Genomic DNA, 56,246 nt, shown 5'->3' with positions numbered 1-56,246 from the left:
CGAGGAGACCCTCAAGTCGATCAGACTCCAGGAGGAGGAACTGCTGTCCTGGCAGCTGGTGGCCCGCGAGGATCTCGGCGAGTACCTCCTGGGTTCCCTGGGACGACGGGTGCTGCACGCCCTCGACGTGCTGGCGGAGGGCACGGGAACGGTGGAGCTGGAGAACGGGGACCGGGTGGGCTGACCAGCACCCGGGCCGGGGTTCAGCCCTGAACGTCCGGCGGCTTCACATCGTCGGCGGCCCGCCTCGCGTCGTCGCGCTCGGCGACCCGGGCCTCCGTCCGATGACCGCGCGCGATGTAGTCCCGCACGACGAGTTCAACGGCGTCCTGCGGGTTCCCGACGCCCGCGAGCACCATGACTTCGACGACGAGTTCGGCATCGAGGGATACGGAGACCTTGGCTGCCATGGGCGGACATTAACACCGGGCGGGTGTTCGTACATGAGTACGGCGGCACGGTCACGCTCCCGACAAGCAAGCCTCGGGCCGTTAACCGGTCGCCGCCCCGACCCCCGCGACCTACCCTCGGCACCATGACCAAGCCCCTCGTCGCCGTCCTCAGCGGCGCCGGAATCTCGACCGACTCCGGCATCCCCGACTATCGCGGCCCCAACGGCCTGTGGCGGCGCGATCCCGAGGCCGAGAAGCTCGTGACGTACGAGTACTACATGGGCGATCCCGAGATCCGGCGCCGTTCCTGGCAGATGCGGCGCCAGAACCGGACCCTTCGGGCCGAGCCCAATGCCGCGCACCTGGCCGTGGCCGAGCTGGAGCGGGCCGGGGTGCCCGTGCGGGTGATCACGCAGAACGTCGACGGGCTGCACCAGCTCGCCGGGTTGCCGGCCCGCAAGGTGCTCGAACTGCACGGCATCGCACGGGAGTTCGTGTGCACCGAGTGTCAAGCGCGCGGGCCGATGGAGGACGCCCTCGCCCGGGTCGACGCCGGGGAGGACGACCCCGCCTGTCTCACCTGCGGCGGGATCCTCAAGTCGGCGACCGTCATGTTCGGTCAGCGACTCGACCCGGTCGTCCTCGGTGACGCCCTCGCCATCACCAAGGCCTGCCAGGTGTTCATCGCCGTCGGGACGAGCCTCCAGGTCCAGCCCGCCGCCGGGCTCGCCGGTGTGGCCGCCGACCACGGCGCCCGGCTCGTCATCGTCAACGCCGAGCCGACCCCGTACGACGACCGAGCCGACGAAATCGTACGGGAGCCGATCGGCACGGCCCTGCCCCAACTGCTGCGTGAGCTGCGGGAGTCGGCAGTCTAGGCACACGGGGCCGGAGTGCCCCGCACGGGCGCACCACCAGCACGCCCGCCTCCTCCAGAGCCGCACAAGTCACGCTGTCCGCCCCCTCGTTGGTCATAAGGACGTCCAACTCCTCGGGGCCGCAGATCTTCACCAGTGGAGAGATCAGAAGAGTGCCGAACCCCGTTCGAAGTCCAGCAGCCGCTGCTTGCGGTCCAGCCCGCCCCCGTACCCGGTGAGACCGCCGTCCGCGCCGACCACCCGGTGGCAGGGGACGATGATGCCGACGGGGTTCTTGCCGTTGGCGAGGCCCACGGCGCGGGAGGCCTTCGGATTGCCGAGGGCGTCGGCGAGTTCGCCGTACGAGCGGGTCTCGCCGTACGGGATACGGCACAGCTGCTCCCACACGCTGCGCTGGAACTCCGTTCCCGACAGCTGGAGTCGCAGAGTGAACTCCTTCAACTCGCCCTCGAAATAGGCCTTCAGCTGGTCGATCGTCTCCCCGAAGGGGGTGTCGTCGCGGGCGCCGAAGTTCTCCTCGGGCGGGCGGTGGCGCTGGTCGGCCATGTAGAGACCGCTGAGGACTCCGTCGTCGGCGACGAGGGTGAGGGGGCCGTACGGGCTGTCGATGACTGTGTGCTGCTTCATGTTCATGGGGATTCCCTGGGGTTCCTCAACGTCGTTATACCGGTAGAAAGTTGATGGGGTGGCTGTCCGTCGCCCACAGGTACTGGACCGCGTACGCCCGCCACGGCCGCCAGGCCGCCGCGCGTGCCGTCAGTGCGGCGGGTGTCGACGGCAGGCCCAACTCCTGGGCCGCGCGCCTGATTCCGAGGTCCGTGGGGAGGAACGCGTCGGGGTCGCCGAGGGCACGCATCGCGATGACGTCGACCGTCCAGGGGCCGAAGCCGGGGAGGGCGAGGAGCCTGGCTCGGGCTTCCGGCCAGTCGCTCTCGACGCCCAGGTGGAGGGTCCCGTCGGCGAGTTGGGCGACGAGTGTCGTGAAGGTCGCCCGGCGGGTGCGGGGCATGGCCAGGGACTCGGGGTCGAGGGCGGCCAGGGCCCACGGGGTCGGGAAGAGGTGGGTGAGGCCGCCCTCCGGATCGTCGACCGGGTCGCCGTACGCCATGACGAGACGGGCCGCGTGGGTACGGGCGGCGGCCGTGGAGACCTGCTGGCCGAGCACCGCCCGTACGGCGAACTCCGCCTCGTCGACCGTACGCGGGACACGTCGCCCCGGGGCCTTCGCGACGAGTGGGGCCAGCACCGGATCCGTACGCAACTGCTCGTCGACCGCGACCGGATCGGCGTCCAGGTCGAGCATCCGGCGGCAGCGGCTGATGGCGACGGGCAGGTCGCGCAGGTCGCTGAGGGTGAGGCGGCACGCGATGTGGTCGGACTTCGGGGTGAGGGCGGCGATGCCGTGTCCGTACGGGAGGCGCAGGGTCCGGCGGTAGGCGCCGTCACGCCACTCCTCCACGCCGGGTACGGCGGTCGCGGCGAGGTGGCCGAAGAGGTTGTCGGGGTTGAGCGGGGCACGGAAGGGGAGGCGGAGGTTGAGCGCGCCCGGTGCGCTGACGGCCGTACCCCCACCGCCCGACTGTGTGCGTGTCTTCGGGAGGCGGGCGCGGAGTTCGCTCGGGGAGAGGGCGAAGACCTCGCGGACGGTGTCGTTGAAGGTGCGGATCGAGGCGAAGCCCGCCGCGAAGGCGATCTCCGCCATGGGCAGCGCGGTCGTCTCGACGAGGAGCCGCGCGGTCTGGGCGCGCTGGGCGCGGGCGAGGGCGAGCGGGCCGGCGCCCAGTTCGGCGAGCAGCTGCCGTTCGATCTGGCGGGTGCTGTAGCCGAGGCGGGCGGCGAGGCCCGGAACGCCCTCGCGGTCCACGATGCCGTCGCCGATCAGCCGCATCGCGCGGGCCACGAGATCGGCCCGCTGGTTCCACTCCGGTGAGCCGGGGCTGGTGTCCGGGCGGCACCGCTTGCAGGCCCGGAAGCCCGCCTGCTGGCAGGCCGCCGCGCTCGGGTAGAAGGTCATGTTCTCGGGCTTGGGCGGCACGACCGGGCAGCTGGGCCGACAGTAGATCCGGGTGGTCAGGACCGCCGTGAAGAACCAGCCGTCGAACCGCGCGTCCTTGGACCGGACAGCACGTACACAGTGCTCGGTGTCGGTGTGCATCGCGTTCCGCATACGTCCAGCATCGGCGATGGGCCGGGGCGGGGCTGGCGGAAATCCGACATCAAGGTGGCGTGTGCTGGGACCCTCCGGATCACCTTCCCCGTTTCACCGCGTCCCGCCACGCAGCCTCCCGCAGCAGCCGCAACCCGTTGAGGCCGACCAGGACGGTCGAGCCCTCGTGACCCGCGACGCCGAGCGGAAGCGGCAGCGTGCCGATCAGGTCCCAGGCGACGAGGCCCGCGATGAACACTCCCGCGATGACCAGATTCTGCACGACCAGCCGTCCGGCGTGCCGGGAGAGCGCGATCACGGCGGGCACGGTGGTGAGGTCGTCACGCACGATCACCGCGTCCGCGGTCTCCAGCGCGAGGTCGGAGCCCGCCCGCCCCATGGCCACGCCGGTGTGGGCGGCGGCCAGTGCCGGTGCGTCGTTGACACCGTCCCCGACAACCATGACCCTGCGCCCGGCCGCCTCCAACTCCCGTACTGCGCCCAGCTTCTGCTGGGGAAGCAGTCCGGCCCGTACGTCCTCGATCCCGACCTCGGCGGCCAGTCGAGCGGCGGCACGCGGGTTGTCGCCGGTCAGCAACACGGGTGCGGTGCCGGTGAGTTCGGTGAGCGAGGTGACGGTGGCGGCGGCACCGGGACGGAGCCGGTCGGCGAGACCGAGGACTCCGACCGGCACGTTGTCGGCGACGACGAGGACGGCCGTACGACCGGACGCCTCGACCTCCTCAACCTCCTTGACCAGCAGCCGAGTTGCCGAACCGTCCGGCACCCCGGCACAGTCCAGCAGCCGGCCTGGCGCCCCCACCGCGACCACACACCCGTCCACGGCAGCCGTCACGCCCACTCCCGGCGTCGAGTCGAAGTCCTCCGCCACGGACAGCACGAGCCCCCGCTCCCGCGCCGCCTCCACCACGGCCCGGGCCAGTGGGTGCTCACTCGGGTGCTCGGCAGCCGCCGCGAGCGCCAGCAGGTCGTCCTCGTCGAGGTCGGATCCGGGCAGCGGCCGTACGTCCGTCAGCCTCGGCGTGCCCTCGGTGAGGGTGCCGGTCTTGTCGAGGGCGACGGCGTCGACCTGTCCGAGACGTTCCATCACCACCGCCGACTTGACCAGGACGCCGTGCCGCCCGGCGTTGGCGATCGCCGAGAGCAGCGGCGGCATGGTGGCGAGCACGACCGCGCAGGGCGAGGCCACGATCATGAAGGTCATGGCGCGCAGCAGGGCGTCGGTGAGGTCCGTACCGAAGGCGAGCGGTACGGCGAACACGGCGAGGGTCGCGGCGACCATGCCCAGCGAGTAGCGCTGCTCGACCTTCTCGATGAACAGCTGGGTGGGAGCCTTGGTCTCGGACGCCTCCTCGACCAGGCGTACGATCCGGGCGATCACCGAGTCGGAGGCGTCGCGCTCGACCCGTACGCGCAGGGCGCCGGTGCCGTTGAGGGTACCCGCGAAGACCTCGTCGCCCGGCTCCTTCGGAGCGGGCAGCGGTTCGCCGGTGATCGTCGCCTGGTCGACCTCGCTCGCGCCGTCCAGTACGCGGCCATCGACCCCGACGCGTTCTCCGGGGCGTACGAGGATGGTGTCGCCGACGGTCAACTCGTCGACGGGGAGGGTCAGTTCGTGGCCGTCGGGGTTCAGCCGAGTCGCTGTGGCGGGGGCCAGGTCGAGGAGGCCGCGTACCGAGTCGGCGGTGCGGGCGGTGGCGAGGGCCTCCAGGGCGCCGGAGGTCGCGAAGATGACGATCAGCAGGGCGCCGTCCATCACCTGGCCGATCGCCGCGGCGCCGAGGGCGGCGACGATCATCAGCAGGTCGACGTCGAGGGTCCGTTCCCGTAGCGCCTTCAGGCCTTCCCAGCCGGGCTCCCAGCCGCCGGTGGCGTACGCGAGCGCGTAGAGCGCTCCCCAGGTCCAGGCGGGCGCGCCGGCCAACTGCAGGGGCAGTGCGAGCAGGAACAGTGCCGTGGCCGCTGTGGCCCAGCGGGCCTCGGGGAGCGCGAGGACCCGGGTGCGGCGGCGGGGTGCGCCAGGTACGCCGGACGACGGGACGACCTGAGACGAGGTGAGAGTGGCAGACACGGGAAGCACCATACAGGAACACATGAACACTCATTCATTCGTTCATGTGCGATGAGTAAGATACGGCCATGGGTCATGGAGCCGTCGTCACCGCGCAGGACGCCGCCGAGCGCGTACGCCTCGACGCGGACAATGTCGCGAAGGTGGCCACCACGCTCCAGGCCCTGTCGACACCCTCCCGCCTGCTGATCCTGGCGCGACTGCGCGAAGGTCCGCTCCCGGCGACGGAGTTGGCGGCCGAGGTGGGCATGGAGCAGTCGGCGTGCTCGCACCAGTTGCGGCTGCTGCGCAACCTGGGCCTGGTCGTGGGAGAGCGGCGCGGCCGTTCGGTCGTGTACGCGCTGCACGACCACCATGTCGCCGAGCTGCTCGACCAGGCGGTCTACCACGTGGAGCATCTGCGGCTGGGCCTCAGCGACACCGACGGCGACGCCGAGACCGGAAGCGCCGGGTAACTCCCCCGGCGGGCCGCTATCCCGACGGGCCGCTCAGGCGCGGCCCTTCGCCGCGTCGTAGCTCTCCCGCGCGCGCTCCACCTGACTCAGCCGCTCGTTGGTCCAGAGCGCCAGGGCGCGGACCTGTTCGGCGGCCTCATGGCCCAACTCCGTGAGGGAGTAGTCGACATGGGGCGGGATCACCGGCTTGACGTCACGGTTGACCAGGCCGTCGCGCTCCAGGTTCTGCAGGGTCTGCGCGAGCATCTTCTCGGTCACCGGGCCGACGGACTCGGTGGAGTTGATGGCGCGGCGCAGTTCGGCGAAGCGGTGCGGGCGCTCCAGGAGGCGGATGAGCACGAGGACGCCCCAGCGGCTGGTGACGTGCTCCATGGTCAGGCGCTGCGGGCACAGGACCTTGGGGCCGACCGCCGTCGTGCCGCCCGCTGTGGTGCTAACAGCCATGTCAGTACCGTACTTCAAAGTACGTACTCACGCAGAGTGACCACAGCTCCTAGGGTTGGCGACAGAGCCGATCACGAGGAGTTGTCCGCACCATGAGCATTGTCGTCACCGGAGCCACCGGGAATCTCGGCCGTCTGGTCGTCGAGGGCCTGCTGGAGAAGGTCCCCGCCGACCGGATCACCGCCGTGGTCCGCAGCGCGGAGAAGGGCGCCCGTTTCGAGGCCCTCGAGGTGCGGACCGTGATCGCCGACTACAACGTTCCCGAGAGCTTCGAGGGCGTCTTCACCGCCGGTGACAAGGTGCTGCTGATATCCAGCAGCGAGATGACCGCGGACCGCGTGGCCCAGCACCGGGCCGTGATCGACGCCGCCGGGTCCGCCGGGGTCGCGCTGCTCGCGTACACCAGTGCGGCCGGCGGCCACGAGACACCGCTCGCCGAGGCGCATCGCCGTACGGAGAAGGTGCTGGTGGAGTCCGGTCTGCCATACGTCCTGCTGCGCAACAACTGGTACAGCGAGATCTTCGTCGACGGGCTGGCGACGGTGGTGGAACAGGGTGTCCTGGTACGCGCCGCCGGTGACGGCCGCATCGCCTCCGCGACCCGCGCCGACTACGCGGCCGGCGCCGTCGCGGTGCTCACCGGCGAGGGCCACGAGAACCGGACGTACGAGCTGGGCGGGGACACCGCCTGGAACTTCCCCGAGTTCACGGCCGAGTTGGGCCGCCAGACCGGCAGGGAGATCGTCTACACGCCGGTCACCGCCGAGGCGTACACCGACCTGCTGGTCGGCGCGGGGATGCCCGAGTTGTACGCGTCGATCCTGGCGGGCGCGGACGCGTCCTTCGCCGGCGGTGAACTCGCGGGTACGAGCGGGGAGTTGGCGCGGTTGATCGGGCGCCGGACGACACCGATCGCCGACACGGTCGCGGCGGCGCTGAAGCGGTGACGCCCCACGCACGATCCCGGCCACTTCAGCACCTCAGCCATCGAAGGAACCCCATGCGCACCATCCTCGTCAGCGGCGGCAACAGCGGAATCGGGCTCCGCGCGGCGCGTGAGTTCCTCGCCCGTGGTCACCGTGTCGTCCTCCTCGGCCGCGACCGGCGCAAGGGCGAGGAGGCGCTCGCGTCCTTCGGTGACGCGGCCGACCGGGCGTCGTTCCACTCCGTCGAGCTGTCGACGCACGACGGTGTCCGGGACGCCGCCCGACGGGTCCTCGCCGAGCACGACCGTCTCGACGCACTCCTGCACTCGACCGGCGTCCTCACCTTCAAGGAACTGCGCACGGCGGACGGACTCCACCCGTTCTTCTCGGTCAACTACCTGAGCCGCTACCACCTCACGCAACTCCTGCTGCCGGCGCTGCGCCGCGCCGAACACGCCCGTGTCGTCATGATGACGGCGAGCATCCCGCCGTCCACACCGGCGGAGTTCGAAAGGTTCCCCGCGTTCGAGCAGTTCAGTTTCCGGCACGACAGGGAGGCGATCCAACTCGCCAACCACCACTACGCCGCCCACCTCACCCGGGCCGAACCGGGGCTGCGCGCCGGGGTGGTGAACGCGGGCGCCGTGAAGACCGACATCCTGCGGCTGTCACCGTGGTACATGCGGGCGATGTCCAAGGTCGTGGGCCCCTTCTTCTTCGATTCCGTCGAGAAGAGCGCCCACAACGTCGTCGAGGCCTGTCTGCGCGAGGACTGGCCCTCGGCGATGTACTGGCCGAAGCCCGGGGACTTCGAACAGCGTCTGCCGATCGACCTCGACAAGTCGACCACGCGACGCCTCATGGACGTCTCCCGGGACCTCACGGACTCCTGACATCAGGAAAGGGGACATGAACCCCCTTTCATCTCACCGGAGTTGCGCCGCGAAAGCCTCGTACGCCCCCTCGTCGAACAGCACGAACCGCACCTCCTCCACGGCGGTCTCCGCCTCCCGTACCGCCGTCACCGCGATGCGCGCCGCGTCCTCCATCGGCCAGCGGTAGACGCCCGTGGAGATGGCGGGAAACGCGACCGTCCGGACGCCCAGTTCGTCGGCGACGCGCAGGGACTCCCGGTAGCAGGAGGCCAGTTGGTCCGAGCGGTCCTCCGACGCACCGCCGAACACAGGTCCTACCGTGTGGATCACCCAGCGTGCGTCCAGTTCACCGGCAGTCGTGGCGACGGCCTTGCCGGTGGCCAGGCCCTTGCCGTACTGCGAGGCGCGCAGGGCCCGGCAGGCGGCGAGGATCTCGGGGCCGCCTCTGCGGTGGATCGCTCCGTCGACTCCTCCCCCGCCCAGGAGTGACGAGTTCGCCGCGTTGACGATCGCGTCGGCACTCTGTCGGGTGATGTCGCCCTTGACGAGCGTGATGGCGGTCATGACTGTCTCAGCCTTCTCCAGACGGCCTTCGCCGCGTTGTGTCCCGACATGCCGTGCACGCCCGGGCCCGGCGGGGTGGCCGACGAGCAGATGAAGACGGCCGGGTGCGGGGTGGCGTACGGGAAGAGCGAGAGCCTGGGGCGCAGCATCAGCTGGAGGCCGCTGGCCGCGCCGGAGCCGATGTCGCCGCCGACGTAGTTGGCGTTGCGGGCCGCGAGTTGGGGCGGCCCTGCGGTGGCGCGGGCGAGGACGCGGTCGCGGAAGCCGGGGGCGAAGCGCTCCAGCTGGCGTTCGATGGCGTCGGTGAGGTCGCCCGTCCAGCCGTTCGGGACGTGGCCGTAGGCCCAGAAGACCTGTTTGCCCTGGGGTGCCCGGGAGGGGTCGGCGACGCTCGGCTGCACGGTGATCAGGAACGGGGTGTCGGGGGCCCGGTTCTCGCGGGAGGCGGCGCGCAGGGCGGTGTCGATCTCGGCGCTGGTCGCCCCGATCTGGACGGTGGTCGCCGTGCGGGCCTCCTTCGCCGTCCAGGGCACCGGGCCGTCCAGGGCGTAGTCGATTTTGAAGACGCCCGCGCCGTAGCGGTAGCCCGCGTAGTAGCCGCCGAAGCCCGCGATCCGGGCCAGTGCGGTGGGTGAGGTGTCGAAGACGTACGCACGTGCGGGTGGAAGGTCGTCCAGCCGCTTGACCTCGTAGTCGGTGTGGACGGTGCCGCCGAGGTCGGTCAGATACGCGGTGAGCGCGTCGGAGATCGCCTGGGATCCGCCTCGGGCGACCGGCCAGCCGCGGGCGTGTGCCGCGAGGGCGAAGACCAGGCCCACGGCGCCGGTGGCGACCCCGTTGAGGGGCGCCATGACATGGCCGACGAGGCCTGCGAACAGGGCTTTCGCCCGCTCGTCGCGGAAGCGGCGCATCAGCCAGGTCGAGGGCGGCAGCCCGGCCAGGCCGAAGCGGGCGAGGGTGACCGGGTCGCGGGGCAGCGAGGTCAGGGGCAGGGACATGAAGTCGTGGGCCAGGGTGTCCCACCTGCTGAGGAACGGCTCGACCAGCCTGCGGTACGCGCCCGCGTCACGCGGCCCGAAGGAGGCCGCCGTCTCGGCCACGGAACGGGACAGCACCGCCGCCGTGCCGTCCGGGAAGGGGTGGGCCATGGGCAGGTCTGCGTGCAGCCACTCCAGCCCGTACCTGGCCAGCGGCATCGCCCTGAACGCCGGGGAGTTGACGCCGAGCGGGTGCGCCGCCGAGCACGGGTCGTGCCGGAAGCCGGGCAGGGTCAGCTCCTCGGTGCGGGCGCCGCCGCCGACGGTGTCGCGTGCCTCGAAGACGGCCACGGAGAAGCCGCGCCGGGCCAGCTCCACGGCAGCCGTCAGCCCGTTGGGCCCCGCCCCCACCACGACCGCATCGAGCATCGACGGCACCTTCGGACTCCTTCGTCAGCCGACGGCCTGTTGAGATCAGGATATGCCGGGACACCGACACTGCCCGGCGCGGGTAACCTCGGCCGGATGACGCGCCGTTTCCGCATCCAATCGCCCGGCGAGGACGCCGACGACACCGCCTGGTACTGGTTCGAGGTCGAGGACGACGGCTGGGTGCTGCGGCAGGCGGTGTTCGAGGCGGGGCTGGCGATCCCGCGCTCCTGCGAGCCCCTGCAGAACGCCGACGGCACCACCTCGGGCGGTGCCTCGATGGCCGCCGCCCAGGCCCAACTGGCGCTGGTGCGCGAGCGGTTCGGGCGCCTGGGCGTCCAGCTCTACCAGACCGTGTACGGGGCGTTCACCGAGGGCGCCGTGGAGGTGCCGCCGGAGGCGGTGGACGTGACGGATTCGGAGTTCGAGCGGGCGTGGTCCACGGCCCTGCGGCACCGGCACCTGAGCCGCTACACCACGGGCCCGCTGCCGGAGGGCTCCCTGCTCACGGGCATGGTGTGCGCGCTGCCGTGGGGGCCGGGCCGGACGGGTCTGTTCGTCGACGTCAACCTGCCGGTCGACGCCTTCGTGGACATCGCCTGGCTGCCCTTCGACCCCGGCGACTGGCCGGTGGTCGGCACCGTCGCCGAGTTCGAGGTCATCACCCTGCGGTTCAGCTCGGCCCGCCCGCAGATCAGGCTCCGCCCGACAGAAGTTCCACCACCCGGCCAGCCGTGGCCGCGTCCCGCGCCGCGGTGAACGGCAGGACGTTGCCGCCGGTTATGCGGAACGGTTCGCCCGCGCGGGTCAGATGGGCGCCGCCCGCCTCCTCGACGAGGAGGATGCCCGCGGCGTGGTCCCAGGCGGCCTCCCAGGAGAACGCCGTGGCGTCCAACTCGCCCCGGGCGATGGCCAGATACTCCAGGCCCGCCGAGCCGCACGCGCGCGGCTGCACGCCGTCCGTCCACAGGCCCAACAGGGCGCGCTTCTCTTCGTCCGTCGTGTAGTCCGGGTGGGAGGTGGCCACCTGGAGGTCACGGCCGGGCTCGGGCGCGCCCGCGAGCAGGGGTGTGCCGTCGAGGAGGGCGCCCTGTCCGCGGATCGCCGTGGCGAGCTGGTCGCGGGCCGGGGCGAATGTCCAGGACGCGCGGACGACGCCGCGGTGGGCGAGCGCGACGAGGGTGCAGAAGCCGGGGTCGCCGTGGACGAACTGGCGGGTGCCGTCCACGGGGTCGACGATCCAGACCGGTGCGTCGCCCTGTATCGCCTCGTACGAGGCGGGGTTGGCGTGCACCGCCTCCTCGCCGACCACGACGGAGCCGGGCAGCAGCTTGGGCAGCACCTCGGTGAGATACAGCTCGGCCTTGCGGTCGGCGTCCGTCACCAGGTCGTGCGGGCCGCTCTTCTGGTCGACCTCGTGGGCGGCGAGTTGACGGAAGCGCGGCATTATCTCGGTGGCCGCCGCCTGGCGGACCGCTTCCTCGACGTCGGACGCGTGCCGTGCGAGAAACTCTTCGATGGTTTCGGTGTCTCCGATCATGCCTCCATGAGAGCATGCGCCACTGACAATCCCCGCCCGGCCGGTGGACATGGGGTGGAATCGCCCTGAACACCGGGATTCGGACATCAGCGTCCCACGGCGTACCCCTGCATTCCCCGGGGATTGGCCGCCGCCGACAGGACTCCCGTCTCCGGGTCCCGGGCGACCGCGCACAGCCGGCCCTCGGACCAGCCGCCGCCGACCGTCACGTCGTGCCCCCGCCGACGCAGCTCCTCGACCACCCCGCCCGGCATCCGAGCCTCCACGGTGACGCTCCCGGGGCGCGTCCCGCGCGGGTAGAAGGAACTCGGGAAGCTGTCGTTGTGCCAGTTCGGGGCGTCGATCGCACCCTGGAGGTCCAGGCTCCCGCGCACCCTCGGGCGCAGGGCGACGGCGAGGAAGAAGTGCAGCTGCCACTGGTCCTGCTGGTCCCCACCGGGCGTACCGAACGCCAGCACAGGCACCCCGTCGCGCAGCGCGACCGAGGGCGTGAGGGTGGTCCGGGGCCGGCGGCCGGGAGCGAGAGAGCCCGGCAGGCCCTCCTCCAGCCAGGTCATCTGGAGCCGGGTGCCGAGCGGGAAGCCCAGCTCGGGCACGACGGGGTTGGACTGGAGCCAGCCGCCGCTGGGCGTGGCCGCGACCATGTTGCCCCAGCGGTCGACGACGTCGAGATGGCAGGTGTCGCCCCGGGTACGGCCGTCGGCGGCGACATCAGGTTCACCCGGCACGGGCGAGGCCGGAGGCACGGCCACGGTGGGCTCCCCGACACCCGGCACCCCGCCGACCGCGCCCCCGGCCCCGACCGTCGGCTCCCCGGCCCCCAGAGCGCTGAACCCTGGCTCGTCCGTGGCCACCACGCGCGCGCGTGCGCACAGCTGCGGGCTGCGTCCGTCCGGGCTGCCGGGCCGCAGCTCGTACGAGGCCTTGCCGCCGACAAGGGCCCGCCGGGCGGCGTTGTAGTGGTCGGACAGCAGCTCGTCGAGCGGCACGTCGGCCCCGCCGGACGCGTCCCCGTACCAGGCCTCCCGGTCCGCCATGGCGAGCTTGCAGCCCTCGATCAGCAGGTGGACGTAGTCGGCGGACCCGTACTCGGGCAGCTCCGGCGGGAGGAGCGCGAGCTGCTGGAGGAAGGCGGGGCCCTGGCTCCAGGGACCGGCCTTGCAGAGGGTCCAGCCCTGCCAGTCGTACGTCGCCGGGGCCTCGTAGGTCGCGGACCAGGAGGCGAGGTCGCCGGCGGTCAGGGTGCCGGTGTGACGCTCGCCGCTGGTGTCCATGGTGGGCCGCGCGGACTGCCGTACGAGCGCCTCGGCGATGAAGCCGGTGCGCCACACCTCCCGTGCCGCCTCGATCTGGGCGATACGGTCCCCCGCCCCGGCGACCTCGGCGAGCAGGCGCTTCCAGGTGGCGGCCAGGGCGGGATTGCGGAACAGCTCGCCGGGCCGGGGCGGCTGTCCGCCGGGCAGGTACACCTCCGCGGACGAGGTCCACTCCGTCTCGAACAGTTCCCGTACGGTCTCGACGGTCGCGCCGATGTTCTCCACGGGCGCGTGCCCGTCCTCGGCGTACCCGATGGCGTACTCGAGGACGTCGGCGAGCGGCTTGGTGCCGTGGTCGCGGAGCAGGAGCATCCAGGCGTCGAAGGCACCGGGCACGGCGGCGGCGAGGGGCCCGGTGCCGGGGACGAGGTCGAGGCCGAGCCCCCTGTAGTGCGCGATCGTGGCCCCGGCGGGCGCCACGCCCTGCCCGCACAGCACCCGCACCTCACCGCCGGCCGGGGCGAGGATGATCGGCACCTCGCCGCCGGGCCCGTTGAGGTGCGGTTCGACGACATGCAGGACGAAGCCCGCGGCGACGGCGGCGTCGTACGCGTTGCCGCCGTCCTCCAGGACAGCCATCGCCGACTGCGAGGCCAGCCAGTGTGTGGAGGACACCATCCCGAAGGTGCCCTGGAGCGTGGGTCGGGTGGTGAACACGGGCGACTCCTTCACTACGGCACACGATCCGATGATCGTACGTACCCCCCACCGGGCACAGAGCGCCAGTCACCTTTGAGGCATTCGGAAAGATTGATCGCATTGATAGTGATTGATAGTGAATTGCGCACTGTCGACGCCGATTTGCGCATTCTGACGGACAGTCCGGGCGGCCGATCATGAAGGACAGTCATCGCACAGCCACGGAGCGAGTTCTTACTTCCGCCCCACAGGCAGTCATGTGACACTGGCGTCCCGTCCGGAGTGCGGACCCCCCTCCGCACCGTCCCCCACGAGAAGTGCGCCTTGAGCCTTCCTCTGCCGCTCGCGCTCGTCACCCGCCTGGCGCCGGTCGCCGTGCTCGCCACCGCCGGCTGGGCGTTGTCCTCGGGTCCGCTCGCCGCGTCGCCGACCGCCGACGAACCCGAGGCGGCCGCCAAGGGCGCGTCCTCGACGCCCACCGCGCCCTCGACCTCGGCGGCCTCGAAGACCTTCACCGCCGCGCCCGCACCCTGCTCGGCCGTGCCCCCGGGCACCATCAAGTCCCTTGTCCCGGGCGCCAAGGCGGCCGGCAAGGAGATCCCGTCGACGGACACGGAGGCGCGCCGCACCTGCTCCTGGAACGCGCTCAAGGGGTACGACTACCGCTGGCTCGACGTGTCGTTCGAGCTGTCCGACACGGACGCGGCGGCGGAGAAGACGTACAAGGACCGGATGACGGAGAAGAGCGGCGGCGGGGTCGTGCCGGGTCTCGGTGACGCCGCCTACTCCGTCGTGAACCTCACCACCGAGGACAAGCAGCAGACCCGCGAGGGCGTGGTGCTGGTCCGCGCGTCGAACGCGCTGGTGGTGATCACGTACAACGGCAGCGACTTCGAGTCGAAGAAGGCGCCCAGCACGGATGTGATCAACAAGGGCGCCATCAAGGCCGCCCGGGACGCGGTGGCAGCGCTGGAGGGCGGCCGGTAGAACCGGCCGCCCTCGCACGTCACTTCACAGGGTCAGACCTCCGTCTTGCCCTTCCCGGTCGCCACCATCAGCACCAGGTAGAGCACCATCGACGTGCCCAGACCCACGGCCCAGCCGTAGTTCGCCAGTGAGGACAGCGCCGGGATGGGCCGCCCGTCGATCAGCGGGGCGAAGTTGGCGCCGCCGATCGCCAGCACACCGCCGACCAGGAACGCGACGACCGCGCGCCAGTTCCAGCCGTTCTCGTACCAGTAGCGTCCGCCGGCCTTGTACAGGTCGGCGAGGTCGAGCTTGCCGCGGCGCAGGATCCAGTAGTCGGCGATGAGGATGCCGGCGACCGTGCCGAGCAGCCCGCCGACCAGACCGAGCCAGGTGAAGATGTAGCCCTGCGGGTCGGAGTACAGCTTCCACGGGAAGATCAGCACGCCGAGTACGCAGGTGGCGAGCGCGCCGGCCCGGAAACTTATCTTGCGGGGCGCGATGTTGGAGAAGTCGAAGGCCGGGGAGACCAGGTTGGCCGCGACGTTCACGGACAGGGTCGCCACCAGCACGGTGACCAGGGCGAACAGCAGCCCGAAGACGTTGTCGGTCTTGGCGGCGAGCTGTACCGGGTCCCAGATGGCCTCGCCGTACACGGCCTGCGAGCCCGAGGTGACCATGACGGACAGGAACGCGAAGAGCGTCATCGTGGTCGGCAGACCGAGCGCCTGCCCCCAGGTCTGGGCCTTCTGGCTCTTCCCGTACCGGGTGAAGTCCGGGATGTTCAGCGACAGCGTGGACCAGAAGCCGATCATGCCCATGAGGGCGGGCGCGAAGATCTTCCAGAAGTCCGCGCCGTAGCCCAGCTTGGAGGGCTGGTCGAGCAGCGGGCCGAAGCCGCCGGCCTTGTCGGCCATCCACCACAGCATCACGCCGGCGCCGACGAGGACGAAGGGCGCGGCCCAGTTCTCGAAGCGGCGGATCGTCTCCATGCCCCGGTAGATGATCGCTACCTGGATCGCCCAGAAGATGGCGAAGGACAGCCACATCGTCCAGGCGTAGCCGCCGATCTTGCCGGCGTCGCTCCAGCCGTTGCCGATGAGCTTGCCGGCGAGGAAGTAGATCGCCTCGCCGCCGATCCAGGTCTGGATGCCGAACCAGCCGCAGGCCACCAACGCCCGTACGACAGCGGGGAGGTTGGCGCCGCGGATGCCGAAAGAGGCGCGGGCGAAGACGGGGAAGGGGATGCCGTACTTGGGCCCGGCGTGTCCGGTGAGCAGCATCGGGATCAGTACGATCACGTTCGCCAGGGCGATCGTGAGCACGGCCTGCTTCCAGTCCATGCCCACGGCGATCAGACCCGAAGCGAGGGTCCAGGAGGCCGTGTTGTGGGCCATGCCCACCCAGAGCGCCGAGAAGTTGTACGTGGTCCAGGTGCGCTTCTCGATCGGAACCGGCAGCAGGTCCTCGTTGGCGTACGGCCCGCTGGGTGCGGGCGCGTCGGGGGAGATCTCCACCCGGCCGTCGGGGAGGGTGAGTTGGGCGGACGGCGGTATTGCCGTGGGAGCGGTGTCGGTCATGGGCAGGCCAATCAATGAGGTGGGTCGGGAAAGGCCGTGCGGGTGGCGCGTTGGGGGACGCGCACAGAACACCCGGGGGTGTCCTGACCCCCTCCCCGGCAACCTGAACGCCGGGGAGAGGGAGATGGTGGGGACGACGCTGCATTTCCCGGGGGATAACCCCCGGACCCCCAGCAGAAAAGCAGGTCGGCTGGAGGAACCGGCGCAGACGACGCGAGGCGAAGCCGGATAACACGCGTACGTCAGGCGTTGACGGCCGGGATCACCGTTGATCCGTAGGCGTCGATGACGGTTTCCTGGGCGTCGTGCATGTCGTAGACGGCGAACTGGTCGACGCCCAGTTCACGCAGCTTGTTGAGCTTCTCGATGTGCATCTCAGGGGTGCCGATGATGCAGAACCGGTCGACGATCTCGTCGGGCACGAACTGGGTGTCGGGGTTGTCGGCGCGGCCGTGATGGGAGTAGTCGTACCCCTCACGGGCCTTGATGTAATCGGTGAGTTCCTCGGGTACGGCGGCGGAGTGTTCGCCGTACTTCGACACCAGGTCGGCGACGTGGTTGCCGACCATCCCGCCGAACCAGCGGCACTGTTCGCGGGCGTGGGCGAGCGCCTCGGGCGAGTCGTCCTCGGTGATGTACGCGGGGGCGGCGACGCAGATCTTCACCTCGGACGGGTCACGTCCGGCGGCGACGGCGGCGTCCTTGACCGTCTTCACCATGTACTCGGTGAGGTAGAGGTCGGCGAGCTGGAGGATGAACCCGTCGGCCTCCTCGCCGGTCATCTTGAGCGCCTTGGGGCCGTACGCGGCCATCCAGACGGGGAGTTCGGCGCCCGGCTTGACCCACGGGAACTTGATCACCGTACCGCCGAGGTCGGCCTCGTCGCCGCGGCCGAGCGAGCGGATGACCTTCATCGCGCCGCTGATCCGGGCCAGCGTGTTGGGCGAGCGGCCGGCGACGCGCATCGCGGAGTCGCCGCGGCCGATGCCGCAGACCGTGCGGTTGCCGAACATGTCGTTGAGGGTGGCGAAGGTGGAGGCGGTGACCTCCCAGGTGCGGGTGCCCGGGTTGGTGACCATCGGGCCGACCGTCAACTTCTCGGTGCTGGAAAGGATCTGACTGTAGATCACGAACGGTTCCTGCCACAGCACGGCGGAGTCGAAGGTCCAGCCGTACGTGAAGCCGTTGCCCTCGGCGCGCTGCATCAGCTCGATGACACGCGAGGCCGGCGGGTCGGTCTGCAGGACGAGGCCGAAGTCCATTAGCGCTGCTCCTAGTTCAGATCAGGTACTGACAGGTGGAGCGGGGGGTGTAGACGCCGTGACCCGCGCGTCCGGTGAACTCCCGCTCGGTGATGACGAGTTCGCCCCGCGAGAGGACGGTCTCGACGCGGCCGGTGATCCGCTTGCCCTCGTACGCCGAGTAGTCGACGTTCATGTGGTGCGTCTCGGCGGAGACGATCTGCTCGGCCGTCGGGTCGTAGATGACGACGTCGGCGTCGGCGCCCGGGGCGATGGTGCCCTTCTTCGGGTAGAGGCCGAACATCCGGGCCGGGGTGGCGCAGGCGATCTCGATCCAGCGGCGGCGGCTGATGTGCCCGTCGACGACGGCCTGGTGGAGGAGGTCCATGCGGTTCTCGACGCCCGGGAGCCCGTTGGGGATCTTCGAGAAGTCGCCGCGGCCCAGCTCCTTCTGCCCTTCGAAGCAGAAGGGGCAGTGGTCCGTGGAGACGACCTGGAGGTCGTTGGTCCGCAGCCCCCGCCAGAGCGCGGCCTGGTGGTCCTTGGGCCGAAGGGGCGTCGAGCACACGTACTTTGCGCCCTCGAAGTCCGGCTCGGCCAGGTTGTCCGTCGACAGGAACAGGTACTGCGGGCAGGTCTCGCCGAAGACGTTGAGCCCCTCGTCGCGCGCCCGTGTCAGCTCGGCGACTGCCTCCTGCGCCGAGACGTGGACGACGTACAGGGGTGCCCCGGCGACCTGCGCGAGCTTGATCGCGCGGTGCGTGGCCTCCGCTTCGAGGAGGGCCTTGCGGACCTCGCCGTGGTAGCGGGGGTCGGTCTCGCCCCGGGCCAGCGCCTGCTCGACGAGGACGTCGATCGCGATGCCGTTCTCGGCGTGCATCATGATCAGGCCGCCGTTCTCGGCGGAGCGCTGCATGGCGCGCAGGATCTGGCCGTCGTCGCTGTAGAAGACGCCCGGGTAGGCCATGAACTGCTTGAAGGAGGTCACGCCCTCCTCGACCAGCAGGTCCATCTCCTTCAGCGTGTCCTGGTTCACGTCGGAGACGATCATGTGGAAGGCGTAGTCGATGGCGCAGTTGCCGTCGGCCTTGGCGTTCCAGGTGTCGAGTCCGTCGCGCAGCGACTGGCCGACGCTCTGCACGGCGAAGTCGATGATCGTGGTCGTACCGCCCCAGGCGGCGGCCCGGGTGCCGGTCTCGAAGGTGTCCGAGGCGGCCGTACCGCCGAACGGCAGTTCCATGTGGGTGTGCGCGTCGACGCCGCCGGGGATGACGTATTTGCCGGTGGCGTCTATGGTCCGCTCGGCGCTCCACGCCTCGGCGGTGGCGCTTCCGCTGGTGGCGAGGGCGGCGATTCGGCCGTCCTCGATCAGGACATCGGCGTGGATCTCGTCGGACGCGGTGATGACGAGTCCGCCGCGGATGACGGTACGGCTGCTCATGGGATGACAACTCCGCTGGTTGTGTGAAGAGTGCGGGTCGTGTGTGGCTGGTCGCGCAGTTCCCCGCGCCCCTGGGTGGGCGCGGGAACCCGGCGTCTACTGGTTACGGTGCGGTCAGGGGGCCATACGCCTCCGGGCGGCGGTCGCGGTAGAACTGCCAGCGGTCGCGGACCTCGCGGAGTTTGTCCATGTCCAGGTCGCGGACGACGAGTTCGGTCTCCTTGTCGCTCGCCACCTCGCCGACGAACTGTGCCTCCGGGTCCACGAAGTACGAGGTCCCGTAGAAGTCGTTGTCGCCCAGCTCCTCGACGCCGACCCGGTTGATCGCGCCGACGAAGTACTCGTTGGCGACGGCCGCAGCAGGCTGCTCCAGCTGCCACAGGTAGGCGGACAGACCGCGCGAGGTGGCCGACGGGTTGAAGACGATCTCGGCGCCTTCGAGGCCCAGCGCACGCCAGCCCTCCGGGAAGTGCCGGTCGTAGCAGATGTAGACGCCGATCTTGCCCACGGCGGTGTCGAAGATCGGCCAGCCCGCGTTGCCCGGACGGAAGTAGAACTTCTCCCAGAATCCGGCGACCTGCGGGATGTGGTGCTTGCGGTACTTGCCGAGGTACGAGCCGTCCGCGTCGATCACGGCGGCCGTGTTGTAGAGGACGCCCGGCTGCTCCTCCTCGTACATCGGCAGGACGAGGACGATGCCCAGTTCCTTGGCCAGCGCCTGGAAGCGCTTGACGATCGGGCCGTTCGGGATCTGCTCGGCGTACTCGTAGAACGCCTTGTCCTGGACCTGGCAGAAGTACGGTCCGTAGAACAGCTCCTGGAAACACATGACTTGAGCACCCTGCGCCGCGGCGTCGCGGACCGCCTGCTCGTGGACCTGGATCATCGACTCCTTGTCGCCCGTCCAGGCAGTCTGGAAGATGGCGGCGCGAATCACCCTGCTCATCGGGACCTCCGGTCACTCGGTGTACGCCGAGCCTAGGAAGCCTGGAGATCGGGTTTGAGTTGCACGGTGTCACGCCTGCGGGCGTTCGGCGTTCCACGGTGTCACCCTGACTTGGGCCCATGTTTCACCACTGTTTTCCCAGGTCCTCTGATGTTTCGAAGCGGTAAGACGGAGCAATGGAGCGTGCGGTCATCGGCCTTGCTGAGCGTCGTGCGCGAGGAGCGCGATATGCACGGAAGCGGCCTGCTCGAAGTCGTCGAGATCGAGCCCGAGCCGCGCCTCTATCGCCTCCAGACGGCGGTAGAGCGCAGGTCGCGAGACATGGTGCAGTTGCGCGGTACGTGACTTGTTGCGCCCGGTGGCGAGATAGGTCCGCAGCACGGGCAGCAGCTCCGACTCGCCCTCGACCCCGCACAGCAGCCCGTCCAGCTCCCGCTCCGCGAACGCCTGGACATGCGGATCGTCGCGCAGCAGCCGGACAAGCCCGCGAAGGCGTACGTCCCTCAGGTACACCAGGACCGGCAGATCCTGCCCCGCCGGGGTGTCCGCGACAGCGGCGGCGACGTGCAGCGCCTCCCGCAGTCCGGTGGGTACGTCGTCCCAGGAGCCGAGCGCCTCGGCAGCGGCCACGACGGTCCGGGCCCCGGCGGTCTCCGTACGCAGCCGGAGCGCGAAGTGGGCGGCGAGCGCCTTGGCGTCCTGGTCCCGGGCGAGGCTCAGCAGGACGGCGGTGGCGTCGTCGGCCAGCTCGGCGACCAGCCCCGGCAGCCCCAACAGGCGTAGTACGCGGTCGAGTTCGGCGGGGTCGCCGTCCCGTACGACGAGCGGCACGAAGGTCCGCCGGTTGACGGGCAGTCCGGCGGCCCGCGCGCGCGGGAGCAGTTGCCTGGCCGGTACGACGCCGCTCACCAGGTCCGTGAGCAGGCTCTGCGCGGACTGCTCCTCCCAAGTGCGCACGGAGCCCCCGAGCATGCGGTGCAGGACGAGCGCCTCGGCGGCCCGGTCGGCGAGCAGCCGCCCGGTGGCGACGTCGCCGCGATATCCGCAGAGCACGATCCGCCCCCACCTCTCCCCGCGCCCGCCCAGCTCGGCCCGGATCCATCCATCGCCCTCGCTGCCGCCCGCCTGCCGGGAGATGCGCTCCCAGTCCCGCAGCACGTCGTCGACGGACGACCGGTCCCCCGAGGTGGCGAGGACGCGATGGGCGAGGTTGGTGACGACGACGGGACAGCCACTGTGTGAGGCGACCTCGTCGAGCAGCAACTGCATAGGGGCGCCGGAGGTGATGAGCCCGGTGAGAGCGGTCCGCACGGCTTCCGACAGGCTCACGGCGGCGAACTTCCGCCGTACCAGCCGGGATTGGACCTCCTCCGTCAACTCCGCGAAGGGGAACGGCCGATGGAGCACCACCATCGGCAGCCCGCACCGCTCGGCCGCGCGCCGCATGACGTCCGGCGGCGCGGGAAAGGCCCGGCCGAGCCCGAGAACGACGGCGGCGGCCTCCGCCCGGTGCAGCGACCGGATGTACTCGGCCTGGGCCTCCTCGTCCCCCGCGAGCAGGACGCCTGTCGTGAGCACCATCTCGCCGCCGCTGAGCATCACGCCGACATCGGCGGCCTCGGCGACATGCACCCAGCGCACGGCCCGGTCCAGATGCCCGGCCCCGGCCACCACCTCGGGCTCGCCCGCGAGCACCCGTTCCAGGCCGAGGACCTGACGGACGGACAGAGCGGGTTCCAAGGTGGTGGTCGTAAGCATGGGGCCGACTTTCTTGCTGTGGTCCTGCTGTGGTGTTACTGGACGCAGCTCCTCAGAGCTCGTTCGAGGATCGCGGCGCCCTCCTCGGCCTCCGCGACGGTGAGCGACAGCGGCGGTGCGATGCGCAGCGCGCTCGTGTTGTGGCCGCCTCCCTTACCGAGGAGCAGCCCCTTCTCCCTGGCCGCTTCGAGCACGGCGGCGGCGGTCTCCGGGTCGGCGGTGTCGGTACCGGGCTTCACCAGCTCGACGCCGATCATCAACCCGCGCCCACGGACCTCCCGTACGCCCGGAAGCTGCGCGGCGACGCCCCGCAGCCGTTCGATGAGCAGTCCGCCGACGCGCCGGGCGTTGCCCTGGAGGTCGTGTTCCAGGAGGTACGTGAGGTTGGCGAGGCCGGCCGCCATGGTGATCTGGGTGCCGCCGAAGGTCGAGATGGAGTTGGAGTCGAGGCAGTTCATGATCTCGGCGCGGGCCACGACGCCACCGATGGACATGCCGTTGCCGATGCCCTTGGCGAAGGTGATGATGTCCGGCGGACCGTTCTCCGCGTGCGCCTGCCAGCCCCAGAAGTGTTCGCCGGTGCGGCCCCAGCCGGTCTGCACCTCGTCGGCGATCCAGAGGATGCCGCGCGCCGCCAGCACCTCACGGAAGGCCGCGTACAGCCCGTCGGGTGGAGACGTGAAGCCCCCGACGCCCTGGATCGGCTCGGCGATCAGGGCGGCGGGCGGGCGGACATGACCGAGCAGGTCCTCCAGGTCGGCGACGCACGCGGCGATGAACTCGGCGTCGCTCAGGTCGGCGTACGGGCCGCGCGTGCGGACGCCGCCGTGGACGTACAGGGTCTGCAGCGGGGACAGGGAGGTCGGGGACCAGCCCTTGTTGCCCGTGATGCCGACCGTGCTGAACGAACGCCCGTGGTAGCTGTTGCGCATCGCCAGGATCTGGTTGCTGCGCCGGTAGGAGGTGGCGAGGAGGAGGGCCGTGTCGTTGGCCTCCGTGCCGGAGGTGGTGAAGAAGACACGGGCGTCCGGGATGCCGGACAACTGGGCGATCCGCTCGGCCAGTTCGACCATCGGGCGGTTGAGGTAGAGCGTGGACGAGTGGATGATCCGCCCGGCCTGTTCGCTCACCGCCTTGGTGATCTCGGGCAGCGCGTGCGCGGTCATCGTGGTGAGGATGCCGCCGAAGAAGTCGAGGTACTGCTTCCCGTTCGCGTCCCACACGTACCGGCCCTCGCCGTGTGTGATCTCGATCGGGTCCTCGTAGTAGAGGGCGAGCCAGTCCGGCAGGACGGCCTTGTGACGCCCGTACAGATCGCTCACGGCTGCACCAGCCCTTCGTACGCGTCCGGCCGCCGGTCCCGGTAGAAGGCCCACTGCTGCCGGACTTCCTCGATGAGATCGAAATCCAGGTCCCGCACGACGAGTTCCTCGTCCTTGTCGCTGGCGACCTCGCCGACGAACTGGCCGCGCGGGTTCACGAAGTACGAGGTCCCGTAGAAGTCGTTGTCCCCGTACTCCTCCTGCCCCACCCGGTTGATGGCGGCGATGAAGTACTCGTTGGCGACGGCCGCGGCCGGCTGCTCCAGCTGCCAGAGGTAGGCGGAGAGGCCGCGCGAGGTGGCGGACGGGTTGTAGACGAGCTGCGCGCCGTTGAGGCCCAGCTGCCGCCAGCCCTCGGGGAAGTGCCTGTCGTAACAGATGTAGACGCCGATCTTCCCGACGGCCGTCTCGAAGATCGGCCAGCCGAGGTTGCCGGGCTTGAAGTAGTACTTCTCCCAGAACCCCTTGACCTGCGGAATGTGGTGCTTGCGGTACTTGCCGAGGTAGGTCCCGTCGGCGTCGATCACGGCCGCGGTGTTGAAGTAGAACCCGGACTGCTCGACCTCGAACACGGGGACGACGATGACCATGCCCGTCTCGCGCGCCAGCTCCTGCATACGAACCACCGTCGGCCCGTCGGGCACGGGCTCGGCCCAGCTGTAGTGCTCGGGCTCCTGGACCTGGCAGAAGTAGGGGGCGTTGAAGACTTCCTGGAACCCGATGACCTTGGCACCCTGCCGGGCGGCCTCACGGGCGTGCTCCACATGTTTGGCGACCATGGACTCGGTGTCGCCGGTCCAGGTGGCCTGAACCAGAGCGGCACGTACGACGTTGGCCATGACCTGCTCCTTCCGGCTGGATGTCAGAGAGCCTCTACGCCCGTAGACAGAGGTCGTAGGGGCTTGAAAGTAAGCCTCCGGAACAGCCTTGCCAAGACCATCGCCGTTAACCCGCGGAGTCGATCACGTTTCACACCCCGGTGGGCGAGTCCCACACACCCGGGTCACGCACTGTGGCCCGCCACCCGGAGTGCGTGCACCAGATCCCAGTAGCAGTCCTCGGACGCGCCCCGGGCCGCCTCCAGGAGCAGCGGCACGAGGTGCTGGGGGTCGGGGCCGACACTGCGGGCGGCCTCCTCGGGGGTGCGGACGCGGACGTACGCGTCGAGCAGCGCGCGTGCCTCGCGCTGTCTGCCCTCCTCGACGAGCCCGAGCACGGCCTCGCCGACCTCGTGGGCCGGCCGCACGATGCCCTGCCGCAGGATCTGCTGGCCGTCGTTCCCCCGCCCGGCCGCGACGAGCGCATCGGCAGCGGCGACCAGCTGGCCGGCCGGCAGGGACGCGGCCTCCCAGAGCAGGGTCGCCCAGTCGGCGCCTAGCCCGGCGCGGTGCAGCTCGGCGGCGAGCAGCGGGAAACGGGCGGCGGGCCAGTAGGCGGCCTCGACGAGCAGCGCGTGCGCCTCCCCGCTACGCCCCTCGCTCCGCAGTCGTACGAGGCTACGGACGGCGTCGATCGTGTCGTGCCGGGCGTCGTCGTCCAGCGCCTCCCGCTTGGGCGCGGCGGGCTTCGCGGCAGCGGCGGACCCGGCGAAGCGCGCCCCGCGCGGGGTACGGCGGGTCGGGGCGGCCGGCGCGGGCATGACCGGCATCGAGGTGGGGTCGACGGTGGGCGTGGCGCCGGTGTCCGCGTCGTCCATCATCCCGGCGAACCGGGCGCTGCCACGGGTGCGGCGCTTGGAGCGCTGCTTAGAGGCGCGGCCGGGTTCCGGCACGGGGTCGGGTTCGGGGGTGACGGCTGGGGCCGGGGGGTCGTACCAGTCGGCGGGGAGCTGTGGTGTCGTGCGCCCGACCGGGGGTTCCGGGGTGTCGGGGGCGTCGGCCTGGCGGGGGTCCTCGTGGTCGTCCGCGCCGCCGGAGCGGCGGATGTGACCGCGCCAGGGGCGCAGGTCGTCGTCGGAACCCGGCCCGCCAGGGTCGTGGTCGTCTCCGTGACGGGCGGGACCGGAGCCGTCCGGGGCCTGCGTCTGGGAGTCGCGCCCGTCCTCGTACCCGGCGGCCTGCCGGTCGTCCGCCCTCTGTCGGCGGGGGCCGCGCTCGTCGTCGTACCAGCCAGCCGTGTCGTCGGCCGCGCCCTGCCGGCGGGCGCCGCGCCCGTCCTCGTACCCGACAGCCGTCCCGTCGACCGAGCGCTGTCCGCGGACGCCGTCCTCGCCGTCGTACCAGCCAGCCGTGTCGTCAGCCGCGCCCTGCCGGCGGGCGCCACGCCCGTCCTCGTACCCAACGGCCGTCCCGTCGACCGAGCGCTGTCCGCGGACGCCGTCCTCGCCGTCGTGCCAGGCGGCCGGGTCGCCGGTCGGGCGGTGCTCGTCGGTGTCGAGGTCGGTGCGCTGCCTGGGCAGGTTCAGTGCGTCGGCCGGGTGCTGGACGTTCTGGACGCGGGCGGCGAACAGGCCCGCCTCGTCGTCGGGGTCGCGGCGGGGAATGGTCGCGCCGCTCACCGCCCGGCGGGCCAACTGGTCCAGGCGGGACCGGAGTTCGGCGCAGCGCGCGGTGGCGCGTTCGTGGTCGTCGTGGGCCCAGGCGAGGTCGAGGCGGAAGCCCTCGGCCTCCTCGTGGGTACCGGCGGAGTTGAGCAACCGGCCCAGTTCGGCGAGCCGTTCGGCGGCGTACTTCTGTTCGCGGAGCATCACGTCGAGCCGGTCGCCGAGGGTGTCGCGGGCGCCGGGCCGGGTGTCGAACGCGGTGAGCGAGGCCTGGTGCAGGGCACGCGCCCGCTCGGCCTCGGGGGTGACGGCACCGGTTCCGTATTCGGTGGCGAGATCCTGGAGCAGCGCCTCCACGACGTCCCAGGGCGGCACTTCGTACCCCTCGAGACAGGCGCGCATACCGTCGGGGTCGCGCTGCCAGAACACGCCGCACCAGCCCGCGCCCTGGTCGAGGCGGGCCAGCAGGCCGCTCAGATACCGCGCGAACTCCCGCACCTGCCCCGGGAGTTGTTCCACCGCCATGATGTCCACCCCATGCCCGAACGGAGTACTCCGCCCCGTAGAAAACACCAGTCGTGTTACGGAAGGGCTACGGGGGGTTTTCGGACCGGACGCAGAGTACCGCGCACCCAGCGGAACGTGATGTGAACCACGGTCACAATGGCCGGAACCGCGCGACGGGACTCACGCCGCGACCGGGGCGAGTGGCGCGCACTGCCCGACGAGTTCGTCCATGGAGAGTCCGAGGACCCGCGCGAGGGCCGCGACCGTGAAGAACGCCGGCGTCGGCGCCCGTCCGGTCTCGATCTTGCGGAGGGTCTCGGCGGAGATTCCGGCGCGGGCCGCGATCTCCGCCATGCTGCGGCCACCACGCGCCTCACGCAGCAGCCGACCGAGCCGCTCGCCGCGTTCACGCTCTTCGGGGGTGAGAGGAGTGCGTACCATGCCGCCATTCTAATACCGGTATAGTAATTGGCATGGTGGAACTCAAGACAGACACAGCGATCGATGCCATGTACGAGACGGGCCAGGTGGTCGGCAGAGGCCTGACGGCCGTCCGAGCGGCCGCTGACGTGGGCGTTTCCCTTCGGGAGCTGGACGAGGTGGCGCACGAGGTGCTGCGCGCGGCGGGAGCGACCTCCCCCTTCCTCGGCTACCGCCCCTCCTTCGCACCGACGCCGTTCCCGGCGGTGCTCTGCCTCTCGGTGAACGACGCGATCGTGCACGGCATCCCGGACGACTACCGGCTGCGCGGCGACCTCGTCTCCGCCGACTTCGGCGCCGAACTGGGCGGCTGGGCGGGCGACTCGGCGATGAGCTTCGTCGTGGGCGAGCCGCGCCCGGCCGACGTACGGCTCGTCGAGACCGCCGAGCGGGCCCTCGCGGCGGGCATCGCGGCGGCGGTCGTCGGCAACCGCATCGGCGACATCGCGCACGCGATCGGCGAGGTGTGCCGTACGGCGGGGTACGGCATCCCGGACGGCTTCGGCGGCCACGGCATCGGCCGCCGGATGCACGAGGACCCGCCGGTCCCGAACGAGGGCCGCCCCGGCCGGGGCATGCCGCTGCGCCACGGCCTGGTCCTGGCGATCGAGCCCATGCTGATCGGCAGCGGCAAGGACGGCTACCACGAGGCCCCGGACGGCTGGACCCTGCGCACGAACGACGGCTCCCGCGCGGCCCACGCCGAACACACGGTGGCGATCACCGAGTCGGGGCCCCGGATCCTCACGGCACGCCAGGAAGCGCACACGAGCCGGGCGTGACGTACGGCTCCATGCGCATCAGGAACGGCACTTCGGCGGACGCGGAGAGCATCGCGGCCCTGCACACGGCCAGTTGGCGCAGCGCGTACACCGCGCTCATGCCCGCCGCGTACCTGGCCGGCCCGCTGGCGGCGGAGCACCTCGCCAAGTGGCAGGCCCGCACGGCCGACCTGTCACCGGACCGATGCCTCCTGCTGGCCGAACAGAACAACGAACTCCGCGGCTTCATCCACCTGGACACGGCCACGGACGGCCGCGTCCACGTGGACAACCTGCACGCCCGCCCGGACCACGTCGGCACCGGCATCGGCCGCACCCTTCTGCACGAAGGCTTCGCCTGGGCCGCCGGCCACCACCCCGGCCAGGACATCTACCTGGAGGTCCTGGCCGGCAACACCCGCGCGATCGCCTTCTACGAACGAGCGGGCGGCCTGCGCACGGCCGAACGCCCACTGCGGATGGCCGCGGGCTTCACGGTGCAGGAGATCGAGTACACGTGGCCGTCGGCGGAGGTCCGCGTGTACAGGGACGGGCCGCCGGCCTCGTAGCCGCGCACGCGAGTAGATCCTCCCCGCGACAACCGCCCGCGGCTACGAGGGCCAGCCACCGGCCCCACACACCGCCGCCCGCCCTCGGCGGACCAAGGACGCCGCGCCGCGAGCACGTCCGCCCTGTGACTGCGCTCCGCCGCTCCAGGTGCGGCCGACCGCCCGGAGCCCCCCCCGGCCGACCAAGGACGCCGACCGCACACGAGCACACCTGCGCCGCAGCCGTGGTCCGCGACCACGAGGAGGACCAACCGGCACCGAACACGCCGCAACCGCCCGCCCCGGCCGCAGGCCGCAGGCCGCAGGCCGCAGGCCGCAGGCCGCAGGCCGCAGGCCGCAGGCGAGTCTGCCCGGCCTCGTTGCCGTAGGCCGCGACCGCGAGGACGGGCGGTCGGCATGCATCAGCCAGACACCGCCCGGAGCCCCCCGGCCGGCTCAGGACGCCGGCCGCACCACCATCGCCGAGCCGCCGCCCCGGCGTACCGTCTCCGCTGCCGCCAGCCACTTGCCGTTCGGGAGGCGTTGTACGCCGGTTGCCGCGCCGATCTCGGGGTTGAGGCGGAAGCCGTGGCCGATGGCCTCCAGTTTGGTCCTCAACTCGCTGTTCCACAGGGCCGGTTCCAGCTCCGTGGTTGCCTGGTTGCGCTGGCTGGCGCGCGGTGCCGCGATGGCGTCGACCAGCGGAACGCCTCGGTCGAGGAAGCTCGTCAGGGTCTGCAGGACGGTCGTGATGATGGTCGCGCCGCCGGGTGAGCCGAGGGCCACGACCGGCTTGCCGTGGGCGTCCAGGACGATCGTCGGGGACATCGACGAGCGCGGTCGCTTGCCCGGGCCGGGCAGGTTCGGGTCGGGGACGGCCGGGCTGGCCGGGGCGAAGGAGAAGTCGGTCAGCTCGTTGTTGAGGATGAATCCGCGGCCCGGGACCGTGATGCCGCTGCCGCCGGTCTGCTCGATCGTCAGCGTGTAGGACACGACGTTGCCCCACTTGTCGGCCACCGTCAGGTGCGTCGTGTTCTCGCCCTCGTACGTCGTCGGCGCCGCGACCCCGGCGGTGTTGCAGGCGGCGGGGTTGCGCGGGTCGCCCGGTGCGACCGGGCTCGTCAGCACCGCGTCGTCCTTGATCAGGCACTCGCGCGAGTCGGCGTACGACTGCGACAGCAGCTCCTTCGTCGGTACGTCCTCGAAGGCCGGGTCGCCCACCCAGCGCCCCCGGTCCGCGAAGGCGATCCGGCTCGCCTCGATGTAGCGGTGCAGGAACTGGACCTCGCTCGCCTTCGAAAGGTCCGTCTTCTCAAGGATGTTGAGGGCTTCGCCCACCGTCGTCCCGCCGGACGAGGAGGGGGCCATCGAGTAGACGCCCAGGCCCCGGTACGAGGTCTTCGACGGCGCCTGGCGCTTCGCCCGGTAGGCGGCGAGGTCCGTCAGCGACAGCTTGCCGGGGCGCGCGTTGTAGCCCGAACCCGGGTCCACCGGCGGCTCGTTGACCGTGTCGACGATCTCCTTCGCCAACTTGCCCCGGTACAGGGCGCCGACGCCCTTGCGGCCCAACTCCTCGTACGTACGCGCCAGATCGGGGTTCTTGAACGTCGACCCGACCACCGGCAGCGCCCCGCCCGGCAGGAACAGCTCCGCCGTGTCCGGGAAGTATCTGAACCGCGCCTCGTTGGACGCGGTCTGCGACCTGAACGTGTCGTCCACCGTGAAGCCGTCGCGCGCCAGCCTCTCCGCCGGCTTCAGCAGCGTACCGAGCCGCTTGCTGCCCCAACTGTCCAGCGCCGCCTGCCAGGTCGCCGGTGTGCCCGGCGTACCGACGCCAAGGCCGCTGGTGACGGCGTCGGCGAAGGCGATCGGCTGGCCGTTCTCCAGGAACAGGCCCGAGTCGGCCGTCAGGGGTGCCGTCTCGCGGCCGTCGATCGTCTGCACCGTACGGGACTTGGCGTCGTAGAAGACGAAGTAGCCGCCTCCGCCGATGCCGTTGGAGTAGGGCTCCGTGACCCCGAGCGCGGCGGCCGTGGCGACGGCGGCGTCCACCGCGTTGCCGCCCTTGCGCAGGATCTCGATCCCGGCGGCCGAGGCGTCCGCGTCCACGCTCGCCACGGCACCGCCGTACCCGACGGCGACCGGGACCTTCTCCGGAGCGGTATCCGCCGGCGTGGCGCCGGAGGGTGGCGCCGCCGCCCCCACCGACACCACAGCAGCCGAAACCGCCAGGACCGCCAGATTCCGCGCGACAGGGCGACGCATCGATACCTCCAGTCAACAGCCGTCCGCGCAGCGTAACTTCATCCCCGTGGTCCCGTAAGGGCCCCTCGAACACCGGTCCGGTCGACCGCTAACATGCGCGCCCATGACTGACGATGTGCGCAATATCGTCCTCGGTGTGGTCGCGGCCGGTATCAGCGCAGCCCTCGGCTGGCTGGCCCGCACCTATCTGTGGAGGCGCAAACTCCGCCGCAAGCAGGCCTTCTTCGGGCTGCCGGACAACTCCGAGTCGCTGCTCGTGGTGAACCGCGAGGCCGGTGGCCCCGAGCTGACGGTGATGCGCCACGACGTGTTCGCGCTCCTGGAGCTCTCCGCCCTCATCAAGGACTGCAACGCCCACGCCCAGGTCGTCGCCCACGACGCCGCACAACAGGGGTTCGGCGAGCGGACGGAGTTCTGCGTGGGCGGTCCGGCCTCCAATCGCCGCATGCTGGCCCATCTGCACTCGCTGCTGCCCGGCGTCCGCGTCAACGTCGACGCCGAACCCGGCCCGGACCGCGGCGCCTTCCAGATCGGCACCGAGCGCTACCGGCTGGAGGGGGGCAAGAGCGAGTACGTGATCCTCGCGCGGCTCACCGCCGGCCAGAGCGGCGAGGCCCGGCCGGTCTTCCTCTTCTGCGGCCAGCGCGCGATCACCAACCAGGCGGCGACCCGCTATCTCGCCCGCAACCACGAACGGCTGGCCCGCAAACACGGCAACAACTCGTTCGCCCTGCTCCTGAAGGTCGTCAACTCGCAGGCGTACGGGCCCGATGTCGTCGAGGTCGTCACGGACATCACCCGGGTGGCACAGACACCGCTGCCCGCCGTCGCCCCGCGCAGCACCCACCGCGCTTCCTAGCCCGCGGTGGTGGAGCGCGGTCTCCGGAACCAAGGAGAGCGGCGCCCACGTCGCGTACCTCTGCGACGTGGGCCCGCTCGGCCTCGGCGAGCTGGTCGGCCCGGGCGACCCGCTCCGCGTCGAGCACAACCCGACCGGCGCGCAGCTGACCTCCTCCTCGCCGGAGCACGACGCCTCACTGGTGTCGGTACCCCTGCGCGAGCAGTGATCTCCGGCTGCCGCCGGGCGAACGCATGCCCTTCTACTACTGCCCGCCTGGCAGCAGCGTCCCTGATTCGGCCGGTGCCACGTCCACGGCCTCGGTCCCCATCCCCGTCGCGGACCGGCCGGGTCGCCAACACCACGGGGATGAACCGCAAATCGTAGTCGAGGTTCGCCGCGGCCGATTTCCCGCCCCGGCCGGCGTCGGCCGTCAGTGCTTGAGGATCTTGGAGAGGAAGTCCTTGGCGCGGTCGCTGCGCGGGTTCGTGAAGAACTCGTCGGGGCTGCGGTCCTCGACGATGCGGCCGTCGGCCATGAACACGACCCGGTTGGCGGCCGAACGGGCGAAGCCCATCTCATGGGTGACGACGACCATCGTCATGCCCTCGCGGGCCAGTTGCTGCATGACCTCCAGGACTTCGTTGATCATCTCCGGGTCGAGTGCCGACGTCGGCTCGTCGAAGAGCATGACCTTGGGGTCCATGGCGAGGGCGCGCGCGATGGCCACACGCTGCTGCTGGCCGCCGGAGAGCTGGGCCGGGTACTTCGGCGCCTGCGAGGCGAGGCCCACCCGGTCGAGGAGCTCACGGGAGCGTCTGTCGGCCTCGTCCTTCTTCCGCCCCCGCACCTTGACCTGCCCCAGCGACACGTTCTGCAGCACGGTCTTGTGGGCGAAGAGATTGAACGACTGGAACACCATCCCGACTTCGGCCCGCAGTCGCGCGAGCGGCTTGCCCTCGTCGGGCAGCAACTGTCCGTCCAGCCTGATCGTCCCGGACTCGATCGGCTCCAGCCTGTTGATCGCCCTGCACAGAGTGGACTTGCCCGACCCGGACGGCCCGATGACGACGACCACCTCCCCCCTGCCGACGGTGAGGTTGATGTCCTGGAGAACATGCAGCTCACCGAAGTGCTTGTTGACTTCCTGCAGCTCGATCAGCGGATCGACGGCCATGCCCAGCCCTACTTACTCTCAGCTGTGTCGTGGTTGCCGCAAACTATCCACACAAGAGTGGAGTGAGGACACGACACGCACTTTTCGGTCATAAGCCGTATTTACGTCAGCCATACCCCCGGCACTCCCCCCTCGGCTAGGACTCCGCGACCTCCGCGTACAGCTGCGACAGCTCGGGGGCACCGCTGGACGCCCACGCGTGACCGGAGGCGACGACGTCGAACTCACGGCCCGACGACAGCCGTACGACGGGCTGGCCGTTCGGCCAGAAGTCCCAGGTGGCGCCCGGGACGGTCCGCACGATGACGGTGCCGAGGTAGAGGCCCGCGTCGTTGCCGAGCCAGGACAGTGCCTCCTCGTCGTCCCGCCAGCCCGGCAGCAGCTGGTCCAGCGCCTCCAACGAGGCGGCGGAGTCGTCGAGTTCGACGCCCTCCCGGCCCGCCTGGGAGCGGAGCAGCTCGCACTCGGAGAGAAGCCCGGCGACCGCCTCGGGGTCGTGCTCCCCCTCGGAGAACACCGCCACCCCTCGGGCGAGTCCATGCTTCTTGCGCCAGTTGCCCAGGAAAGGGATGTTCATACGTCCAGCGTGTCATTCACACCGCCGACCGCACCACTGGGCGCGCGGGGCCGCCGGTTCCGGCCAACTTCCTCGCACACCCGTGCCCGGCACACCTGCCGCATTGACGGGTACCTGGTACCTCTTTAGCTTCACACTGCATTGAGCGGCGGGCCGAGTCGACCGAGGGGACGCACATGCGCCGAGGTAGCCGAGTCGGGCGGGGACCGGGACTCCGAGGTCTCTGGGGCCCGGGCATCATCCTCGCCCTGTTCGCGACGCTCACCCCCCTGTCGTCGACGGCCGAGGCCACCGAACCCCTGCCCCTCACCCAGTACTTCGACAACACCGCGGTCAGCGACGACGCCCTCCCCGACGCGGCCGACTTCGACGGCTCGGGCGCCTCCCTGTCGGCCCAGGACCTGACGGCCGCCGGCTGGACCAGGGGCCGCGCCCTCACCGTCCAGGGCGCGAAGCTGACCTGGCCCTGCCGGGACCCTGGCGAGCCGGACAACGTCCGCGCGGCCGGCCAGCCCGTACGGGTGCGCGGGGAGGGCGACGCCCTCGCGTTCCTCCTCACCGCCACCGGCGGCTCCGAGGTGAGCGGCGCGGGCACGGTCTCGTACGCGGACGGCACGGAGTCCTCGTACCGGCTGACCGCCCCGGACTGGCGCACCGGCCCCCTCGGCGCCAAGGCGGTCGCCCTGCCGCATGTGAACACGCCGACCGGCCAACTCGCCGAGAAGGCACGGCTGTACGTCGTCACCGTGCCGATCGCACGCGGGCACGAGGTCGAGTCCGTCCGGCTGCCGTACGCGGCCGACCTGCATGTGTTCGCCCTCTCGGTACGGCCCGACACGGCCGCCTGGACGGGCAGTTGGGCGGCGCCGACCTCGACGTACGCGACCGTCGGCCCCTGGACCGACCGGACCCTGCGGCTGGTGGTGCACACCTCGGCCGGCGGGCCGCGCGTACGGGTCCGCTTCGACAACACCTTCGCGTCGGCGCCGGTACGGATCGGCAGCGCGACGGTGGCCGTGCAGTCGGCGGGCGCGACGGCGAGCGGTACGCCGGTGCCGCTGACGTTCGGGGGTGCGGCGGGGGTCGAACTCCCGGCCGGGGCACAGGCGTTCAGCGATCCGCTGGACTTCGCGGTGCCCGCCGACACCAACCTGCTGGTGAGCTTCCATCTGCCGGACACGGTGACGGCGGCCCCGCTGCACCGGCTCGCGCAGCAGCGTTCGTACGTCAGCGAGCCGGGCGACCATACGGCGGACGGCTCCCCGACGCCGTACACCTCGACGCTGACGACGTGGCCGCTGCTGACGGGCGTCGACGTGGGTGAGGGTCCCGGGTCGGTGGTGGTGCTCGGCGACTCGATCACCGACGGCGAGCGCTCGACCCTGGACGCCAACCGGCGCTGGCCCGATGTCCTCGCCGACCGGCTGCGGGCCCAGAGCGCGGTTCCGCAGTACGGCGTCCTCAACCAGGGCATCGCCGCGAACCGCATCCTCACCGACCGCTATCCGGGCGACGGCGTCTCGACCGACTCGGGCGGGGTGAGCGCCCTGCACCGCCTGGACCGGGACGTCCTCGCCCAGACGTCGGCCCGTACGGCGATCGTCTTCCAGGGCGTGAACGACCTGCGGACGGGGGCGTCGGCGGGCGATGTCATCGCCGGGCTGGAGGAACTGGCGGCACGGGTACGGGCGCGGGGGCTGCGGGTACTGGTCGCGACGATCGGGCCGTGCGGGGGTGAGGCGCGGTGCACGTCTGTCGTCGACGGTCAGCGGGTCGCCGTCAACACGTGGATCCGCGAGGAGGCGGTGTCCGACGGTGGTTTCGACGGGGCCGTGGACTTCGACGCGGCGCTGCGGGATCCGGCACAGCCGACACGGTTGCTGGCCGCGTACGACAGTGGAGATCATCTGCATCCCGGCGACGCGGGGTTGGCTGCGCTGGCGGGGGCGGTGCCGTTGGGGGCGCTGGTTCCGTAGGCACCGTGGGTCTGGTGGCCGTCCCTGGGGGGCCAGGCACCGTTACACCTCCAGGTCCACCACCACAGGGGCGTGATCAGACGCCCCCTTCCCCTTGCGCTCCTCGCGGTCGACGTACGCGTCCTTCACCGCCCCGGCAAAGGCCTGGTTGCCGTACACCAGGTCGATGCGCATGCCCCGGTTCTTGGGGAAGCAGAGCTGGCGGTAGTCCCAGTACGTGAACGGGTGGTCGTACTTCAGGGGGCGGGGGACGACGTCCGTCAGGCCCGCCTCGCGCAGGGACGTGAGGGCCGCTCGCTCCGCCGGGGTGACGTGGGTGAGGCCTTCGAAGGCGGCCAGGTCGTAGACGTCGTCGTCCGTCGGGGCCACGTTGTAGTCGCCCAGGACCGCGAAGGGCCGGCTGCCTGCCGCGTCGCCGGCGACCGCTGCCTTCAGGGCCTCGAACCACTGGAGCTTGTAGGCGTAGTGGGGGTGGTCCACCTCGCGGCCGTTCGGTACGTACACCGACCAGACGCGGACCGGGCCGCAGGTCGCGGAGACGGCTCGGGGTTCCTCGACGCCCTCGTAGCCGGGGTCGCCGGGCAGGCCCCGCACCACGTCCTCAAGGCCCACGCGGGAGATCACCGCGACGCCGTTCCATCTGCCGGTCGCGTTGACCGCCGCCTCGTAGCCCAGCTCCCGCAGCTGGTCGGTGGGGAACTGCTCGGCGGCGACCTTGGCCTCCTGGAGGCACAGCACATCCGTGCCGGTGCTCTCCAGCCAGGCCAGCAGCCTCGGCAGGCGGGCGGTGATCGAGTTCACGTTCCAGGTCGCGATACGCATGCCCCACAACCTACCCGCCGGGTCTGACAACGCCGCTCAGACCTCCGCCGAGGCCCCCGGCGTGAGGCGGTGGTGCTCGGAGCCGCCCAGGCCGCCGACCAGACGGTCGTAGATCGGGCGGGCGAGATCCGTCAGCAGGGCGTCGTGGATGTCGTACGCGCGCTGCGGCTTGACCTCGCGGACGTAGTCGACGACCTCGGAGAGCTTGCTCCACGGGGCCATGACCGGGAGCAGCAGGGTGTCGACCGGGTGGTCGGGGACGGTGAGGGCGTCGCCGGGGTGGAAGACGGCTCCGTCGACGAGGTAGCCGACGTTCGTGATGCGCGGGATGTCCGGGTGGATCACGGCGTGCAGTTCGCCGTGGACCTGGACGTCGAAGCCCGCGGCGGTGAACGTGTCGCCGTGGCCGACGGTGTGGACGCGGCCCGGGAAGGCCGCGGAGAGCTGCTCCGCGACCGAGGCGAGGGTCCAGAGTTCGGCGGCCGGGTTGGCGTCCAGGGCGGCCCGCAGGCGTCCCTCGTCGAAGTGGTCGGCGTGCTCGTGGGTGACCAGGATCGCGTCGGCGCCGGCCGCGGCGTCCTCCTCGCTGAATCCCCCGGGGTCGAGGACGAGCGTCTGCCCGTTCTTCTCCAGCCGGATGCAGGCGTGCGACTTCTTCGTGAGCTTCATGTGTCCCATCCTGCCGCGTGGGCCGGGGTGGTGGGCCGCCGAGACTGGTGGTTTCACCACCAGTCTCCCCCGTCACTCCTCGGGAGTCGTCTCCTCACGGATGACCTGCTGGGCCACCTTGAACGCGCTGTTCGCGGCCGGTACCCCGCAGTAGACGGCGGCCTGGAGCAGTACTTCCTTGATCTCGACCGGGGTGAGGCCGTTGCGGAGGGCGGCGCGGGTGTGGAAGGCGAGTTCGTCGAGGTGGCCGCCCGCGACGAGGGCGGTGAGGGTGACACAGCTGCGGGAGCGCCGGTCGAGGCCCGGCCGGTTCCAGATCTCGCCCCACGCGTATCTGGTGATGAACTCCTGGAAGTCCCCGGAGAACTCGTCCGCCTGAGCCAGCGCCCGGTCGACGTGCGCGTCGCCGAGCACCTCGCGCCGGACCTTGATCCCGGCGTCGTACTGGTCCGGGCGGCTGTGCCCGCCGGACTGTGCGGCGGCCGGCGCGATCTCCGCGATGGGGGTGATCGGCTGGGCGGCGGTCAGCACCGGCTTGAGCGGCGCCGCCGAGATGGCCGTCTGGCCGGTCGGGTTGTCGTACGCGGGCTGCCAGGCCGTCGAGAAGTGGCGGACGAGGAGGTCGGTGACGGCCGCGGGCTGCTCCACCGGGACCAGGTGCGAGGCTCCGGGCACCACCGCGAGACGCGCGTCCGGTATGCCCGCGACGAGGGTGCGGGCCTCGGCGGGGCCGGTCACCTGGTCGTCGGAGCCGACGAGGACGAGGGTCGGCACCCCGACGCGGGCCAGTTCGCCCCGTACGTCGAAGGAGGCGAGGGATTCGCAGGCCGCGATGTAGCAGCCGGGGTCGGTGGTGCGGACCATCTGTACGGCCCACTCGGTGATCGCTGGCTGCGCGGCGGCGAAGCCGCTGGTGAACCAGCGCTCGGGGGACGTACGGGCGATGGGGTCGAGCCCGTTCGTCCGGACGATCACGCCCCGCTGGCGGAACTCGTCGGCCGTCCCGAAGCGGGGCGAGGCCGCGATCAGCGCGAGCGAGGCCAGCCGCGCCGGGTGGCGCAGCGCCAGTTCGGCGCCGATCGCGCCGCCGAGCGCGCAGCCCGCGTAGCCGAAGCGCTGCACGCCGACCGCGTCGAGCGTGGCGAGCAGGCGGGTGGCCAGGTCGGTGACCGATCCGGCGGGGTGCGCGGGGGCGCCGCCGTGCCCGGGCAGGTCGAAGCGGAAGACCCGCCACTGCTTCACCAGTTCCGGCACCTGCCGGTCCCACATGTGCCATGTGGTACCGAGCGAGGGCCCCAGGATCAGGACAGGAGCGTCTTCTGGCCCGTCAAATCGGTACTGAAGGGTGTTGGTCGATGCGTCGCTCACTCTGCTTACGCTCCCACATCTCTCAGTGCCCCTATGACGGGGGTTGTGAGGATGTCGACCGGATCAGGTGAAAGACCTCCCGGGCATGGAAGGATTCTTCGCCGGGCTGAAGTTGTCACGGGCCGGCAGCGCCGCAGCCCGAAGTCGGCGTGATCCGAACGACAGGCCTAGCGCTCCTGGTCGGCGGCGAGGTGCGGCGACGTTCCCCGGGGTGCCACGGCCGGCGCCTTGTCCAGGAGCGCGGGAACGGCCTCCCGGTCGTGTCCGGGGCGTTGTGCCCAGCGGACGGCGAACGGTGCCGCCAGACCCGTCAGGGCGAACATCGCTCCGACGACGTACCAGCCGGGGCGGCCCCAACCGATGCAGAGCGAGATGAGGAGGGTCGGTCCGACTGCTTCGGCCAGGCCCGCGCCCAGGCCGAACACGCCGAGGTACTGGCCGGTGGCGTGTTCGGGAGCCAGGGCGAAGGACACCTCGAAACCCGCCGCGGAGTGCCACAGCTCGCCGACCGTGTGGACCACCACCCCGGTCAGGAGCAGGGCCACGGCCGCCCAGGTCGGTACCCCCGCGGACAGTGAGATCAGTGAGCAGGAGACGAGAAAGGCCACGCCCGACCGGCGGTAGGCACGGCCGCCGGCCAGGGCGGAGTCGACGTTGCGGCTGGCTCTCACCTGAAGGGCGATGACGAGGACGGTGTTGGCGAGCATGGTGCCGGAGATGAGCCAGGGCGGGGCGGTGGTGGACGCGACGAGCCAGAGCGGGATGGCGACGGTGAGGACCTTGAACTGGATCGCCATGATGCCGTCGAGGGTCGTGATCAGCAGGTACGGGCGGTCCCGCAGGGCGATCCAGCGCGGACCGCCGGCGGTGGGCACGGGTTCGACCGGTGGCAGGCGGACCAGGACGGCAGCGGCTGCCGCGAAGGAGATCGCGTTGCCGATCACCAGCAACTGGTAGGCGGACTGGGTCCCGACCTGCACGGTCCAGCCTGCCAGCAGGGCGCCCAGGGAGATACCGATGTTGGAGACGGCACGGAGGTAGCCGCGGAACTCCTGCGGCCGGTCGCCCCCGTAGCGCCGGATGAGCGGGGAGCGTGCGGCCAGTCCGGCCGCCTTCGCCCCGGTGGCCATGGACACCACGAGGACGAACGGCCAGAAACTGTCCGCCAGCATGAAGCCGGCGGTCGCCAGTGCCTGGACGAACAGCGTGGTGACGTACACGCCGCGCGCTCCGCGTTTGTCCGCGAGATGGCCGACTGCGATGCCCACGGCCAGCGAGACGAACCCGGCGATGGCCAGTCCGAGTCCCACCTGACCCACCGGTAGGTGGGCCGCCTGCGTGAAGTAGAGGACGCCGGCGGTCAGATAGAGGCCGCTGCCGACGGTGTAGACGAAGTTGGACGCGGCGATGACACGTTGCGGTCCAGTGGCCGGTAGTAACTGGGGCATGGAGTCGCTCCGCGTTCCGAACAGAAGGTAAGGGTCAATGAAGCATAGTGTGCGTTACTCGCGACGGTAAGGGGGCACCTCGGGAGGGCACCTCAGCCGAGGAACACCTGGCTGATCAGATAGAGGTTCAGGCCGATGACGAGCGCGGCGACGACGGACGCCACGGCCGTGGTCAGGGGCCGGTTGGCCAGCGGTCCCATCACCTCGTGGCTGTGGGTGAGCAGGATCAGCGGGACGAAGGCGAAGGGGATGCCGAACGACAGCACGACCTGCGACCACACCAGGGCGTGCGTCGGGTCCACCCCCGCGATCAGGACGGCCATGGCCGGCAGGAGCGTGATGCCGCGGCGCAGGAGGAGCGGCAGCGATCTGTCGAGGAACCCTGCCATGATGACCTGCCCCGCGTAGGTGCCGACCGACGACGAGGCGAAGCCGGAGGCGAGCAGCGCGAGGGCGAAGGCGAGCGCCGCGCCCTGGCCGAGCATCGCGCCCAGCCTGCTGTGCACTTCGCCGATGGTGTCCGTGCTCTCCCCCGTGGGGTGGAAGAGCCGGGCGGCGATGGTGAGCATGGCGGCGTTCGCGAGCCCCGCCACCCCCAGGCCGAACAGCACGTCCCGCCGCAGGGACCCGATGAGCGGTACGCGCCGGAAGCCCGGCTCGATCCGGTCGAGGTCCTGTGCGTGCGCGCTCGTGAGGCTGGAATGCAGGTAGATCACATGGGGCATGACGGTCGCCCCCAGGATGCCGGTGGCGAGCAGCACGCTGTCCGGTCCCGCGAACGTGGGAACGGTGCCGCCGGCTATCCCGGACACGTCGATGCCCGCCAGCACGGCGTCGACGGCAAGCCCCAGGATGATCACCAGGAGCAGGCCCGCCACCGCGACCTCGAACCGGCGGTACCCCCGCGACTCCAGCCCCAGCACCGCGAAGGCCGCGGCGCCGGTGACGAGTCCGCCGACGGGCAGGGGCAGCCCGAACAGCAGGTTGAGCGCGATCGCGCCACCGACCACCTCGGCGAGGTCGGTGGCGATGGCCACCAGTTCCGCCTGCGCCCACAGCCCGAGCACGACCGGCCGGGGGAACCGCCGGCGGCAGTTCTGCGGGAGGTCGCGGCCGGTGGCCAGGCCGAGTTTGGCGGACAGCATCTGTACGAGCAGCGCCATGAGGTTGCCCGCGACGATGACCCACATCAGGAGATAGCCGAACCGGGAGCCGGCGGCGAAGTTGGTGGCGAAGTTGCCCGGATCCACGTAGGCGATCGCGGCCACGAACGCGGGTCCGTACATCATGGCCCGGCGCCGAACCGGTCTTGCCGGGGACTCGATGGCCGCCGTCACAGTGGGTTCACCTCAATCGGTGTCAGAGGGAAGAGGAGTACGCGGGACGGTCACACCAACAGGTCGTAGGCGTACCTGGTGAGGGCGAGTCCCAGGGCGAGGGCGAAGAGGATCCGGATGCACCGCAGCATCAGGGCGCGGGGGCCGGGGCTCACTCCTCGACGTCCGCGAGCAGCCGGCGGATACGGTCGACGCCCTCGACGAGGTCGTCGTCGTGGAGCGCGTAGGACAGCCGGAGGTAGCCCGGGGTGCCGAAGGCCTCACCGGGTACGACGGCCACCTCGGCTTCGTCCAGGAGCAGTTCGGCCAGTTCGGCACTTGTGCCGACGCGCCGTCCGCGGACGCGTCTGCCGAGCAGGTCCTTCACCGAGGCGAAGACGTAGAACGCCCCGTCGGGCCGTGGGCAGTCGACGCCGTCGATCTCGTTGAGCATGCGTACGATCGTCCGCCGCCGCCGGTCGAAGGCCGCCCGCATGACGGACACGGCGCCGAGGCCCCCGGAGACGGCCGCCGATGCGGCGGCCTGGGCGATGTTGCAGACGTTGGAGGTGGCGTGGGACTGCAGTGTCGTCATCGCGCCGCTGACGTCGGGAGGGGCGATCGCCCAGCCGACCCGCCAGCCGGGCATGGCATACGACTTCGCCACACCGTTGACCACGACGCACCGGTCCCGCACCGCGGGCGTGACGACGGGCAGGGAATGGAACTCCGCGTCGCCGTAGACCATGTGTTCATAGATCTCGTCCGAGATCACCCACAGCTCGTGCTCGGCCACCCAGTCGCCGATGGCCCGGATCGCCGCCCGGTCGTAGACGGCTCCCGTCGGATTGGCCGGGGACGAGAAGACGAGCATGGCGGTGTTCTTCGTCCGGGCGCGCTGGAGCTGCTCGACCGTGACGCGGTAGCCGGTGGACTCGTCGGCGAACACCGGCACGGGAATCGCGCCGGCCAGCCTGATCGCCTCCGGATAGGTCGGCCAGTACGGCGCGGGCACGAGCACTTCGTCGCCGGGGTTGAGCAACGCGGCGAAGGCCTGGTGGACGGCCTGTTTGGCGCCGTTGGTCACGACGATCCGCGAGGCGTCCACGTCGTACCCGGAGTCGCGGAGGGTCTTCGCCGCGAGGGCTTCCCTCAGCTCGGGAAGGCCGCCCGAGGCCGAGTACCGGTGATACCGCGGATCGGCGCAGGCCGCCGCGGCGGCCTCGACGACATGTGACGGTGTGGGGAAGTCCGGCTCACCGGAGCCGAAGGTGATGACCGGACGTCCGGCGCGTATGAGCGCCTTGGCTCTGGCGTCCACGGCGAGCGTGGCCGACTCGGTGATCGAGGCGACGCGGTCCGAGATCCGCCCCCGGCCGCCCGGGCGTCGAGCCCGGTCCTCGCTGTCCGCGCTCTCCCCCGCCCTCGGCAGCTCGCTGACGGTCGCCGCACGGCTCTGCCGCACAGTTCCTCTCACCTCGCCCTCGCCACGACGACCGGCTGGTAGTAGCCGGTCTGGTGTTCCGGGGCGACGCCCTGCGGGTCCTCGTGACCGGGGAGGAACCACCGGATGTCGGTGAACCCGCCGGCCGTCAGGGCGTCGTCGAATTCGGCGCGGCGCAGGGCGCGGTAGTCCGTGGTGCGCACCGTGGTGTCCCAGCCGTCCTGGTTTCGCTTCTTGAGCAGCAGGATGTGGTTCGTCGTCAGAGTCCGGCGGTCCTCGGCCCAGTCCCACGCCTGTACGACGATGCTGCGGTCGTCACCGGTCCCGAAGTGTTCCGGCGCCAGCCCCTGTGAGTTGTCGAGCGCGAGTTGGTCGTAGTCCCGGATGGTCGCGAGGAACACACCTCGCGGGCGCAGGCAGGAACGTATCTGCGCCAGGGCCCGCATCAGGTCGTCGTCGGTCAGCAGATGCGTCAGCGAATTGGCACCCGAGACGACGGCGTCGAAGGTGCCCGACAGCCGCTCGTAGACCTCACGCACATCGCTCACGACGAACCGGGCGTCCAGATCACGGGAGGCCGCCTCACGCCGGGCACGCTCCACGGCCCGCTCGCTGAGATCGGATCCGGTCACCCGGTAGCCTTTGGCGGCCAGCGGAAGTGCCTGGGTGCCGATTCCGCAGGTGACGTCCAGGACCTCGTCGGGCGGTTCGACGCCCTCGGCGGCGAGGAACGCGGCCATCGCCTCGCCGTAGTGGGCGGCGAAGCCCCACCAGTCCTCGTACATGCGGTGGTAGTTGTCGGCGAGGTCGTCGTAGAAATCGATGTTCGGATCATGGACGGGCATGTGCTGGTCCTCTGCGGAATTCGGGGTCGCCTGGGGAGGCCGGGAGGGGGACCGGCGGGTGATGCCGAAGGTGCACCGCGCCACCGGTCCGTCCGATGCGTCCGATGCGTCCGATGCGTCCGGCGGTCAGCGCTCGATGTGGTTGCTGAGTTCGAGCAGGTTGCCGTCCGGGTCGCGGACGTAGACGCTGTTGATCGGGCCGAGCACACCGACGCGCTCCACGGGACCGGATTCGATCACCGCGTGCTGCGCCTCCAGGTGCGCGACGACCTCCTCGATGGGGTCCGACACGATGAAGCACAGGTGCTCGGTGCCGGAGCCGGGGTTCTGGGCGTGCGGCGCGATCTCCTTGCCGACCTCATGCAGGTTGATCTTGGTGTCGCCGAAGCGAAGAGCCTTGCGGTCGTTGACGAGCATGCTGAACGTCACGACCTCCATGCCGAGCACCCGGCTGTAGAAGTCGACGGTGGCGTCGATGTCGTTGACGGTGAGGACGGTGTGGTCGAGTCGCTCGTACTTCATGGGAACTACCTCCGGTTGCGACGAGGGGATGAGGGATCGGCTCGGTGCCGACGTCAGCTGTCGTGGGTCAGGTGTCGTACGTCAGGGTGGAGACGGGTTCGATGCCGACGAACCGGGCGATGTCGTCGAGGTCGGCCACCACGGACTCCAGCACGGGCACTCCGTCGGCGAGCCGCCTCTCGGTGACCAGGCGCCGGCGGTCACCGGGGATCCGCACCGGGGTCAGCGGGTCGACCGGAGTGCTGTCCCTGACCTCCCGGGCCAGTTGCTCGACACTCGCGCGGATGACGCCCTGGTCGCCGAGCGCGTCGAGGTTCAGACAGAACACGAAGTGGCCGAGACCGGCTTCGCCTCCCTGATACGTGTGCCGGCTCCACCGGGCGCCGGCGAGCGGGCCGCACAGCAGCTCCGCGAAGAGGCCCAGGGCCGACCCCTTGTGCCCGCCGTGGTCCTGGTCGCCACCGCCCAGCGGCAGCAGCGCGTACCCCTTGCGGTTGATCAGACCCGTCACGGTCTCGGCGGCGCCCAACGCGGTGCGGCCGTCCGGCCCCAGCGCCCAACCGGGCCGCATCGGCTTGTCCAACCGGTCCAGTTGTTCGAGTTTGCCGCGGGAGACGGTACTGCTCGCGCCGTCGAAGCAGAGCGTTCCCTCGCTGGTGGGTACGGCGTAGCAGAACGGGTTGGTGCCGAACATCGGCTCGTTGGTGCCCATCGGGGCCACCTGTGGCACCGCGTTGGTGGAGACCATGGTGAACATCCCCGCCCGGGCGCCGCGTTCGGCGAACCAGCCGGCGATGCCCATGTGGTTGGAGCGGCGGACCGTCACCACGGAGGTACCGAACTTGCCCGCCCGGTCGATGGCGAGGTCGACGGCCGTGCACAGCGCCGGCTGCCCCAGGGCGTTGTGTGCGTCGACGACGCACACACTGCCCTTGTCGGTCACGGTCTCCGGCACCCCGAACCGGTTGATGTCGCCGTTACGCAGCCCTTCCGCATAGCGGCGCAGGCGGGCGACCCCATGGCTTTCGACCCCGCCCAGGTCCGCCGCGACGAGAACCTCCGCGGTGACCGCGGCATCGGTGTGACGCGCGCCCGCCGCACTCAGTACCTCTGTGGTGAATCTCGTCAGTTCGGTGGCATCGATCAGCCGCCGCCACTCCTGCTGTTTCCCGGTGTGCGTCATCGTGGTTTCCCTGTCTGCCCGAGGGGAGCGCCGGCCTGGTTCGTCATCCCTCGGGCGACTCGGTGAGAATCGTGACTGCCTGACGGATCCGCGCCTCCTCGGCGTCCACGTCGGCCCCGAGCGGCAGGTCGAAGATGACCGTGACCGCACGGTTCGACGACTCGGTGAGGCGTTCCAGCTCGAAGCCACGGGGCTTGATCACGAACAGTTCGTGCACCGTCGCGGGGGCGTTCTTGTCGACCGCGGCCAGCTCGGGCCAGATGGCGGTGGTGTCGGCCAGCCAGCGCGGTGTGACGCCGTCGAGTCCGTCGACCTGGACGTCCCGAAGGATCCCGGGTGTGTGCTCGAAGTAGACCTGTCGGCCCCGGCGTTCGAACACGGCCGGGTACGCGGTCGGCAGGCCCATGGCGATGTCGATGAGCACCGGCTCGATCGGCTTGCCGGTGGACAGGTGGTACAGGTGCAGACAGCCGTCGCCCGGAGCGCGTGCCGCGATCTCCATCAGCACCACCCGGCCGTCGTCGGTGATCCGGTACTCCGCGTGCGCGTACCCGTTCTCGAAGCCAAGCCGGTCGACGACGCCCAGCTGCGCCTCGATGATCCGGTCCGTCTCGTGCCCGTCGAGGTTGTCGGGCGGCGTGGTGTGGATCAGCTCGACGAAGAACTCGGTCGAGTCCTCGTTGGTGCCCTTCTGCGTGAGCAGCGTGACGATCGGCCTGCCGTCGCTGACGAGGGTGTCGACATTGAACTCGCGGCCCTGCACCCGCTCCTCGACGAGCAGCCGGGCGCCGGGTCCGAGGTCGGCGATGATGTCGAGGAGCGCGTGCACGTCCTCCACCACGCGGACACCGATGCTGGACTCACGGTCGAGGGGTTTGACCGCGGCCGGGAAGACACCGTCGTACTCCTTGGCCAGCTCCGTCGCCTGCGCGCTGTCCGCGATGCCGCCGTCGGGAGCGGTGATGAGCACCGAGGTGGGGCTCCACTCGCGCAGATGGCGGCGCTGCAGAAGCTTGTTGCGGCACACGCGCGAGGCACGCCAGCCCGGCCCCGGCAACCCGAGCAGGTCGGAGACCACCTGCCCGGCGTCCACGTACACCTCGGCGTTGACGAGCACACCACGAACGTCGTACTCGGCGGCCCAGCGCGCCGCCTGGTCGGCGATGCCGCTGATGTCGGTGGCGTCACGCAGGCTGACATCGGTGATGTCGGCGAAGGGATGACCCGGGGTGCCGAGAAGCTCGATGCCCCTCTGCACCATGGCCGAACCCTGCTTCTGGGAGATGGCCAGAACCGCCAGACCGCGCTTTCGCAGCTCGGTCAGAGACGGGCCGATCTTGGACAGGTCGCTGAAGATGATGAAAGCAGGCTGCCTTGTATCTGCGGCCACGGGAATGCACATCCCTTTCGTTCGGGAGTCGGCGGAACCGTTGGAATCTGTAGGACCGTTGAAATCTGTGGAGTCTGTGTGATCCGGCGCGACGTCAGCCGAGTTGGACGGCGTCGGCAGCAGCCTCGAAGATGGCCAGCGCCTCGGCGAGTTCGGACTCGGACGTCGTGACCGGCGGCATGATCTTGAGCATGGCGCCGCCGAGTGTGGACGGCACACACACCAGGAGACCGCGCTCGACGCACTCGGCGGCCATGCGCCGCGACGACACGGGGTCGAGCGAGCCCCTGTCGTCGGTGCACGCGACACCGGCGATCATGCCCATCGTCCCGATGATCCTGCGGCCCTGCGGCTTCCCGGCGACCCAGTCGGCCAGCCCGTCGGCGAGCTGCTGGCCCCGCCGCGCAGCCTCGGCGACGATCCGCCCGTCCGCGAACAGCGCGAGGTTGGCCTCCGCGGCGGCCAGCGAGATCGGGTTGCCGCTGTGGGTGCTGGTGAGTTCTCCGGGACGCACGACCTCGGTGAAGCTCGGATCGCCCACGAGCACCGCCGAGATGGGCAGCGAGCCGGACAGCCCCTTGGCCGCCAGCAGGAGGTCGGGCCGGACACCGATGTGCTCGTACGCGAAGAGCGCACCGGTACGCCCGAAGCCGGACTGGATCTCGTCGAAGACGAGCAGGACCCCGTGCCGGGTGCACCACTCCCGCAGGGCACGAGCCGCCGCCGGGTCGATCTGACGCAGGGTCGACCCCTGGTAGATCTCCCCCATCACACAGGTCACGTCCTCGGGGCCCGCCCCGATCTCGCGCAGAGCCGCCTCGATGACCTCCGGGCTCCAGGCCTCACCACGAGTCGGAAACGGCACCCTGACGAAGGCCTCGTCGAGCTCCGGTGCCCAGTCGCGCTGCGCCGCCAGCCCACCGGCGAGCTGTGCACCCAGGGTACGACCGTGGAAGGCACCCTCAAAGGTGATGACAACCGGCCGACGACCGGGCTGCTGTGCCGGCCGACGAGCGATCGCATGGCGACTTGAGATCTTCAGCGCGCCCTCGACCGCCTCCGCTCCCGTGGTGTACAGGACCGACTGCGCGAACCCGGACAGCTCGGAGAGGGCGCGCACCACGCGGGCCCGCACCCGGGTCGGGAACATGTACGCGTGCAGCAGCCCCTGCCGGGCCTGTTCGGTGATCGCGTCGACCACCTCGGCGCGGGCGTGCCCGGCGTTCGCGGTCAGGATCCCGCTCGTCCAGTCGAGCCAGGACCGGCCGTCCCGGTCGTAGACGCGGCTGCCGCTGGCCCGGTCCCACACCACCGGATGCTGTGTGTGCATGGTGGCCGGCTCGTAGCGCCTGAGCGTTTCGAGCACCCAGGCGTCGGACTCGGTGCCGATGCCGGCCGGCGGGACGGAGGCTTTTGCCGGACCGATGGTCTCGGCGCTGTTCAACGCGGCCATGTCAACCACGTACCGTCCAGGCGGTGCCGCTGGTCTCCGACGCGGTGACGGCGACGGCGACCAGCTGCTCGTCGCCGGTGTTGACCAGGCCGTAGTACAGGCCGGCCGGCGCCAGGCTGACGGTGCCGGGGCCGACCGGGTAACGGCTCGGCTCGGGAAGCGGTCGCTTCGGCGGGGCGTCCAGCGGATAGTGGGCGGACGGCACATAGCTTCCGGCGGCCTCGGGCTGTTCCGCGTCGAACGCCTGGAACTCGCCGTGCCCTTCGAGGACCACGATCATCCCGTCGGCCTGCGGGTGCATACGCGCCGAGATGTCCTGTCCCGGGTTGAGCCGCCACGCGGCGGCCTGCATGCGCTCACTCGTCCACAGGCCCAGCTTGCGGGCCACCGGGTCGTCGCAGGGTTCCGTCGGTACCGAAATCGTTCGGATACGCATGACTGTCACCGCTTTCTCAAGGGGGAGGAGGAGAGGGATACGTCGTCTGCGTCGAGCCGGAGTGGGTCAGCTCTCGAGGAACTGCATTTGCATGATCTGGGTGAAGAACTTGCCGCTGGGGCGGATTTCGACCCCGCCGGTCTCCACGCGAACCCGCCTGGTCTCGACCGGTTCGAGATCACCCTCGAACCACTCGCCGGCCTCCACGGAGATGCCGTCCGCGACCAACAGCGTCTTCTCGCCACCCTGCTCCGCGTAGGCGATGACCCGCAGAGTGCCGGGAAATCCGGTGCGGATCACGGGGACGGCACGGCGCTGCAGTCGGATCTTCACCGGGATACGGAGGCCGCCGAGGTCGATGTCCAGGTGTTCGGTCTGCGGTTCGTTTCGGCTGAGCGAGCCCCAGCCGGTGTGCGGGCTTCCGTCGAAGAGAGCCTGTTCGTTCCAGAAGTCGTACCGGTGGCAGCCGGAGGACTCGGTGACGTAGCAGCCTTCGATGACGTGCAGTTGGTCGAGACTCATACCCGTTTCCCTTTCTACTGTTGATTCATGAGCCATGAACGCCGCTGAGTGCTCAGCTCGTCGAGCGCGTCCGGCACGCCGTCCAGGTCGTCCAGGACGATGTCCGCCTCCGTGCGCGCCGAGTCGGAATGGGCCAGTCGGCGGTCGATGAGAATGGTGGCCATTCCGACACTCCGCGCACCCGCCAGTTCGTGGTGCTGGCCGTCGCCGACGAAGGCACAGGAGGAGCCGGAAACGCCGAGCTGGTCTGTGGCATTCAAGTAGATGTCGGGGTGCGGCTTCAGCCGCTTCACCCGGTGCGAGAAGACGGTCACGTCGAAGTACTCACGCAGACCGAGCCGGTCGAAGATCCATTCGGCGTGGTCGGAGGCATTCGACACCAGTGCGAGGGACAGCCCTTGCTCACGGAGCTGCTTCAGGAGAGGCGCGCTCTGCGGGTCGACCTCGAAACTCGCGACCATACTGGGGAAGTTGCGCTCGACGGCCGCCCGCACCTCGTCCGGGGGGCAGTGCACACCGGACGTCCGGGCGGAGAGCAGAATGCGCTCCACTATCCCCGGAACAGTCCCCTCCATCGTCTCGTCGTGGAGACTGTCGTAGGCCGGTTTCCAGGATTCCAGGTCCAGGCCGAGTTCCTTCGCGACGTCACGAAAGAACGGATTGCCCGGCGACCTGTGCACCAGCGTCGAGAAAAGGTCAAAGCAGACCCCTTGGTAGATACTGATTTTGGTTCCTCCTGTCAGGATCGGAACAGTCCGGGGCGAAGAGTCACACCGACTGCAGCGACGGGCTGGGGAACGAATTCCTCGGCTGGCCGAGCGGCAGCTGGCGCTGCTCGAAGAAGAGGCTCTGCTTGACCCAGTTCGAGCCCATGCGCTCGAAGATCACATCGTGATCGGTCTGGACTCCCACGCCGTTCGCGGCCAGTTCATTGATCACCAGCTCGGCGAGATCGCAGTTGTCGGCGAGGCGAAGGCCACCGTGTGTGTCGACCGAGTAAGGGGTGTCCTCCATACCGAACCGGAGGACGTCGACACCGCTGTCCGGTTGCGCGGCGTACGTCGCCAGCCGGCTCAGGGCACAGGCCGCCTGTCCGCGGCGGGCGCCCACATCCAGCGGAACGAAATACTCACCGGCCTGGCTCGGCAGCACCGCGGCACCGACGGTGACGGTCACCTGCCGCTTCTTCACACCCGGCTCGGCAAGGTCGTACTCCAGCCGCTTCGCGGCATCCACCACACTCTTGAACTCGGCATAGTTCTTGGGGAAGGGGAGCCGCGGAGAGAAGCCGAACAACAGCGTGATGTTCAACTGCCCACTGCCACCCAGCCTTATCTCCGGGTGCTCGACCGCATACCGGGTCAACGCATAGCTTCGCGGGAACTGAACCCATTCCACTTCGTGGAAGAGGCCAAGCCGCTGCCGAGCCTGGACCGCGTTTCGGTAGACCTCGAACTGGATGAGCGGGGAAGTCCTGCCGTAGTTGGCCCCATTGCTCGTCGAGTAGGTCTCGAGATCGGTCGTGGTGAGACGGTCGGACGGCCGGTACTCGGCGATGACCTTGCTGAATCCCTCGCTGTCGATGAAGTCGACAGGAAGATCGCCGTACTGTCGCTCCGCCTCACACATCAGCTGAAGCTCAACGGCCGCCTGGAGGGTGACGAAGTGGGCGCCGCCGAGATGCAGTGGCAGGCTGCTCTGGCTGATTCGCTCCCACTCGCCGAACCGCTGGATGCTCTCCCGCACTTCGGGGCCGTTCCGGCTCGCCCCAAAGCTGACCAGCATGTCCTTGCATCTGCGCTGCAGCGGGCGGCTTATCTCCTGATAAATATCGTTGCTGGTGGACTGCTCCCGCGTCCTGGGGTTTCGCGCATGGTAGTGATAGTAACGACATCCCATTCCATAAAGAGCTTCGGCTTCCGCGATCAGTGCCAGCGGCGAACTCTTGATGGTTGCGCCGGTGCTGATCTCGTCGAGAAGCACGTCGCCGGTATTTCGGTGGTTGCCTGGGGTGAACTTGGCGCCAGTCGATGCGCAGCCAAGAACAAGGGTTTTCTCGCCTTTCACGGCTTCCACTTCTCCCCAAAAGGTGTCATGTGCCGATTTACGTTACCGGTCCGTCTCTGGTCCAACCACGCATGGCAGAGGTGGCCAGAACCTCGTCCACAACTCTCGCCACCTCCCCGGGAGAGGCGTTCTCCGGGGGTGCCATTTCGAGTGCGGCGACAGCGTCGGTGCAATTGAGCAGAGTGACGGACCAATGCGTGGGCAGGCCGGCGACAAGACGCACTGCGGCCGTTTCGGACGCCGCCCCGGCTCGCCCTCGGATCCGCACTTGGTACGTGGCAGGCATGATTCCCCCAGTAGTCAAGATCGGGGCACCATCGCACCTGGTGCGACGACCGATCAGCCCCAGTCGTTGACATCCGGCTTGTCAATGCTCACGACCTGCATGGTTGTCCCGGTCACGGAAGTCTCCGCTCGCAGCGCACCCGTGCCGGCAAGTACGAGGAAGAGCATTCCGAAGATCGAGCCGACAACCAGGCGAATCCCATTGTTCGCCCGTGCGGTTTTTCCATAGAAACGAACGGTGCTGTGCATGATGGCCCCCGATTCAACCTGAAACTGACTGCCGCTTCTTGGCGACGGGATAACTCTGTCGCCTATCGGGTCGGTTATCGACAGGGCCACGACTCAGCATCCTGCACACCCGGCCAGCCACTTGCTGCACGCGAACGTACGCAGCCCGTCACACGGAGGGCCGCATGGGCGCCGGAGCCAGGACTCCCCGGCGCAAGCTCGCCGGCGCCCGCCCGGGCCACCGCCTTGACCTTCTCATGGAGCATGAACTGCGATATTTGACCAGCACATTACGGGCCATTGAGTTAAGTTCATCTTTTGAAATCGCCTGAAATTCACCCACACTCGCGGCGATCGTCGCGCGGCGTAAGGAGGAGCGATGCCACAGGCGAATCTGCAGTTCCTGAACGTCGAACCGGACGACGAAGAGACATACCGGCTCCTGCTACGGCGCGGAGGCTTCAAGGAGGCGGAACTGGCTCGCCAACTGGCGGACGACCCGCACCACGAGGACGCCCCGCTCGACCCACGAGCCATCTCCCACCGGCTGACCGAACTGGGGCTGGCCACCGCGACCCCGGGCGGACTGCTGGCACCCGCGTCACCAGCCAAGGCGGTCGAAGGACTTGTGGAGCGCCAAGTCGGCCGACTCCGCCACAAGTTAGAGGAAGAGGTCATCCGCAGCGGGGTCGTCGATTCACTGCTCGCCGAGCACGAGAAGTCCATGGACTGCGACGGTGGCCCGGACACCTCCACGTCCACCGGTCAGACCCAGCACATCGAGGGAATGTCGGCGGTACGGGCCGTCATCGACGAACTCACCTACTTCACCCGGACCGAGAATCTCACCACCAGCCCGACGGGGATCCTCAGCCAGGAGAGCATCGCCCACGCTCGGCTGATGGACTCCCGGATCCTTCGCCGCGGGGTGCACATGAGAACGATTCTGGCGTCACCCGCCCTCGACGACCCCGCCACGATGAGCTACATGCGCGAACTGACGTCCAAGGGAGCGCAAATACGGATCTCCTACGCACCCATCGAACGCCTGATCATCTGTGACCGCGCCGCCGCACTCACCCCCATCGACCCCGCCCACACCTCCAAAGGTGCGATCCTCACCCGTGATCCGGGGCTGGTGGCCGCCCTGGTCTCCCTCTTCGAGCGAATGTGGCAGACAGCGCACCACCTGCCCGTGTCCGACGACGGTGAGGTCGAAGCGGCCGAATTCGCCAGCGACTTCGAGCGGCAGCTCCTGCGCCAGCTCTACACCGCCGAGAAGGACGAGATCGGCGCGCGAAAGCTCGGCATCGCGGTCCGCACGTACCGCAAGCATGTGGCGTCCGTCATGCACCGCCTCGGCGCGACCAACCGCTTCCAGGCAGCCCTGCTGGCTCATGAACGTGGATGGATCTGAGCGCGGAGGGATCTGAACGGGGCAGAGCGCAGGGGGCTTCCCTACCAGGCCAGCCTGCGCACCGACTGCCGGATGACCAGCTGCGTACCGAGGATCACGTGGTCCTCGCGGCCGAAAGACCCCTCACGCTCGAGGGCCAGGCGTACGGCGGTACGGCCGAGTTCCTCGTAGGGCACCCGGACCGTGGTGAGGGACGGGGTCAGGTCGGTGGCGAAGGGTACGTCGTCGAAGCCGACGACCGACACGTCGTCCGGTACCGCGATCCCGGCCTCGCGCAGCGCGGCGAGTGCGCCCAGCGCGACCATGTCGGAGGCCGCGAACAGCGCGGTGAACTCCAGCCCGCCACGCAAGGCGTCCCGGGTGCGGGCATGGCCCGAGGCGCGGGTGTAGGTCCCCTCGGTGTCGAGTTCACCGACATGATCGACGCCATGGGCGAGCAGCGCGTCCCGATAGCCGGCCCGGCGCTCGTCCCCGCTGCTCAGCCCGGTCTCACCGCCGAGGAACAGCACCCGGCGGTGCCCGGAGGCGAGCAGGTGGGAGACGGCCTGGAAGGCGCCGCCCCGGTTGTCGTAGTCGACGACCGTCACCGGCAGGTCCGGGGCCGGGGCCGGCCGGCCGACCAGCACCAGCCGCGACCCGGCGGCGTCCAGTGCCCGCGCGTAGCCGGTCATCCGCCGGCCGTACGCCGCGTCCGGCACCACGCCGCCCACGAGGAGTACGGCGGCCGCGTGCTGTTCCCGCATCAGCTGGACCAGGGCGTCCTCCCGGGTCACGTCGTCCTGCGTGGCGCACACCAGGCTCAGCCGACCCCGGTCCGCGGCCTCCTGCTCGACTCCGGCGGCGACATGGGCGAGCGACGGGCCGGTGATGTCCTTGATGACCAGGGCGACCGGACCGGCGACCCGCCCGGAGAGCGCCTTGGCGTGCACGTTGACCACGTAGTGCAGGGACTTGACGGCGGCCATGACCCGGGTCCGGGCCTCGTCGGAGACCGGATAGTTCCCGGCCAGGGTTCGGGAAACGGTTGCTACGGAGACACCGGCCTTCTGCGCCACGTCACGGATCGTGCTGGGCCGCTCCCTGGCGGTGTGCTGCGCGTCGGTCCGCTTCCGCTTTCCCGGGCGGCCCGCGCGGGCAGTCGGCCGTTCGCTGTTCCCGTTGTCCATCACGGCTCGACGTTACTGCATGTGGGATGCCTTGTGGCAGCCGCCCAAGAGCGGGTGGCGCACCGCGATCGGTAAGCGTTTTCTGCATGTGTTGCGCCCTGGCGGGAGTAGCTCCATGCCCCTCACCCATCTGCGCTGGGGAAGTGACGGGTAGTCACTCCTCCTCGCTCTCGATCCCGCCGGTCCGGCGCGGCCGCCTCGCCGCGGGCGAGGCGGCCGGTCTGCCCGATCCCGGGCGCGACCCGGACCTCTGCGCGCGGCTCGCGCGGCGGGCACTGCCGCTGGTGGAGATCCAGACGGCGGGTGGCGGGCGGCTGGGTACGTCGGGCAAGCGGCACGTGGACGGGGCGCTCTCCCGGGGGCTTCGGTACACCGGGCACGACGGCCACGACGACGGGGTTGTACGGACGTTGCGCGTCGGGATGGCCGACGAGGCGACCGGGCTGCGCGTCACTGCCGTACCGGCTGCGCGGCGCGGTGCCGGCGCCATATGCGAGTGCCGTCGACCGGGGCGACGGCGCCCACGAGGGTCGAGCAGGACCAGCACAGTCGTGTGCCCACGCTCGGGCTGCAGGTCGAAGCGGACACGGTGCTGATCGTCCTCCGACCGGCAGGGCATGCCTGGCCGACGCCCTGCCTGGGGTCCGTCACCCCGGGGCCAACCGGGGCGGCGGCGCCGCTTTGGTCCCACTCCGGAGGGGAAACCTGCGTCGACCTTTCGTCTGCCGGGTCAGGGGTCCGCGAGGTTGCCGAGGCCGGTGAGGGCGCCGACCGGGTCCAGGTCGGGGGTGCCTCGGGGCCACCAGTCGTCGTGGCCCGGTTCGGACTCGTACGCGTACCAGAGGCCGTCGCGGCCCAGGCGGAGCTGTATGTGGCCGCGCGGGTGGGTGAGGTGGTTGCGCCAGGGTCTGAAGGCGGGGAGGTCGGCGGCGCGGAGGAGGGGCCGGGCGCGGTCGAAGCGCCCCGCCGGAGGGTCCCACGCCTCTTCGAGGACCTCCAGTCCGTCGAGCCCGCCCTGCCGCCAGGCGGCCACCGCGCGTGCCAGGTCGGCCGGGGTGCGGCCGGCGGCTCTGGCGAGCGAGGAGTAGAGGGCGCGGGTGCCCGCGGTGAGGCCGGAGCCGGGGCGGGCGGCGGCGAGTCGTACGGCGTCCTGCCACAGGGTCAGCTCGCCGACCGGGTCGTGGCCGGCGGTGAGCAGGGTGTGGGCGCGGGCGGCGGCGTCCGTCGCCAACTGGTCCAGCGCGAAGGGGTCCGGGCCGCCCGGGGCCGCCGGGTAGGCCGGGGGCGGCTCGGGGTGCGGGCGGGGAGGCAGCGGGGCCGGGAGCGGCGGGAGGGTGCGCGGGGCGAGCGCGTCGGAGGCCCGGACGCCGGGGAAGGCCGCCGTCTGCTGCTCCTGAGCGGCACGGGCGGCGCGAGCGGCGTTGCGCCGGGACAGTTCGTCCAGTACCTCCCGCTCGCCCCGGCCCCGCAGGAGGAGCAGGACGAAGGGGTCGGCGTCGAGGAGGCGGGCCGTCTGGTAGCAGAGGGCGGCTGCGTGCTTGCAGGGGTGTCCGGAGTCGGGGCAGCTGCACCGGGGTTCGAGGTCGCCGGGGCCGGGCAGCAGCGGGGCCCCGCAGTCGGCGAGGGACTGGGGCAGCTCCTTGTCGAGCAGCGCGGCGATGTGCCCGGGCCGCTCCACGGCGGCTTCCAGGAACCGCTCCCACTCCTGGCCGCCGAGGGTGCGCAGCCGCACCTGTACGCGGTACGGCCGGGGCCGGGAGCCCTGTACGTAGGCGAGTACGAGCCCCGGTGTCACGGTGATGGCATCGACGTGCCCCTTCTCGGCGTACCCGCGCCCCCGCACCAGCCGGGCGACGTCCAAGGCACCCTCCTCCAGAGCGGTCACCCAGGCGTTCCCCCACCAGCTCTCCGCGAAGCCGACGCCCTCGGACGCGTCCCGGTTCCCCGGGGCCCGCAGCGCGGGGAAGGTCCGGCGCAGCTCACCGTCACGACCAGGTGCGGCCATGGATGAGGGCACGGAGGCGATGCGTGAGGTGTCGTTGTCGCTGTCGCGGGGATCGGCGAGGGGCGGCGGTGCCTGTCGGAACCCGGTGGTGGACCGGGAGTCGGGGGTGTCGCTCGACGCGTCTGCCGTCGCTTCGTCGGCCTCGACGCCAGGGGTGTCGTCCCCCGGGGTCGGCGAGGCGACGGCACGCAGCACCTCCCCCACGGTCACCGGCGGCGAAGGGTCCGTGTGCGGCTCGGCGCCAGAGGTTCTGGGGTCCCGCGCCGAAGCCGCCGGGGACTCGTCGGCGGGCAACTCGAAGGAACCGGCGAGCAGTTCCCGTACATCCCGCACCCGGTCCCCGGGACTCCGGTCCCGCGGGTCCCGCGCACGCAGGGGCCGGACAGGCCGCCGCGCGGCCTGGGCTGCCGCCGCCTCCGCGTCGAGCCGGGCCCGCAGCGCTTCTCCACGCGCGGCGCGCAAGGCCTCGCGAGCAATGTCCCCGGGGCGTCCGCCCTTGCGGTCTCCCGCGTCGGTAGGGGCCTGCGGGGCATCGGGGACGTTCGGGGCGACGTCGGGTACGTCCGGGTCCTCCGGGCCCGGCCCTGGCAAGTCACCTGTCGGGCGCTCACCCCTGGCCGATGCCGTCGCGCCGCGCAGCCCCCCACGGGCCGCGTCGCCAGGACGCCCGCTCCAGCGGCCTCCCACGTCGGTACGAGCGTGCCGGGTATCGGAGACATCCGGAGCACCATCGGAGACGTCCGGGTCCTCCGGGCCCGGCCCTGCCGAGGCATCTGTCGGGCGCTCGCCCCCGGCCGATGCCGTCGCACCCCGCAGCCCCCCACGGGCAACATCACCCGGCCGCCCGCTCCAGCGGCCTCCCACGTCAGTACGAACATGCCGGGCAGCGGAGACATCCGGAGCACCATCGGAGACGTCCGGGGCCTTCTCACCCGGCCCAGCCGAGGCATCTGACGAGCGCTCGCCCCCGGCCGCTGGTGCCGCGCCCCGCAGCCCCCCATGGGCAACGTCACCAGGACGCCAGCCCCAGCGGCCTCCCACGTCGGTACGAGCGTGCCGGGTATCGGAGACATCCGGAGCACCATCGGAGACGTCCGGGTCCTCCGGGCCCGGCCCTGCCGA

The 56,246-nt window shown here is 70.5% G+C and carries 52 protein-coding genes and 1 pseudogene (1 of these 53 only partly in view); 14 read left to right on the top strand and 39 right to left on the bottom strand.

The window, feature by feature from the left end:
* Positions 1-184: the final stretch of an NUDIX domain-containing protein gene (locus ACWCRB_RS13840; RefSeq protein WP_450996228.1), read on the top strand. The gene continues 308 nt to the left of window position 1, outside the view; 184 of the gene's 492 nt are visible here — the last part of the coding sequence; its start codon lies off the left edge, out of view; it ends in the stop codon at positions 182-184.
* A 19-nt stretch (positions 185-203) separates the two neighbouring features.
* Here ACWCRB_RS13840 and ACWCRB_RS13835 read toward each other — a convergent pair whose 3' ends face one another.
* Positions 204-410 carry a DUF2191 domain-containing protein gene (locus tag ACWCRB_RS13835; RefSeq protein ID WP_319094641.1) on the bottom strand — a complete coding sequence of 69 codons (207 nt, stop codon included), beginning with the start codon at positions 408-410 and terminating at the stop codon, positions 204-206.
* Positions 411-535: 125 nt separating this feature from the next.
* On the opposite strand from ACWCRB_RS13835, the gene ACWCRB_RS13830 reads away from it, so the two are divergent.
* The gene (locus ACWCRB_RS13830; protein WP_450996227.1) at positions 536-1,270 is read left to right on the top strand and encodes an SIR2 family NAD-dependent protein deacylase; all 735 of its coding nucleotides are present in this window, start codon (positions 536-538) and stop codon (positions 1,268-1,270) included.
* A gap of 144 nt (positions 1,271-1,414) precedes the next feature.
* Here the strand turns inward: ACWCRB_RS13830 and ACWCRB_RS13825 are convergent, their stop codons facing one another.
* The 3 genes from ACWCRB_RS13825 to ACWCRB_RS13815 form a co-directional block, all read right to left on the bottom strand.
* Positions 1,415-1,897 carry a methylated-DNA--[protein]-cysteine S-methyltransferase gene (locus ACWCRB_RS13825; protein WP_450996226.1) on the bottom strand — a complete coding sequence of 161 codons (483 nt, stop codon included), beginning with the start codon at positions 1,895-1,897 and terminating at the stop codon, positions 1,415-1,417.
* A 34-nt stretch (positions 1,898-1,931) separates the two neighbouring features.
* On the bottom strand, positions 1,932-3,425 hold the full coding sequence (locus ACWCRB_RS13820; RefSeq protein ID WP_450996237.1) for an AlkA N-terminal domain-containing protein: 1,494 nt from the start codon (positions 3,423-3,425) through the stop codon (positions 1,932-1,934).
* 91 nt (positions 3,426-3,516) lie between these two features.
* Positions 3,517-5,520, bottom strand: a complete 2,004-nt coding sequence (locus ACWCRB_RS13815) for a heavy metal translocating P-type ATPase (RefSeq protein WP_450996225.1) — start codon at positions 5,518-5,520, stop codon at positions 3,517-3,519.
* 56 nt (positions 5,521-5,576) lie between these two features.
* Here ACWCRB_RS13815 and ACWCRB_RS13810 point away from each other — a divergent pair, with 56 nt between their 5' ends.
* Positions 5,577-5,963 carry an ArsR/SmtB family transcription factor gene (locus ACWCRB_RS13810; protein ID WP_369031330.1) on the top strand — a complete coding sequence of 129 codons (387 nt, stop codon included), beginning with the start codon at positions 5,577-5,579 and terminating at the stop codon, positions 5,961-5,963.
* A 33-nt stretch (positions 5,964-5,996) separates the two neighbouring features.
* On the opposite strand, the gene ACWCRB_RS13805 is transcribed toward ACWCRB_RS13810, so the two are convergent.
* On the bottom strand, positions 5,997-6,407 hold the full coding sequence (locus ACWCRB_RS13805) for a winged helix-turn-helix transcriptional regulator (RefSeq protein ID WP_450996224.1): 411 nt from the start codon (positions 6,405-6,407) through the stop codon (positions 5,997-5,999).
* Between the two features lie 92 nt (positions 6,408-6,499).
* On the opposite strand from ACWCRB_RS13805, the gene ACWCRB_RS13800 reads away from it, so the two are divergent.
* On the top strand, positions 6,500-7,354 hold the full coding sequence (locus tag ACWCRB_RS13800; protein ID WP_450996223.1) for an SDR family oxidoreductase: 855 nt from the start codon (positions 6,500-6,502) through the stop codon (positions 7,352-7,354).
* Positions 7,355-7,407: 53 nt separating this feature from the next.
* Positions 7,408-8,226 (top strand): SDR family NAD(P)-dependent oxidoreductase, encoded by an 819-nt coding sequence (locus ACWCRB_RS13795; protein ID WP_450996222.1) that lies wholly within the window; start codon positions 7,408-7,410, stop codon positions 8,224-8,226.
* A 33-nt stretch (positions 8,227-8,259) separates the two neighbouring features.
* On the opposite strand, the gene ACWCRB_RS13790 is transcribed toward ACWCRB_RS13795, so the two are convergent.
* Both ACWCRB_RS13790 and ACWCRB_RS13785 read right to left on the bottom strand, forming a co-directional pair.
* The gene (locus ACWCRB_RS13790) at positions 8,260-8,772 is read right to left on the bottom strand and encodes an O-acetyl-ADP-ribose deacetylase (protein ID WP_450996221.1); all 513 of its coding nucleotides are present in this window, start codon (positions 8,770-8,772) and stop codon (positions 8,260-8,262) included.
* The gene (locus ACWCRB_RS13785) at positions 8,769-10,178 is read right to left on the bottom strand and encodes a phytoene desaturase family protein (protein WP_450996220.1); all 1,410 of its coding nucleotides are present in this window, start codon (positions 10,176-10,178) and stop codon (positions 8,769-8,771) included. Before ACWCRB_RS13785 ends, ACWCRB_RS13790 begins: the two co-directional genes overlap by 4 nt.
* Positions 10,179-10,274: 96 nt before the next feature.
* Between ACWCRB_RS13785 and ACWCRB_RS13780 the strand changes: the two genes are divergently transcribed.
* On the top strand, positions 10,275-10,937 hold the full coding sequence (locus ACWCRB_RS13780) for a hypothetical protein (RefSeq protein ID WP_450996219.1): 663 nt from the start codon (positions 10,275-10,277) through the stop codon (positions 10,935-10,937).
* Here the strand turns inward: ACWCRB_RS13780 and ACWCRB_RS13775 are convergent.
* Both ACWCRB_RS13775 and ACWCRB_RS13770 read right to left on the bottom strand, forming a co-directional pair.
* Entirely contained in the window at positions 10,873-11,718 is an 846-nt protein-coding gene (locus tag ACWCRB_RS13775; RefSeq protein WP_450996218.1) for an inositol monophosphatase family protein, read from the bottom strand. The genes ACWCRB_RS13780 and ACWCRB_RS13775 overlap by 65 nt on opposite strands.
* Positions 11,719-11,804: 86 nt before the next feature.
* Complete coding sequence (locus tag ACWCRB_RS13770) at positions 11,805-13,691, bottom strand: gamma-glutamyltransferase family protein (protein WP_450996217.1); 1,887 nt, start codon at positions 13,689-13,691, stop codon at positions 11,805-11,807.
* A 306-nt stretch (positions 13,692-13,997) separates the two neighbouring features.
* Between ACWCRB_RS13770 and ACWCRB_RS13765 the strand changes: the two genes are divergently transcribed.
* Complete coding sequence (locus tag ACWCRB_RS13765) at positions 13,998-14,660, top strand: hypothetical protein (protein WP_450996216.1); 663 nt, start codon at positions 13,998-14,000, stop codon at positions 14,658-14,660.
* A gap of 32 nt (positions 14,661-14,692) precedes the next feature.
* On the opposite strand, the gene ACWCRB_RS13760 is transcribed toward ACWCRB_RS13765, so the two are convergent.
* The 9 genes from ACWCRB_RS13760 to ACWCRB_RS13720 form a co-directional block, all read right to left on the bottom strand.
* The gene (locus ACWCRB_RS13760) at positions 14,693-16,219 is read right to left on the bottom strand and encodes an NCS1 family nucleobase:cation symporter-1 (protein ID WP_235473919.1); all 1,527 of its coding nucleotides are present in this window, start codon (positions 16,217-16,219) and stop codon (positions 14,693-14,695) included.
* 242 nt (positions 16,220-16,461) lie between these two features.
* Positions 16,462-17,481: a TIGR03842 family LLM class F420-dependent oxidoreductase gene (locus tag ACWCRB_RS13755; protein WP_450996215.1), complete on the bottom strand. Its 1,020-nt coding sequence runs from the start codon at positions 17,479-17,481 to the stop codon at positions 16,462-16,464.
* A 16-nt stretch (positions 17,482-17,497) separates the two neighbouring features.
* Entirely contained in the window at positions 17,498-18,901 is a 1,404-nt protein-coding gene (gene hydA, locus ACWCRB_RS13750) for a dihydropyrimidinase (protein WP_450996214.1), read from the bottom strand.
* A 103-nt stretch (positions 18,902-19,004) separates the two neighbouring features.
* On the bottom strand, positions 19,005-19,847 hold the full coding sequence (locus tag ACWCRB_RS13745) for a nitrilase-related carbon-nitrogen hydrolase (protein ID WP_450996213.1): 843 nt from the start codon (positions 19,845-19,847) through the stop codon (positions 19,005-19,007).
* Positions 19,848-20,036: 189 nt separating this feature from the next.
* Positions 20,037-21,605, bottom strand: a complete 1,569-nt coding sequence (locus ACWCRB_RS13740) for a PucR family transcriptional regulator (protein ID WP_450996212.1) — start codon at positions 21,603-21,605, stop codon at positions 20,037-20,039.
* 35 nt (positions 21,606-21,640) lie between these two features.
* Positions 21,641-22,927, bottom strand: a complete 1,287-nt coding sequence (locus ACWCRB_RS13735) for an aspartate aminotransferase family protein (protein ID WP_450996211.1) — start codon at positions 22,925-22,927, stop codon at positions 21,641-21,643.
* Positions 22,924-23,766 (bottom strand): nitrilase-related carbon-nitrogen hydrolase, encoded by an 843-nt coding sequence (locus ACWCRB_RS13730; RefSeq protein WP_369031345.1) that lies wholly within the window; start codon positions 23,764-23,766, stop codon positions 22,924-22,926. The genes ACWCRB_RS13735 and ACWCRB_RS13730 overlap by 4 nt, the downstream gene beginning before the upstream one ends.
* Before the next feature lie 164 nt (positions 23,767-23,930).
* The gene (locus tag ACWCRB_RS13725; RefSeq protein ID WP_450996210.1) at positions 23,931-25,934 is read right to left on the bottom strand and encodes a hypothetical protein; all 2,004 of its coding nucleotides are present in this window, start codon (positions 25,932-25,934) and stop codon (positions 23,931-23,933) included.
* Positions 25,935-26,096: 162 nt separating this feature from the next.
* Positions 26,097-26,357, bottom strand: a complete 261-nt coding sequence (locus ACWCRB_RS13720) for a helix-turn-helix domain-containing protein (RefSeq protein ID WP_450408315.1) — start codon at positions 26,355-26,357, stop codon at positions 26,097-26,099.
* Positions 26,358-26,389: 32 nt separating this feature from the next.
* Here ACWCRB_RS13720 and map point away from each other — a divergent pair, with 32 nt between their 5' ends.
* Both map and ACWCRB_RS13710 read left to right on the top strand, forming a co-directional pair.
* Entirely contained in the window at positions 26,390-27,178 is a 789-nt protein-coding gene (gene map / locus ACWCRB_RS13715) for a type I methionyl aminopeptidase (protein ID WP_450996209.1), read from the top strand.
* Positions 27,175-27,726 (top strand): N-acetyltransferase family protein, encoded by a 552-nt coding sequence (locus tag ACWCRB_RS13710; RefSeq protein WP_450996208.1) that lies wholly within the window; start codon positions 27,175-27,177, stop codon positions 27,724-27,726. Before map ends, ACWCRB_RS13710 begins: the two co-directional genes overlap by 4 nt.
* Before the next feature lie 435 nt (positions 27,727-28,161).
* Here ACWCRB_RS13710 and ggt read toward each other — a convergent pair whose 3' ends face one another.
* A complete protein-coding gene (ggt, locus tag ACWCRB_RS13705) occupies positions 28,162-29,970 on the bottom strand; it encodes a gamma-glutamyltransferase (RefSeq protein ID WP_450996207.1) in 1,809 nt (602 codons plus the stop codon).
* 103 nt (positions 29,971-30,073) lie between these two features.
* On the opposite strand from ggt, the gene ACWCRB_RS13700 reads away from it, so the two are divergent.
* Positions 30,074-30,829, top strand: coding sequence for a hypothetical protein (locus ACWCRB_RS13700; protein WP_369031351.1), 756 nt, complete (start codon positions 30,074-30,076; stop codon positions 30,827-30,829).
* Between the two features lie 13 nt (positions 30,830-30,842).
* Positions 30,843-31,037: pseudogene (locus ACWCRB_RS13695) on the top strand (acyl esterase); the annotation flags it as partial.
* A 204-nt stretch (positions 31,038-31,241) separates the two neighbouring features.
* Here the strand turns inward: ACWCRB_RS13695 and ACWCRB_RS13690 are convergent.
* Together ACWCRB_RS13690 and ACWCRB_RS13685 are read right to left on the bottom strand one after the other, a co-directional pair.
* Positions 31,242-31,985, bottom strand: coding sequence for an amino acid ABC transporter ATP-binding protein (locus tag ACWCRB_RS13690; protein WP_450996206.1), 744 nt, complete (start codon positions 31,983-31,985; stop codon positions 31,242-31,244).
* Positions 31,986-32,121: 136 nt separating this feature from the next.
* The gene (locus ACWCRB_RS13685) at positions 32,122-32,562 is read right to left on the bottom strand and encodes a DUF6278 family protein (RefSeq protein ID WP_405534641.1); all 441 of its coding nucleotides are present in this window, start codon (positions 32,560-32,562) and stop codon (positions 32,122-32,124) included.
* 176 nt (positions 32,563-32,738) lie between these two features.
* Between ACWCRB_RS13685 and ACWCRB_RS13680 the strand changes: the two genes are divergently transcribed.
* Positions 32,739-34,538 (top strand): SGNH/GDSL hydrolase family protein, encoded by a 1,800-nt coding sequence (locus ACWCRB_RS13680; protein WP_450996205.1) that lies wholly within the window; start codon positions 32,739-32,741, stop codon positions 34,536-34,538.
* A 42-nt stretch (positions 34,539-34,580) separates the two neighbouring features.
* Here ACWCRB_RS13680 and ACWCRB_RS13675 read toward each other — a convergent pair whose 3' ends face one another.
* The 16 genes from ACWCRB_RS13675 to ACWCRB_RS13600 all read right to left on the bottom strand — a co-directional run bounded on the left by ACWCRB_RS13675 (position 34,581) and on the right by ACWCRB_RS13600 (position 50,647).
* The gene (locus ACWCRB_RS13675; RefSeq protein WP_450996204.1) at positions 34,581-35,360 is read right to left on the bottom strand and encodes an exodeoxyribonuclease III; all 780 of its coding nucleotides are present in this window, start codon (positions 35,358-35,360) and stop codon (positions 34,581-34,583) included.
* A 36-nt stretch (positions 35,361-35,396) separates the two neighbouring features.
* On the bottom strand, positions 35,397-36,029 hold the full coding sequence (locus tag ACWCRB_RS13670; RefSeq protein ID WP_450996203.1) for an MBL fold metallo-hydrolase: 633 nt from the start codon (positions 36,027-36,029) through the stop codon (positions 35,397-35,399).
* A gap of 72 nt (positions 36,030-36,101) precedes the next feature.
* The gene (pcaDC, locus tag ACWCRB_RS13665) at positions 36,102-37,397 is read right to left on the bottom strand and encodes a bifunctional 3-oxoadipate enol-lactonase/4-carboxymuconolactone decarboxylase PcaDC (RefSeq protein WP_450996202.1); all 1,296 of its coding nucleotides are present in this window, start codon (positions 37,395-37,397) and stop codon (positions 36,102-36,104) included.
* 167 nt (positions 37,398-37,564) lie between these two features.
* Complete coding sequence (locus tag ACWCRB_RS13660) at positions 37,565-38,845, bottom strand: MFS transporter (protein ID WP_450996201.1); 1,281 nt, start codon at positions 38,843-38,845, stop codon at positions 37,565-37,567.
* Between the two features lie 92 nt (positions 38,846-38,937).
* On the bottom strand, positions 38,938-40,182 hold the full coding sequence (locus ACWCRB_RS13655) for an Nramp family divalent metal transporter (RefSeq protein ID WP_450996200.1): 1,245 nt from the start codon (positions 40,180-40,182) through the stop codon (positions 38,938-38,940).
* Positions 40,183-40,333: 151 nt separating this feature from the next.
* A complete protein-coding gene (locus ACWCRB_RS13650) occupies positions 40,334-41,527 on the bottom strand; it encodes a pyridoxal phosphate-dependent aminotransferase (RefSeq protein WP_450996236.1) in 1,194 nt (397 codons plus the stop codon).
* Positions 41,528-41,634: 107 nt separating this feature from the next.
* The gene (locus tag ACWCRB_RS13645) at positions 41,635-42,450 is read right to left on the bottom strand and encodes a class I SAM-dependent DNA methyltransferase (protein ID WP_450996199.1); all 816 of its coding nucleotides are present in this window, start codon (positions 42,448-42,450) and stop codon (positions 41,635-41,637) included.
* 126 nt (positions 42,451-42,576) lie between these two features.
* Positions 42,577-42,972, bottom strand: coding sequence for a VOC family protein (locus ACWCRB_RS13640; RefSeq protein WP_450996198.1), 396 nt, complete (start codon positions 42,970-42,972; stop codon positions 42,577-42,579).
* A 67-nt stretch (positions 42,973-43,039) separates the two neighbouring features.
* Positions 43,040-44,155 (bottom strand): Ldh family oxidoreductase, encoded by a 1,116-nt coding sequence (locus ACWCRB_RS13635; RefSeq protein WP_450996197.1) that lies wholly within the window; start codon positions 44,153-44,155, stop codon positions 43,040-43,042.
* 43 nt (positions 44,156-44,198) lie between these two features.
* Positions 44,199-45,545 (bottom strand): ATP-grasp domain-containing protein, encoded by a 1,347-nt coding sequence (locus ACWCRB_RS13630; RefSeq protein ID WP_450996196.1) that lies wholly within the window; start codon positions 45,543-45,545, stop codon positions 44,199-44,201.
* 94 nt (positions 45,546-45,639) lie between these two features.
* Positions 45,640-46,998 carry an aspartate aminotransferase family protein gene (locus tag ACWCRB_RS13625; protein WP_450996195.1) on the bottom strand — a complete coding sequence of 453 codons (1,359 nt, stop codon included), beginning with the start codon at positions 46,996-46,998 and terminating at the stop codon, positions 45,640-45,642.
* 1 nt (position 46,999) lies between these two features.
* Positions 47,000-47,434, bottom strand: coding sequence for a cupin domain-containing protein (locus ACWCRB_RS13620; RefSeq protein ID WP_450996194.1), 435 nt, complete (start codon positions 47,432-47,434; stop codon positions 47,000-47,002).
* Between the two features lie 66 nt (positions 47,435-47,500).
* Complete coding sequence (locus tag ACWCRB_RS13615; protein ID WP_450996193.1) at positions 47,501-47,956, bottom strand: hypothetical protein; 456 nt, start codon at positions 47,954-47,956, stop codon at positions 47,501-47,503.
* 14 nt (positions 47,957-47,970) lie between these two features.
* Positions 47,971-48,675 (bottom strand): HAD family hydrolase, encoded by a 705-nt coding sequence (locus tag ACWCRB_RS13610; protein WP_450996235.1) that lies wholly within the window; start codon positions 48,673-48,675, stop codon positions 47,971-47,973.
* A 49-nt stretch (positions 48,676-48,724) separates the two neighbouring features.
* Positions 48,725-50,032: a hypothetical protein gene (locus ACWCRB_RS13605; protein WP_450996192.1), complete on the bottom strand. Its 1,308-nt coding sequence runs from the start codon at positions 50,030-50,032 to the stop codon at positions 48,725-48,727.
* A 330-nt stretch (positions 50,033-50,362) separates the two neighbouring features.
* Entirely contained in the window at positions 50,363-50,647 is a 285-nt protein-coding gene (locus tag ACWCRB_RS13600; RefSeq protein ID WP_450996191.1) for a hypothetical protein, read from the bottom strand.
* Positions 50,648-50,915: 268 nt separating this feature from the next.
* Between ACWCRB_RS13600 and ACWCRB_RS13595 the strand changes: the two genes are divergently transcribed.
* Positions 50,916-51,953 carry a helix-turn-helix transcriptional regulator gene (locus ACWCRB_RS13595; RefSeq protein WP_450996190.1) on the top strand — a complete coding sequence of 346 codons (1,038 nt, stop codon included), beginning with the start codon at positions 50,916-50,918 and terminating at the stop codon, positions 51,951-51,953.
* Positions 51,954-51,994: 41 nt separating this feature from the next.
* Here ACWCRB_RS13595 and ACWCRB_RS13590 read toward each other — a convergent pair whose 3' ends face one another.
* The gene (locus tag ACWCRB_RS13590; protein ID WP_450996189.1) at positions 51,995-53,122 is read right to left on the bottom strand and encodes a LacI family DNA-binding transcriptional regulator; all 1,128 of its coding nucleotides are present in this window, start codon (positions 53,120-53,122) and stop codon (positions 51,995-51,997) included.
* Positions 53,123-53,262: 140 nt separating this feature from the next.
* Between ACWCRB_RS13590 and ACWCRB_RS13585 the strand changes: the two genes are divergently transcribed.
* Positions 53,263-53,715: a hypothetical protein gene (locus tag ACWCRB_RS13585; RefSeq protein ID WP_450996188.1), complete on the top strand. Its 453-nt coding sequence runs from the start codon at positions 53,263-53,265 to the stop codon at positions 53,713-53,715.
* A gap of 134 nt (positions 53,716-53,849) precedes the next feature.
* Here ACWCRB_RS13585 and ACWCRB_RS13580 read toward each other — a convergent pair whose 3' ends face one another.
* On the bottom strand, positions 53,850-55,715 hold the full coding sequence (locus ACWCRB_RS13580; RefSeq protein ID WP_450996187.1) for an SWIM zinc finger family protein: 1,866 nt from the start codon (positions 55,713-55,715) through the stop codon (positions 53,850-53,852).
* Between the last annotated feature and the right edge of the window lie 531 nt (positions 55,716-56,246).

This window comes from Streptomyces sp. NPDC002156, assembly GCF_053593675.1.
The sequence above is the reverse complement of the archived record's forward strand: the minus strand, read 5'-3'. Positions and strand labels throughout refer to the sequence as shown.

Excerpts from the sequence above, each read along its gene's own strand:
- ACWCRB_RS13660 (WP_450996201.1), bottom strand. The coding sequence starts at position 38,845 with ATGCCCCAGTTACTACCGGCCACTGGACCGCAACGTGTCATCGCCGCG.
- hydA (WP_450996214.1), bottom strand. The coding sequence starts at position 18,901 with ATGAGCAGCCGTACCGTCATCCGCGGCGGACTCGTCATCACCGCGTCC.
- ACWCRB_RS13810 (WP_369031330.1), top strand. The coding sequence starts at position 5,577 with ATGGGTCATGGAGCCGTCGTCACCGCGCAGGACGCCGCCGAGCGCGTA.
- ACWCRB_RS13615 (WP_450996193.1), bottom strand. The coding sequence starts at position 47,956 with ATGAGTCTCGACCAACTGCACGTCATCGAAGGCTGCTACGTCACCGAG.
- ACWCRB_RS13730 (WP_369031345.1), bottom strand. The coding sequence starts at position 23,766 with ATGGCCAACGTCGTACGTGCCGCTCTGGTTCAGGCCACCTGGACCGGC.
- ACWCRB_RS13595 (WP_450996190.1), top strand. The coding sequence starts at position 50,916 with ATGCCACAGGCGAATCTGCAGTTCCTGAACGTCGAACCGGACGACGAA.
- ACWCRB_RS13790 (WP_450996221.1), bottom strand. The coding sequence starts at position 8,772 with ATGACCGCCATCACGCTCGTCAAGGGCGACATCACCCGACAGAGTGCC.
- ACWCRB_RS13830 (WP_450996227.1), top strand. The coding sequence starts at position 536 with ATGACCAAGCCCCTCGTCGCCGTCCTCAGCGGCGCCGGAATCTCGACC.
- ACWCRB_RS13800 (WP_450996223.1), top strand. The coding sequence starts at position 6,500 with ATGAGCATTGTCGTCACCGGAGCCACCGGGAATCTCGGCCGTCTGGTC.
- ACWCRB_RS13700 (WP_369031351.1), top strand. The coding sequence starts at position 30,074 with ATGACTGACGATGTGCGCAATATCGTCCTCGGTGTGGTCGCGGCCGGT.
- ACWCRB_RS13685 (WP_405534641.1), bottom strand. The coding sequence starts at position 32,562 with ATGAACATCCCTTTCCTGGGCAACTGGCGCAAGAAGCATGGACTCGCC.
- ACWCRB_RS13760 (WP_235473919.1), bottom strand. The coding sequence starts at position 16,219 with ATGACCGACACCGCTCCCACGGCAATACCGCCGTCCGCCCAACTCACC.
- ACWCRB_RS13675 (WP_450996204.1), bottom strand. The coding sequence starts at position 35,360 with ATGCGTATCGCGACCTGGAACGTGAACTCGATCACCGCCCGCCTGCCG.
- ACWCRB_RS13640 (WP_450996198.1), bottom strand. The coding sequence starts at position 42,972 with ATGAAGTACGAGCGACTCGACCACACCGTCCTCACCGTCAACGACATC.
- map (WP_450996209.1), top strand. The coding sequence starts at position 26,390 with ATGGTGGAACTCAAGACAGACACAGCGATCGATGCCATGTACGAGACG.
- ACWCRB_RS13720 (WP_450408315.1), bottom strand. The coding sequence starts at position 26,357 with ATGGTACGCACTCCTCTCACCCCCGAAGAGCGTGAACGCGGCGAGCGG.
- ACWCRB_RS13755 (WP_450996215.1), bottom strand. The coding sequence starts at position 17,481 with ATGGACTTCGGCCTCGTCCTGCAGACCGACCCGCCGGCCTCGCGTGTC.
- ACWCRB_RS13620 (WP_450996194.1), bottom strand. The coding sequence starts at position 47,434 with ATGCGTATCCGAACGATTTCGGTACCGACGGAACCCTGCGACGACCCG.
- ACWCRB_RS13745 (WP_450996213.1), bottom strand. The coding sequence starts at position 19,847 with ATGAGCAGGGTGATTCGCGCCGCCATCTTCCAGACTGCCTGGACGGGC.
- ACWCRB_RS13795 (WP_450996222.1), top strand. The coding sequence starts at position 7,408 with ATGCGCACCATCCTCGTCAGCGGCGGCAACAGCGGAATCGGGCTCCGC.
- ACWCRB_RS13775 (WP_450996218.1), bottom strand. The coding sequence starts at position 11,718 with ATGATCGGAGACACCGAAACCATCGAAGAGTTTCTCGCACGGCACGCG.
- ACWCRB_RS13820 (WP_450996237.1), bottom strand. The coding sequence starts at position 3,425 with ATGCACACCGACACCGAGCACTGTGTACGTGCTGTCCGGTCCAAGGAC.
- ACWCRB_RS13805 (WP_450996224.1), bottom strand. The coding sequence starts at position 6,407 with ATGGCTGTTAGCACCACAGCGGGCGGCACGACGGCGGTCGGCCCCAAG.
- ACWCRB_RS13725 (WP_450996210.1), bottom strand. The coding sequence starts at position 25,934 with ATGGCGGTGGAACAACTCCCGGGGCAGGTGCGGGAGTTCGCGCGGTAT.
- ACWCRB_RS13835 (WP_319094641.1), bottom strand. The coding sequence starts at position 410 with ATGGCAGCCAAGGTCTCCGTATCCCTCGATGCCGAACTCGTCGTCGAA.
- ACWCRB_RS13680 (WP_450996205.1), top strand. The coding sequence starts at position 32,739 with ATGCGCCGAGGTAGCCGAGTCGGGCGGGGACCGGGACTCCGAGGTCTC.
- ACWCRB_RS13645 (WP_450996199.1), bottom strand. The coding sequence starts at position 42,450 with ATGCCCGTCCATGATCCGAACATCGATTTCTACGACGACCTCGCCGAC.
- ACWCRB_RS13635 (WP_450996197.1), bottom strand. The coding sequence starts at position 44,155 with ATGACGCACACCGGGAAACAGCAGGAGTGGCGGCGGCTGATCGATGCC.
- ACWCRB_RS13785 (WP_450996220.1), bottom strand. The coding sequence starts at position 10,178 with ATGCTCGATGCGGTCGTGGTGGGGGCGGGGCCCAACGGGCTGACGGCT.
- ACWCRB_RS13670 (WP_450996203.1), bottom strand. The coding sequence starts at position 36,029 with ATGAAGCTCACGAAGAAGTCGCACGCCTGCATCCGGCTGGAGAAGAAC.
- ACWCRB_RS13815 (WP_450996225.1), bottom strand. The coding sequence starts at position 5,520 with ATGGTGCTTCCCGTGTCTGCCACTCTCACCTCGTCTCAGGTCGTCCCG.
- ACWCRB_RS13740 (WP_450996212.1), bottom strand. The coding sequence starts at position 21,605 with ATGCTTACGACCACCACCTTGGAACCCGCTCTGTCCGTCCGTCAGGTC.
- ACWCRB_RS13780 (WP_450996219.1), top strand. The coding sequence starts at position 10,275 with ATGACGCGCCGTTTCCGCATCCAATCGCCCGGCGAGGACGCCGACGAC.
- ACWCRB_RS13625 (WP_450996195.1), bottom strand. The coding sequence starts at position 46,998 with ATGGCCGCGTTGAACAGCGCCGAGACCATCGGTCCGGCAAAAGCCTCC.
- ACWCRB_RS13690 (WP_450996206.1), bottom strand. The coding sequence starts at position 31,985 with ATGGCCGTCGATCCGCTGATCGAGCTGCAGGAAGTCAACAAGCACTTC.
- ggt (WP_450996207.1), bottom strand. The coding sequence starts at position 29,970 with ATGCGTCGCCCTGTCGCGCGGAATCTGGCGGTCCTGGCGGTTTCGGCT.
- ACWCRB_RS13825 (WP_450996226.1), bottom strand. The coding sequence starts at position 1,897 with ATGAAGCAGCACACAGTCATCGACAGCCCGTACGGCCCCCTCACCCTC.